Source organism: Psychroflexus torquis ATCC 700755 (assembly GCF_000153485.2).
GTDB classification, from domain to species: domain Bacteria; phylum Bacteroidota; class Bacteroidia; order Flavobacteriales; family Flavobacteriaceae; genus Psychroflexus; species Psychroflexus torquis.
Genome location: NC_018721.1, coordinates 4,209,449 through 4,267,119 on the forward strand (window position 1 = coordinate 4,209,449; position 57,671 = coordinate 4,267,119).

Here is a 57,671-nt window from a genome sequence, read left to right on the forward strand (position 1 = left end):
CTCCAATAGGTTCAATTAAACTATCCAATACTCTTGGCTTGTACCAGTTACCAACATAATAAAAATCATTACCCTCAGCCCAAGAACTTTTTTTCTGCTCATCAGCTTCATTCCCATAAGAAAGCCAAATCTCTGTAGTTTCTAAAAATCGAATATTTGTTAGTTTAGTTTTTAGTCTGTCATATTCAATTTCCCAATCTTTTTTACTTCTCGATTTTTCCACTGAAACAATAGCAATCAAAGGTAAAATATGATTGAGTTGATTTTTTAAATCCTGAATTTCAGTTTGACTATTTGAAATACGAGCCTTGACTGTATCAATAATTGAAACGCCAAATATTTTAAGTAATTCAACAATATTTTCATCCTTTTCATCACAAAACGCCAAGTTTGATGCTTTGAAACCTTCTGCTGTCACAACAGATAAATCATTAGGCGCAAAAAATGTTTTGCCATCTTTCGCTAACAATTTATTTGATATTGACCAATCTTCTAATTTATCTGCATAACCTAAAAAACTATTGGATATTATCTTATAAATATGTTCTATTCTTTTTTTGTTCTCCTTCTTTTGTTCTTCATCAGCGCTTGTATCTTTCCAAATAGCCGTCAGTATTAATAAGTAATCATCTAATTGAAAAGTAGATTTAAACTCTAAATAATCTAACCATTCTTCTGGTATCACTCCTTCAAAATCAAATACTGGTAAATATTTACCTGCAATCTTTTTTACCTCAGGAATCATACTGTTAAATACTTCTTTTGCTGGGAGACAATTTTTTTGTGAGGTTGGAAATATCGGAGAGTTTTTCATTATCCAATTATTTAAAGATTCAATACTTCTTTTGCTAAATCCGCTTCCAGTATCAATGGGACCTTTTTTAATTTCTAAATTTTGAGATAGGATTGCATCCCAAAATGTAACTGAGAAACTGAATTGATTTGCACATTCAATAAATGATATCATTTGATGGTCATATCGAGAAAAAGGATTAAGGTATCCCCAGGTTTGATTCGGAGCACCTGATGGGATTGTTCCAAAATATTCAGGGTAATTTGATTCTAAATCACTTCTGTTGATAGTTTTCTTACTCCAATTAATTGATTCTTTTATCGAAATTTTAATAAAAAAGGTTTTCCATTCACTTTTCAGTTCAGAACCTTTAAGATAATCTTCTGAGATATAAAAATCCTTCTCGTAAACAGATTCTAACTTTAACTCGGGCTGATAGTAATCTGGAAGAAATGCGCTTTGAGCCTCAATTAAATTACCTTCTTTCGTTAGAATTTTAATTGATTTTAGATCATCATATAGGTTATCCATAAATTCTCTATTTTTATGATTATTGAAAAGGTATCTCCCTACTTCGATTGCATTATCTTTTGTTATAAAATCCTCATTACCAATTATAGTCTTTTCAATAAAGGAATTATCAGAAGGCTCTTTAACTCCCAAATAAACTAACCACTGTTTAATACGATGATTAGATTCAATTTCTTCCATTGTTTTTGAATGAACAATACTTATTTCATCTGAAAATTCATCTGTAAACTCAACTGCTGGGAAATATATACGCTTAGGACTTTTTAGTTTCTTATTTTCATCAAAAATAAAAGAAGTGTTTTGCAATTTTTGATTCCAATGATTTTGCTCGTCTCCTTTTGAAAACCTTTCGGATTGATTATTCAAAAAAGTAATAAGACTATAATTTTCCTTTCGTTTATGATTAGCAATAAAAAACTTGGAAGCAAGAAGATTACTTAAACTATCAATATCAAATTTTTCAACACCTAAACGTTCTAAAGTACTTACTGGTTCCAATTTTGGAATAAAGGAATCAATAGTATAAACTGTATCACGTTTAGAATTAATAAAATCAATAATTATCTTAGGGTCAAGGAATTTTGAAATGTTTGTATCATCAAAAATAGAATTCGAAACTTTCAACAGTATATTATTCTCGTTTGGAAGAAATTCAAATCTACTAACTGCTTTATCAAAACCTTGATTAAATGATTGTTTTAATTCTGAACTACTTGTAAATTTTTTGGGTATCAGTTTTAAAATATCTTCTTTAAAAGAGGTCTGCGTCAATTCTGTTAACCACTCAAATAATTTAATAGGTATTTGTTTAAATAACCAAATATTCCATTGCAAATCTTCGTGAATGTGTTGTCTTCCAGCATCTGTAATAAAACTAGCATTTACAAGAAAAGGAAAGTCATAATTTACAGAAGTAGGCAAATAGGTAAAAATCAATCTATTATCTTTATTGATTGTTTTTATTTTTCCTTTATCAATTTGAACTGCTAATGAAATTTCTGTTTTTGTTGCTAATCTTAGTTTCTTAGGGATACGAGCATCATTTTTAATTAATTCAGTAGTAGATTTATCAACAATAAACGTAAATGATTTTAATAGCCATTCGGATAGAATTTTATTGTTTTGTTTAAGTTTAACTGTATTGTTTTCTTTAATTTTTTCGATTACAAATGGCTTATTTCCTTCTACAGTAATTTTGACATTTTGGCATCTTAAGAATAGTAAAATCTGGGTATTAGAGAAAAGTTCTAAAAGTTCTTTCTCTAACTTAGACGTGTCTTCAAATTTAATTATTGTTGAAACATTGTATGATTTAACAAAAGAGAAAAGTTGCTCTATTTCTGACCAAATAGGAATAATTTGCCAAGGCATTTTAATGGTAGTTTCTTTTTCTTTTTTTTCTCGGCCATCTCTCCACTCTTTTTGATTTTGCCATTCACTATTCCAATGACCTTGCCAATGTGATTTGTCAAATTTAAAGCAATAATTACCTGAATTTATTTTTACATAATCAGAATGAGAGAATACCGATTTAAATCCGATACCCTTGAACCCGGTTTTATTTGTATCTCCTTTTTTATTACCATCTCCAACGCTACATATGGATTCTATATCAATCTCAGAAAATTTTTCACCTTGATGAGATATAATAAGATAGTTATCTACAACTTTGAGTAAAATATCAAGTTCTCTTGAATTGCTACTTGCATCATCAGCATTTTGTATTAATTCATAAATAAATCGTTTGCTGTCAGTATATATATCTGAAGACAGAGATTCTAATGAATTTGCTTGGTCTTGTGCTGATTCAGGACTTGTATAATTAGATTTCTGTTTCTCTAATTCTTGAATTATCTTTTTTTCAATCATTGAACTTTTGCTTTATCATTAGTTGATAATTGGATGTTTCTTTTAGATGGCATAGAACATCCGTATAAACTGTATTCAAATCTTCCTTAAAGGGTATATATCTTTTAAGTAGGAAATTTCTAATTTTAATCTAAACTAACACTTTCATATATATTATCCAGCAGACTTTGTATTAATCTCAAAAACTAGAGTGTTTTAACCAACGGCTTTTTGTAAATGCATTATTGCAGTTGTAAATGGTGAATATAGCAGCGGTTTTTAAAATATTCAATAGCTACAGTTAATTCCCGTTGATGACCTGTTGAGCCTACGTTGGTTCCCCGTTGGTTTCACTGTTGGTTCCCCATTGATGACCCGTTGGTTTTTCGTTGGTTATGAAGTTGAAAGTTTCTGTTTTGCTCAGATAGTAGAATAAACAATAAAAAGACTCAAAGAATCACAAATGTGAATCTCTGAGTCTAGAATAATAGTGTCTCGAAATTAATGGAGAAAAGAGTTGTTTTTCACCTTAGTTCTTTGTTACAAGCTGGCTTTGTCCATCATTTTAATTTTTTGGTTAGTTCTTGAAAGAATATATGAGCCGTCATCTTCTTTTTTAATTTCCAATCTCTCTTTGGTACGAATTAAAAAATGTTTTTCATTTTCGTCAAGTTCATATTTTATTCCTGAATAATAGAGTTTGTCTTTTAAGTCAGTTGCGATGTAATCTAAGAGCCTGTTTTGAGGTTCGGACAGCCAATTGACCTTTTTTGGCTTTGCTTTGATTCTGAAACTTTTGTCGTCCAACCATTTTAATTCAAATTCTCTTCCGTTAAAAAAATTCACACCGAGACAAATTTCCTCAATCAAATTATTGTCATAGTAGATATATCGGTTTGCTTTATCTACAGACCAATCTTCTCGTGGGTCTAAACCTAATTTTGAATATGGAACTCCCATTTGTTGTTTTCCTACTAAGAACCTCCATTCATTCTCGTAATTCCATTGTTTAGATTTAATGTTAGTTGAATAGTATAATGGAATCAACATTGTTTGAAATTCACTTATGTCAATTGGCTCCAATTTGTCTGTATAGTTGATTGGGTACAAACCTAAATATTCTTCATCATCAGTTATTTTGCTCTCAATACTCTGCTCAATTTTCGCAGTATTGAATTTAATTTGAAATCCTTTCTCTTGAGTGTAGTGAGGCCACATTAAAGGATTGTTTTCTCTTTCTGTGGTTGATATTATTCCAAATAAATTTGTAGCTATGTAGTAAAGAGAAGAAATATAGCCTTAACATGGACTTTCTCTTTTACAATCGTCCTCGTAGAACTTTTTTAGTTCATCCATATTCTCTTTGTAAGCAAATCCGAGAAATTTTTCATGAAGTTCAAAATCCAATGGTTTTGACGTAAAGAAAAGAAACGGACTCGAGTCCAAGCAATCATTAAGTTCAATTGGATGAGAAGCATAAAAATATCCATTAATGAAAGCATCTACACTATATTCGCTCAAAGCATAGAATTTGAATAAATATTCTGGTTTATTTTTATTGTGTTCAATTATTCCTTTGTCATCTCCAGAATTGTAATACTTTACATATGTGAATTCATTAAACTTGTATTTTTCGATGTTCTTCATTTAGCTTGCTTATAACGTTTGGTATATGAGCTGTGGCGTGTTTTAGCACCAAACTTTCCAAATATAAACTAACTTTGGGAATTCCAAAGATTTTTCAAATGGGCACAGACCCAGCAATGGCTTATACACGGTGTTGTGTGTCCGTGCTTTTATTTCTTTAAATTATCTAAAATTTGAATCAATTTGTATAGAGTAGAGCTCGGATTTTCAAATTCGGTTAATGCTTTTGCTCTTTTGACAGCATCCTCTTTTTTTGAAACAAGTTTTAGCTTTAATTTTTGGTCAATTGCACCTTTTTTGTATGATTTATTTCTATTTTCCAATTCTCTATAGCAATGGGCATTATTGGTGTTTGCATTTTGATTTTTATAGTGTAGTAAAAACCAAAGCTCTATACATGGATTAGAAACAAGTAATTCACAGTTATCAATTTTAGAAAGTCTGTCTATCATAGTTGGTACGTCTAAATCATAGACTAGAAAGTTTAAATCTTTCTCGTGAGTTGGTTTATCTTTTTTATAGTTCTCTATGTATGCTTTTGTAATATTATTTCCTCTAATTTTTGGATGAATATGTATAGATGGAATTCTGTATAACGATTTTAATAAATTGATATAAGCCTCTTCTGTTTCTCCTTCGCAGAAAACAAACAATGTTGGGTTTATCTTTTTTCCTTTTGATTCTTTTCTCCTTCTTGCCATCTAGTCATTAATAAGAGAATGTAAATTCTTAATTGAATCATCTACAATTGGAATAGAATCGAACCTACCTTGTAAATATGCTTTTTCCAAGTCCATTGTGTCTCTAAAGTCACTATAATCATAAAGAGAGTATAAATCAGAGCCTCCATCTTCTTTTTTATTGACAAACCAAATTTGGTCTTTTCTGAATTTATTTAAATCCATTAGATTAGTGTTATGTGTGGAAAAAATTAATTGTGCTTTTGAACTTGCATTGAATATTTCAATAATGTAATCAACTATTTTAGGATGCAAACTATCCTCAATTTCGTCCACAATTAAGGTTTTATTATTTTTCACAATATCTATTATTGTAAGCATCATAAGGAAAAGTTTTTGAGTCCCTAATGATTCCTCGCTAAAGTCAAAAGACGTATTAGGCGAGAATTTATGATATGTTTTTAGTTCAATTTTTTCTAGTTCATCATCCACAAAAAACGCTTCTTCAGTATCGAGGTTTGCTTTCAAACTTCTTCCTTTCTCTTTTTTAAAGTTGACTTTAAAATCAACAATATCACTATCGGCAAATTGTAAAGCCGTTAATAATTGATTTTTGTATGAATTAATTAACGATTCAAGATTGCTTTTTCCATAATTTGAATGATGTAGAATGAAGTCTCTATGGAAAAAGTTGAATATATTTTTTGGTATCTCTCTATCCATTTGGCTAGCTCTAGAGATATATAGTGTTTTGTTTGATGTATTTTCAGCAACATCAAATGGTCTCCTTATTACGGATGTTCCGAATGAATATTTTTCTTTTTTAGTTTTTCCAGCACGTTCGTTTCTTTCAAAAACTTTAGTTTTTCTACCATTTGGATAATAGTATAAACTTTCTGTTAAGATTTGAGTACGATTAAATGAAAATGAATATTTATATTCAATGTCATTGATTACAAACCTTATGAAATAATATGATGGTTTATTGGAATACCCTTTAAACTTGAATGGTTGAAAATTAAATATAGTATTCTCATTATGCTTGTGAGATTCATATACCATAGCATTACAAAATCTAATCGTTTTTATAATATTAGATTTTCCAGAAGCATTAGCTCCATATAAAGCAAGTGTTTTTAAAACTTCAATATCACCATACTTAAATACATTGCCTGATAAAAATTTTGATTTTGCAGTATTAATATTTCCAGTTCTTATGTCTAAAATCACCTCTTCATTGATTGAAAAGAAATTTCTTAATCGGATTTCTAAAACCATTTTATATCTTCAATTTGTAAAATTTTTACAAATATAAACATTAAAATTGATTTTTATTTCTGTTTAGAAGATTTTATGAGTTATATTGGGCATGACACACAACATCCGTATAAACTCTATTCAAACCTTCAGTAGAGGGTATATTTTTTAAATAGGTCATTTTTAATTTTGATCTAAATTAATACTTCCACATATATTATCCAACAGACTTTGTATTAATCTCAAAAACTAGAGTGTTTTAACCAACGGCTTTTTGTAAACCCGTTGGTTGAATTATTGCAGCTGTCATTGGTGAATATAGCAGAGGTTTTTAAAATATTCAATAGCTACAGTTAGTTCCTGCTGGTCACCTCGCTGGTTATGAAGTTGAAAGTTTCTATTTTACCAAAATAATTAAAAAAACTCAAAGAATCAGTTTTATGAATCTTTGAGTCTAGACTACTAGTGCCTCAAAATTAATGGAGAAAAGAGTGGTTTTTCACCTCAGTTCTTTGTTGCCAACTGGCTTTTTTTAATTAATAATCTTGAATTAAAACTTCAGTTGGAATATGAAGAGTAGTATTTAGTTTTCTAATCATATCTAATGTCAGTTTTCGCTTTTTATTCAAAATCTCACTAACTCTGCTTTTAAATCCGACAACTTCTGCTAAATCCTTTTGTTTCATTCCCAATTGTTCCATTCGGAACTTAATTGCTTCAATAGGGTCAGGCATTCCAATTGGGAATTGCTCGTTTTCATATCGATCAATCAATATTGATAGGATTTCCAATTCGTCTCCTTCTTCCGTTCCTTTTTTTGCATCAAAAATATCCTCAAGTCTGTTGAGCGCTTTTTGATAATCGTTTTCGTTTCTAATTGGTAATATTTTCATAATCAGATGTTATTTGCGTCAATTTTGTCATATTCTGCATGAGTTCCAATAAACCTTATCCAGCATATTCCATATTCAAAGTTGAATTTTACAATCAAACGATAATTATTGCCTCTGATGTTGTAAACAATTCGATTGTCCTTTAAAATACTTGCACTCGGATACTCACTTTTTAATTCGTTAATATTCTTCCATTCGGATTTTTCTGTTTCTTTATACCACGATTTTAATTGTTCTTCACAATCAGCGTGTTTTTCACAAAAATCTCGTAAAGTTCGTTTTGCGATTACTCTCACATTATAATTGTTTAACCCAAATATAAGAAAAAAGTTACCAATTTGGTAATTAATTTATTTTTTTAGCTTGTTGGCAACAACAAGTATAAGCGTAGTGAGAGATTTCGAAGCACTTACTTTCAATTTACCGTAATGTTTGTTAATTACAAGGTATTTATATTTAGACGCTTAGCCCACATTACGCTTATACAATATTGTGAGCTTTTACTTTTTTTTATATAACGAATCCAACGACAAGGTATGTTATGACATTCGCTAATCCGTGAGCAATCCAACTTGGAATTATACTCCCGTTTCCTTTTTTTTCATTCAAATATCCAAATACATAAGCTGCAACTGTTGGGAAAATAAAAATCAAACTCAAATAAATGAAATTAGTAGTAATTACAGCAAATAGAATCATGTGTAATATTCCGAAAATTATTGCTTGCATAATATTGCCTTTTATAAATCCAAGAGAACTGATTAAACGTTTAGCAATAAATCCCCTAAATAATATCTCTTCTGCAAATGACGTTTTGAATATTGCAATTATTAATAGGATAATTATGGAATTAGTTCCAAAATCCATTGCCCTTAATTTTCCCGTTATACTATTCGGATCAAACATAATTTCTCTGAACGATTCGCTTGTAAATATTAAAAGTACCATTGGCGCCAATAAAATCAGAGATGCAAAAATCGCAAGAATATTTGCTTTTGAATTAGACTTCTTTAACCCTATATAATCTAAAAATCCTTTTAAAGTTTTTTTCTTAATTACATAAGCTAAAAATGGAATCAATGCGAATATTAGAATTTGTAATATCATTTCAATTATCTCGATTCCCATAGTTTTTGTTTTAATTGCTCACAACATGGGAATAATTCAACAAATTGTGTTATTCCAATTTTATTTGCAATATAAATTTAGTATTTTTAATCGTCTTAAAAATATTAACATTAAAAACATGCCATAAATAAACGGTGAAATCTCGGAGGCAATTAATCTACCTCTCAAATCAAAATATTAGAGTAAAACCTTTCATAAATGCTTAAAGAATAACCTAGTAACACTAATAGATATATTGAGTTATAGATGCTATTAGGCAAATCAATAGTTGATTAAAGGCCTACAATGCCCTTGGATTGGAAAACCAACGGGTTTGTAAAAACCCGCTGGTCTCCCCGTTGGTTATGAAGCTGAAAGTTTCTGTTTTGCCTAGATATAGGTAGAAGAATAAACAATAAAAAAACTCAAAGAATCACAAATGTGAATCTTTGAGCCTAGACTATTATCGTTTCAAAATTAATGGAGAAAAGAGTTGTTTTTTACTTCAATTCTTTGTTATGGGTAGTTCTTTATGATCCAATTTTGAATAAATATCCAAACTAATGAATTCACCATTTTTAATTTCGCAATCTTTCATAGTTCCTTCAAAACTGAATTTCAGTTTTGCAAGTGCCTTTTTACAATTCATATTTTCAGTTTCCACAAATCCCTCAATCCTATGCAGTCCAATTTTGTCAAATGCGTAAGTAAAGATAAGTGGCATGGTTTCAGTCATAAATCCTTTTCCCCAGTTCTCTGGTAATAACCAAAACCCAATTTCAGCTTTTTTATTTTCTTTATTTAAGTCGTTTAAACCTCCTGCGCCAAGAAATTTTCCATCAACTTTAGAGCATATCGCCCACCAAATCCCATTTTGGTTTTTTTCAAGATTAGAAAACCATTGCATTTGTTCTTTGGTTGCTTCTAAACTATCGAAACTAATACCGTAATACTTTATAATATCAGGATGAGAAAGCCCTTTAAAAACATCTTCTAAATCAGAATCAACAAATTGCCTGAGAATCGTTCTTTCTGATTCTAAAGTTGGGAAATTATCTTTCATTTAGAGTTTTTTTTTAATGACTTACAAGGTTGCCTGTATGGTTAGTGATGTATATAAATCAGTACATTTTTCTGAAAATGTTAAACTTAATTTAATGGTCTTAACTTTTGTGTTTTGCCATTAGAAAACCATTGACTATACAGATTGTTATAAGGCGTTTTATAGTATCGGTTTCCAAATTTCATTTACTGGTTTTTTACCTGTAATCATTTCTAATAATTGAATTAAATATTGATTTTCTTCTTCACCATTGTCTTCAATCATTTTTTTAAATGCCATTGCACCAACTGGGAATATGGAAGTTAAATCAATTTTCCAATTATTACTTTCCTTATAGAAATGAAAGTAAAAGGGAGCTTTTTGTCCATTCGAAATAAGCTGCCCTTTAGCAAAATTTTTATCGATTTCAACATCTCCAATTTCAGTATTCATTACGCTGTTTTTTCCAACCATTCCTTCTTTAATAGCGTAAATTAATAGTTCTTTCCCATTGAATGATAAAATATCTCTTTTTGATGTTCTATACCTGATTGATATAACCATTAACTTGTCAAGAATTCCTAATGAATTTAGAGTCAAAGAATCTGCCTTTTTAGTTGTTTCAAGAATTTCATTATAATAAGATATTGTTTTACTGTCAACAAAATCTACTGCTTTTTCTCCTTTGTCATTTAAAATTGAAGTTTTATAGCTGTTAAATGATTCTCTTACTAATTTCTCTTCTTTTTCTTGTCCAAGACAACATGTAATTATTGACAATGATAGGAATAGGCTACTTAATATTTTTTTCATGCTTTTTATTTAATGACTTATACAAAGTATATTTATAATGCCGTATGAATAAATTGAATTATACTACGACGTAGCTCAGCACAGGTTTTTTGATGGATTGAAATTAAAAATAATTAGCATAGCCTTAGCTACGGTAATTATTTTTCATAAAAAGCAGGTGAAAAAAGCCTGTGCCGAATTCGTTTCGGTAAAATGATTTATTGCGACATTATAGGTCTAATTTGGTATTATAGCGGTTTGCATATAAAACGTAGTTATAAAAATAATCTACTACTTTTTGGATTATAGATGAGCCGAATTTTAAATTTGGTGATCTTCACTAATGAGCAAAAAAAAGTCTGGTAAAGTAGGTAGTAGCTATGTTTTATAAACATTGTTCTTCACCTTTTTTTTGTACTCGAGTATGCCTTTTATCGGTTAAATATTATCCAAAACAAAAGTCAATTTCGCACGCCTCTTTCCTACTTCATTAAATTGTTTAATCAGATTTACTGTAAAAGTAGTACCTGTTTTTTCGTCACTCACAAGATTAATATCCCCACCGTGAGCCTCAGCAACAATTTGTGTTAATGTCAAGCCCATTCCCCAACTAGCTGAAACCGGTTTTTTATCCCTTTTTGCACTTCCCATAAACTTGAATATCTGCTCTTGTTTGGAGAGAGGAATAGGATTACCCCAATTATGGACTTTAATTGCGACCGCATCTTCTTCATCTTCTATTGAAATTGTAATTGGTTTATCGATAGAACCATACTTGATAGCATTACCGATTAGATTATCGACCAACCTTTTAACTGCAGTTTTGTCAAAAATACCTATGATTTTTTTTGCATTATATTCCAAATTTATTTCGCGAGTGTAAACCTCTTTACTCTCGGCGTGAACAAATTTCATTTCTTTTAAAAGGTCTGAACTTTCAAAGGTTAACAACATTCCTTCGCCAGATTTAACTGTAATTCCGTTCATAAGCCCTTCAATAAGGTTAATCGCTTTTTTCACGCTTCGCTGGGCTGCTATTCTCGTTTTATTAGTCCATTCACCTGTTTTGTCCTGCTTCATCATTTCTAACGACAACTGGGCGGCAGCAAGTGGGTTTCTTATATCGTGAGCGAGCGTACCAATTAATTTTTCCTGCATATCCTGTATGGAACGTGAAAATGAACCTACAGATTTTAGTATCGAGGTTTCGATAACATATTTGAGCAAATCCGAAACCTTTTCACTATAGCCATTGTGGGATATGAGGAATTCACTCAATGTGCGGTGAAAGATTATATATTCGTGTACAATCTGTTCAGCAGTATAATAGACTTTAGTTGATCGTTGCTTGCCGTGTTCTTCGCTGGTTTTAAGGATTTCTATGTATTTTTCATCCTTATTAAAACCCTCCATTTTATCGTATCGTATCATTAATCTGGCGATATCGTTTATAAGATCAGGTAACTGGTTGTATAAAGCAATGGAGTCAGATTCCTTGCTTGCAAGTACTTCTTGCACAACTTGGTTCTGCCAAATTTTCATAATTTCTGCATTATTATCTCGAAGAATTTTTGCTGTTTTTTCCATAATTTAGAAAAATATTTAGCAAATTTAACTTTTAAATCGATATAACAATCTGTAAGTCAGTTAGTATTTATTGAAAGAGTTAAATTATTAATTTTGTGACCGATTTTTTTCAAAGATGATGTGGAACCTATGCATAACACAACTTGTTGTGTTATGCATTTTTATCAAAAATCTAATATATTAACTTTTTATCGTCTTAAAAGTCTTAACACTAAGAACATGCTTTAATAAACTCTAAAATCCCGTAGGCAATTAACCTCTCAAATCACCCTATTTGATTATACCTTATTATAAAGGCTTCTTTAGCTACTAATCCTTAAATCAATAGCTAATTAATGGCCTCTAAAAACTCTACAATTACCTTAGATTAGAGAACCAATGGCCTTTTGTAAACCCGTTGTTCTCTCCGTTGGTTATAAAGTTAAAGGTTTCGGTTTTGCCTAGGTAAATAGAGAAAAAAAACTCAGAGAATCACAAAGGTGAATTTATAAACCTAGAATTAGGGTACCAAAATTAAAGTAGAAAAGAGTTGTTTTTTACCTCAGTTCTTTGCTGTAAAGTGTTATTTCCCAGAACTTGGTATTTTTCCACTTTTCCATTCCTTCATTTGAATTTCCGAACCTGGGAAATATCGTAAATCTTTTGTCTTTAGATCTAATATTCCAAACGCGAGAATTTGATATTTATCTTGATTAAATTTACTTTCGTAATCATCTTTTTTCAATGGAATAAAATAGCCTACAATTTTTATGGTGTTATCTACTTTTTCAAAACCGCTATCAATCATTGAAATTACCCAAATTTCTTTATTACCAATCTTTAGTTTAGAATAAGGTGTGTTTTTACTACTTCTTTCAACTTGGACAACTTGCCCCTCTAAAGCAATAATTTTATTTTTCCAGTTTCCTATTTCTTCAAAATCTTTCTCCTCAAAATTTATTGGATATGTTTTAGATTTATTTGAGTTGGCTGGTTCAATTGATTTTTTAAGTTCAGCATCTATTAACCTTCTTACCTTTTCGCAGTTTTTATTTAATGATGGAATTATTCTGTTTTTGATTTTGTCAATTACTCCTTCTCCAATTAAAATTTTCTGTTCATCCTTATCTACAATACTAAAAATCTGATTAAATTCTTTATCGTAACATTTATTAAATTCTGGTTTTATCTCTGAATATGATTGCATATCGTTATCCATACAATCACAAATTTTGGTTGAAACCTTGTTCGTTATAGATTGAATACTTTGGCTAAAACCTATAAGGTTAATTAAAAGCGCGGCTATAGTAAAAATTACTCTCATTTGTTTTTTTATATTTTGCAAAACAATTAGGCTAATGCTAGTAAGACAGTCGATAAGCCCTTAGCCAAAGCTTTTTCATTTTGCTTTTATCTTATTTTTTTAAAAGTCAAATTAAAAAGATTTTGTAGTCTTTGAAATTAAGAAAAAATCTTTGGCAAAGCCTATATTCACTATGTTTTATAGACTTTTGTTATGCCACATTGTTCTGCACATCAAAAGCCATATTTTACTTTTCTTATACTGTCTTTTTTCTCTTTTAGCACCAAAGGTGGCAAACCAATCGAAATTCGGTTGCTATCTACTTTTTTAAGGTCGTCTATCATATTCGCATATCCGCCACCTTGCGCATTGTAAGTTCCATAAATTTGAGGTTCATCATTGTATAAATAATATTGGTCAATCATAGTACCTAAAGCTCTTAGTGGTGCTGTCCCATTTCGAACAAACTCTTTGATTTTTGGAACGAAATAATTCATTCGGATGCTATCTTTTGTGTGTAACAAAAATAATCCGACATCTACTGGATAATCCATCATATGTGGGCCAAGAAGTTCATCAGTTGGATATCCAATACTTTCAAAAAGTTCAATCAATCTTTCTTCATGTAATTTGTCGATACTATCCTGTTTTGTAAAATCAGATTTGCCATTCCCACCACGATACATTTGGTCAGCACTTCGCATCCAAATCAATTCGTCACGCAGTTTTAAATTAGCTTTATTCTCAAAGTCTTTTCTTAACACGTCATATTCTAAAACGAATTTTTTACCATAATCTGATAATAGGAAATCATCAAAAATCTCATTGTTTTGAAATCTGCTTAATTTTACACCCTTTTTAATCTGCTTTTTTGCATAGTCATATGTAATATCATACTTTTTCAAAATAGCGGAACTTTGTGTGAATTTACCTATTTCGTTAAAGGTTGTTGTATTTTTTGCTTTACAGGAGTTAAAGATGTCTTGGTATAAATCAAATGCTTTTTCGTAATTTTCAATATCAAATTTGTAGTCAGCTCTATACATTATTTGGTAATAATCTGTAATGTAATTGCATTTATTTTTTGGCTCATTTGCGCAACCAAGAAAAATTAAAATCAATAGTATTGAAAGTATTTTCATAGTTTTTTTCAATGTGGCGTTACCTATGGAAAACACAAAAAGTTGTATTATCCAAATTATCAAGTAACTAATATAAGAACTTTCTATCGTCTTAAAAGTCTTAACACTAAGAACATGCTTTAATAAACACTGAAACCTCGGAACTAATTAATCTACCTCTCAAATCACAAATTTGAGTACACTCATCTATAAATTTTGTTTTCTAGCATCTAAAAGTCAGATCAAAGACTACGTTATGTATTAATTGTTTAAGGTTTTAATACCCATAAATTGAAGGAATCTGGATAATAAGATCAACATCTATTTGCATTCTACAGACGTTTTATGGCGACAGAATTTCTAATTTGAGTATTTATTGAAGACTAAAATATTTTATGCTTAGGGAATCTTACGCGAGGAGCAAGTAATACCAATTTTTGCATTTCAGCAAACACAGAAAAGGAAATCAATTCTTTTCTGTGTTCTGAAAAAATAGTTAACCTGCTTTTCGACTTCTAATTTTCGCGATTATTAGTTGAATTCAAAAATTACTATTTGACAAAACTATAGTCATCCGTTGATTTATAGCATTTTACTCGTTATACATTTTATCTATAATCACCTTGTATTTTTTCTGAATGACTTTTCGTTTTAGCTTTAAAGTTGCTGTGATCTCTCCCGCTTCGATACTAAATTCTCTTGGTAACAATTTAAATTTTTTAATTTTTTCAAATACCGAAAAATCTTTTTGCAAGGCTTCAATTCGCTTTTCAAACATCTCTTTAATCTGACTGTTATTAATCAATTCTTCAACGTCTTTGTAGGCAATTTTATGCTCAGTGGCATATTTTTTTAAATTCTCAAAACTCGGAACAGCCAATGCGGTTACATACTTCTGTTGGTCACCTACTACTGAAATTTGTTCAATAAAAGCATCGTTTATCAATGCCGTTTCTAATTTTTGAGGCGCAATATATTTTCCGCCAGACGTTTTCATTAAATCTTTTATTCTGTCTGTAATAATTAAATTCCCTTTTTCATCTATCAGTCCAGCATCACCAGTTTTAAACCAACCGTCTTCAAAAACATCGGCAGTTTCTTTTGGTTTTTTGTAATACCCTTTCATTACGCTAGGTCCTTTTACTAAAATTTCATCGTTTTCTCCTATTTTTATTTGAGTACCATGAATTGCTTTTCCTGCAGAATTAAATTCGAAATGCTTATATCCAAATAGCGAGACGGTTGCTGTAGTTTCAGTTAAGCCGTAACCACATTTAATATTTAAACCAAAAGAATGAAAAAAAGACACCATATCGGGAGCTAAAGGGGCTCCTCCGCAAGGCATGAATTTTATGCGTCCACCAAAAACTTCTCTTAATTTGCTCAACACCAATTTATCTGCAATTTTGTGTTTCAACTTTAAAGCTAATGGTACTTTTATATCGTTTCGTTTGTATTTGTTAAAATAGGCGTTTCCAATACCCAAAGCCCAGCTGGCTAATTTCATTTTTGTAGGCGAAGCTTCTTTCCTTTTATCTTGAATTGCAGCATAAATTTTCTCGAAAATACGAGGAACTGTGCACATCACTGTTGGTTTTACCTCTTTTAATACCTCGGCGATTAACTTCGGATTTTGGTTGAAATATACTTTTATGCCTCGATGCAAACAAAAGAAAACCCAGCTTCTCTCATAAATATGACTCAATGGTAAAAAGCTTAATGAAGAATCTTTTTCTGAAACAAACAATTCAAAATCATGCGCTACTAACGACTGCATAAAGCTTGTATGATCCAGCATGACTCCTTTGGGTTCTCCGGTAGTGCCTGAAGTATAGATAATACTTGCCAAATCGGTTGACTTGCATTCGTAATATCTTTTTTGAAGCTCTGTTTCAATGGTTTCATTCGCTTTTAAAACCAAAAAATCATTTAGATGAATTGAGTTTTCGTTGTCCTCGATGTTTATGTCTTCGCAAAGACTAACTATGTATTTTAAGTTGCTATTAGTTTTTGAAATTTGCAGTGTTTTGTCATATTCTTCCTGCCCCCCCACAAAAACCAAATTTATTTCAGCATCGTTTACAATGTATTCAACCTCCTTCTTTGAATTTGTTGCGTAAATAGGAACCGTCACTGCTCTTATGCTCATTATGGCAATATCTGCTGTGATCCATTCGGGCATGTTTTCAGCGAATATGGCAATATTTTGATGTTCTTTTATTCCGTAATTCAATAATGCTTTTGACAGGTTTTGAATTTTGTCGCCAAAATCCGTCCATGAAATTCCAACCCATGTATTCAATTTATCATCCTTGTAATAAATTGAATTTGCACCCTGATATTGCTGTACGTTGTTTCTTATTTCTGTGCCAATATGACTGTTTTCCATTTATAATTTAGCTTTTTATATTTTGAAATCTTAACTAATATAGTGGCATAAAGATACGAAGATTTACTGCGATTAGAGAAGGTAAGCGGAATATAAAAACCACTGCGCTACTTCAGTAGTGTTGTCTGTTCTCAGGGAAAACATATCCATTTTTTAAAAAAAATAGCCATGAATTTGATTCGCCTGTTGCTGCTGTTCGGGTCTAAAAAAACACGATAACAAAACTCAAAGAATCACGAATATAAATCTATAAGTCAAGAATAATAGTTTCTCAAGATTAATAAAGAAAAGTGTTGTTTTTTAGCTCAATCTTTTGCTGGTAAATCGTAGTCTGTTTTCTATAATTGATAGCTTTAAGGTTTTGTTAAATTCCCATTTTCGAAGTAGACTTTCCATTGTTCAATTAGTGCAGCTTCTATCTTAGTATTTTTCGTTCATCAATCAACTTGCAATTGTCTATTGGAATAGTTTTCCTTTTGCTGATTTTATTCAATTCACAAAATTCAATAGTATCAATTTTCCCTATCCACTCTATGATGTAGTCATATTCATAAAAAGTCCTTTCTTTACTTCCAGTCAATGTGAAATCGGATTTTCCATTTATTTTATATCTAATAGGTTTAGAGTGTTTTAGGTCACAGATTTTATGGTTCTCCCGTTTAGGAATTCCAATTCTCTTTGAATTTGATTCATAATCAAGAAAAACTTCATAGGTATCTTTGTTAGATTTTTTTAATTTGAAAAATTCAAAAGCTTTAGGGCTATCTAATTGTATTAAGGTATAGAAACTTTCGTGATTTGATAGTATAGATTTTGTCGGCACATTCTTAAAGGAATTTGATACATCAGTATTTTTGATATGTTTATTCTCTAAGAAAGATAACCATCCTTTAGTATCTTGAATAATAGTTACATCTGCTGTTTCAAAATCTGGAAATTTCTTGTAGTGAATGGGTAACATCAGTATGTCGTTTTCTAAATAGCCTTGCCTAGAATCAAACGACATATCGATATCCTGAAAATGCTTTCTATTTTCAGGATTGTAAGTAGATTTAGTAAAAACCCCCTTCGATTTATAAATTTGAATTACATCAATCATTCTAAAAGCTAATGAATTTGTTAAGATGGCTTTTTTGTAATATAGACTCTTTTCTATTCAATTTTTATTCCTGTCTATGTCATCAGTTTTTTGAATCTTAGAAACAGAAAGCATTTTTATTTTTTTCTTATCATTTTTACTGAAAACCATCCGAGCAATAAAATTATTATTGTCATGATTGTCCATAGCCAATTTTTGTTTTTGAAAAGGGGGTCCGTTACCGGAACTTCCTCCCTTTCAATTGTTTGTTCGTTACCTAATTCTATCGCTGTTATTGTCTCTGGAATCTTGTCTGTAAATCGGTTAATGTCATAATATGCTTTTACTGCTTTGCTTTTTCCGTAGGTTAGGTAATAGGTTGCTGGCTCAGTAAAGCGAGTTACTAATTCATGAACGTTCCCTTTTATCTGGATTTTATCAAGAGTCAAAGATTGATTATCTTGATTATGAATAACTATTTTTAGTTTTTGAATTATCAAACTGTTGGTTTTAAACTCATTTTTTTCAAATGAGTTTAGTGTTCCCATAGTTAAATTGCGGTAATTATATGTCCATCCTTGTTCCGTTTGTACACTATCTGAAAGGTATTTTATTGTCAATGGCCGATAATAGTCAAATGAGTTAATCGCATTAATTTTAATATAACTTACAGGAACAGGAGATTGCAATTCGATGTCTACTATTGTCTGCTTGGTTTCTTTATTCTCTTTTGTAAGCGTTTTCTTAATAGGATAATCTCTAAACACACCTTCTGTAATGTTTTGTCGTGTAATACTAATAGATTTTAAATCAGGCTTTTCTCTACTGTTCACTACAAGAAATCTAAAAAAACGGTACTTCGAATTTGGAAAGCTTAGTTTGCTAAATTGGAAGTCTGTTAATTCATTTTTGATTGCTAAAATTCGATAATCATCAATAATGGTAAACCATTCTTGTTGATTTTGACTCCCTTCTAGTTTAAGTTGCCAGTCAAAATTTTGCTGCTTAAATTTTAGTTTGATTTGATTAATTGTTTCTATTGAAGGAATTTCAAAAGTAAAAAAATAACCTTTGTCACTACGAGAGGTGTTCAGTATTTTAAAAACTGCTTCTTTGCTAGATAGCTCATCTGTTAGTGTACGAAGCAAGTAAGGTGATTCAATAGTATCATTACTTGCTGTTATACCAAAAACTCTAATATCAGATAAGTCTGGTGAAACCTTTTCGAAAATGTCATTTGGCAAAACTATTTTGTGCCATTGCTTATTAATTCCTTTTAATTCTCTTTTGTTGCTATACTGTTGCATTTGTCCATGTGAATATGAAAATGCTAGCAGAAATAAGGAAATAGTTATTTTAATTCTCAATCTCATCAGATATAATATGCTTGTTTTTGTTGTATAAAAATGAAATAATTAAAAGCAGAATTCCTAACGATACAAATACAATTGTTTTTGCAATGGTGTTAAGATGCGAAATATCATATAAAAAAAGCTTTATAAGTGTTATTCCAAACAGTATAATAGCTCCAACTCGTAAGTGTTTCTTGTTTTTCCAAATGCCCAAAACTATAAGTAATAATGAATAAACTCCCCAAAGAATACTCAGTCCAAGTTTGTAGGATTCTTTATATTCTGCAATATCCATCCAATTTATTAATTCGCTGCTGAAAATCCATATTGTAGAGATATGGAGGATAAAATCAAATATTTTTTTAAAATTTCGATGCATAAATTTTTGCCTTGTAGCCTTATAACACATAAAAAGTGTGATAGCTATGAATACAAATGAAACATATCTTATGCCAATATTAAAAACTCCAGATTTATAGTATTCTAATAAGGATTGATCTAAATAGGTTTCGCGTAATTCGCTAAAGGCATAAAGACCTTGAGTTAAAAAGACAAGCATGGTAAACGCAATTAAACTGAAAGTGATTAACCCCACCTTTTTATCTTGTAATTTCCTTGTATTCAAAAAAGATAAAACCGAAACAAAAAGTAAAGAATAATCAATAATCCATATTGTTTTAAAGTGGCTAATGTCGTAGTTTCTATAGAAGTTATAATATTGATCACTTTCTGAATTGATTGAAAGAGCAGAATCTATATACAGTTGATCCCAATAATTTGCTATCTCCATCCTAAAGGCATAATAAATAGTTATAAACAGCATTGCAGGAATGGAAAAGTATATGATTTTAGAAAATCTTTTTTTTAAGATGAAAGCGTGAGAATAGTTTTTATTTCTATTCAGAAAATTGATAAATCCAAAAGCTGCAATAAATAATAGAGATGTAAGAAAATTGATATTAAGCAGAGGAGTTATTCTTGTTTCTGGTTGCTCTACATAATAACCATCATAGACAGTTGTCCAGTCTTGGAAAATGCTGAAAAATGCTAAAAACATTAAAATATAAGATAGATCTTCATAAATGGCAATAGCTTTTGTCCTTCCTATCCAAAATAGTAAAGCTGCTTCTCCAATCCATAATAACGTAACCTAGTTACCATCTAATTGTACGGGAATTGTAATGGTAATAAATACCAATACCAAACCAGATACTAAATAAAATAGGTTTTTATCTGCTAATTTTTGTTTGTAAATTATTGCACTAACATCGAGTAGACAAGGGGAATTTCACCCCAAGCCTCTCACAGAACCGTGCTTGAAAGTCTCCCCTCACACGGCTCTTGTTGTACAAATCTAAGCGATAATGTTTATCTGAGAAAAGTTCCAATGGTAAAACAAAGTAGGAAATTGCTTTCTTACCGTTGCCAACCATTTGTACCCTTTCCTAATACTGGTTTTATAACGCTTATACCTTTTCCTTGCCCACCAAACTAATCGTTTACTTAGTAATCGAAAGACTTTTGTAAGTTCATACATCTTAAATTTACCATAGTAACGCACCCATCCCCTAATCATTGGATTAAGGTATTGTGCCACTCCTACAATGCTTTTAAACGTAAGTTTATTTACCTTGAGTTCTTCGAGCTTGTCTGCGATTCGTTTTCTTGAACTAATACTTATAGCACAATCATAACCTAAAAATAGCTTTCTCTTTTTCTTAGAATAAGCTGTTCTTGGTTGAAAAGAGTATCCCAAAAAATCAAATCTGACCATTGGGTGATTTTCTTTTCTTCTGTAATCTCGGCAATAGACAATTTTTGTCTTTTTAGGATGTAATTCTAATCCTACCGATTCCATTCTTTGATGTACTAATTGCAGTATTTGTTCCGCATGAGCTTTTGTATTACAGTGTAATATCACATCATCGGCATAACGAGTGAAAACTACATTTTTGTCTACCTTTTCCAACCATGTATCAAAAGCGTAATGCAGAAAAAGATTTGCCAGTAAGGGACTGATTACTCCGCCTTGTGGCGTTCCTTTTCCTTTCCTTTGGGTCAGTTTTCCAGACTTTGTAACAACGGGTGCTTCCAGCCATCGTGTGATGTAGAGTTTAACCCAATTTTCAGGTACATGTTTCTCTACTGCAAGCATCAGTTTGTTATGGTCTATATTGTCAAAGAAACCTTTGATGTCTAAGTCAATACCCAGTTTTTCTTCCAACAGTTCTCTCTTACCCTGATAATGCTTGATGAGCACTTCTCTTTGGTCGATAGCCGTAAGAATTTGGACTGAATACTAACTCTAATCTTGGTTCAAAAAACATTTTAACCACCATTTGCCTACTCTGTCACTAATAGTGGGTATACCCAATTTACGGATTGTACCGTCTTTCTTTGATATCTCTACTTCTTTGACAGGTGGGGGGAAATAACTCCCTGATGCCATCCGATTCCAAAGTTTGTAAAGGTGTTTACTGCGGTTGGCATCAAATTCTTGCATACCAATAGCATCTATTCCCGCACTTCCTTTGTTGGAACGCACTTTTTGATAAGCCTCCCAAACCATTAGGCGACTTATCGGTATTGATTTTGTTTCATTCCATAAATTCATCCTCACATTTTGTAAGTTGATTCGTAAAATGCAACTGTACAACTTAACCCCTTTGCTCCAGTTTCATTACAAAACCTTCTTCACTACTACGGATTAATCTGCCTCTGCTTATAACTTCGGTATTCTATCTCTCGATTGTTTCGATTGTATATTTCCCTTTGACTTGTAGCGAATCCTAATGCGGTAGCCTTACACAAGTCTATCATTCATAAGCAGTTTCCCAAGTTCCGTAAATAAGCCTGAATAAAGTTCTTGCCATCTGAATGACGCCAGTCTTACAGAAAATAAATAGGTTATCTCTGTAATTAATAGTATCAATACTATTACTTTTCACTCCGTATCATACTTCGTAGCTTTTGACTGGAGGTTCCTACTTCTCGACACCTCTTCAATGGTTCACTTTAGTTCAACTCCTTTATTCGTACCTGCTAATCTCCAGGACTAGATTCTCCTAAACGCTCAATACCAAGACTATTAATCAAAGCACCTTTAGGTGGTTTAAAGCCATCGCCTATACAACGACTCTGATGGACCTACCATCATCTTAATTACAGCATTCAACCATTTTATTTATTGCCATGGTTGATTCTTGGCACACTATGAAATGTAGGATTGCATTACAAAGAGTGAAAATCCCTAATAATTGTTTTCCTGTTTCATGGTCATCGAGAATAGCATAGCCAACTCCATAAAAAATAAAGGAATTTATTAGTAATAATGCAATGTTTTCAATTCCAAATTTCTCTTTCTTAATTAATTTGTAGGCCAGAAACACAAGGTAAAATATGACGAAAAATATGGATAGAAACGTGAGTGCTAAACCATAATAGGCCTCTGTTTGATAATTTGACACATACCATAAAAAGAATATGAGCCATGTGAGACCAAATGAAGAATAGTAAAGTGGTTTCCAATATTTTTTGAATGAGATAACAAGAATACCTACATTAATAATTGCCATATAACTAAAAAGAATTGCGACTTGTCCTGAATTTTCACTTAATAAGTAAGGCACTGCATACGCGCCAACGAGTCCAATATGAGCTATAACCTGTTTGTTATAGTTTATTGCAGCCACAACCGTAAAAACCGTAAAAACGACCATTAATAAAAAGGCCATTGTTTGTGGAATCAAGTCATAAAAACTATAAGCAGAATAGGTAATAAAATACATAATAGCAATAGCACCACTTACGAGTACAGCACTATAATTTTCGTAATTTTTCTTTAATTTAATACCAAATCCTAATAATCCGATTCCTGCTAAGTATCCTAATATTATTCTTGTAAGTGGACTAATTAAATCATTCTCAATAGAATATTTCGCACCTATGGCAACACCAATCACGGTGATAATAATTCCGATTTTATTAATTAGGTTTTCACCAATAAATTTTTCAAGATCTAATTTTATTTTTGGTGGTTTGTTAACTGGTGTGTCTGTTTCTCTAGGTAATTCCTTTTTTATTTGTTGCTCAGAAGAAGAAGAAGAATCGAGGGTTGTTTTCGCTTTTGCGATTTCAAAGTCACTATCTATTATAGGTTTATCTTCTTTTATGTCTACTTTTTCAATATTTCTTTCTGTCTCATAGCTTTGAAGGTTCGTTATTTCAATTCGTAAACTGTCGATATCTCTTGAAAAGTCATCTTGTCTTTTTAAAAGATTTTCTAGTTTACTGAGAAGCTGATTTATTTTATCTTGATTGTTAGTCATTTTTTTCAATGTGAAGCAACGTATGGATAACTCAACAAGTTGTGTTATCTCCATTTTATTATTCATATAAACTTAGTGATTTTTTTATTGTCTTAAAAATATTAACATTAAAAACATGCTTTGATAAACGGTGAAATCTCGAAGGCAATTAATCTACATATCAAATCACACTATTAGAGTACACTCTATAATAAATTCTTTTTTATTGCTACTCATAGGCAAATCAATAGCTGTTTAATGGTCTCCAATAGCCCTACAATTAACTTGGATTGGATAACCAACGGCTTTTTGTAAACCCGTGGGTTACACTGTTGGTTATGAAGTTGAAAGTTTCTATTTTGTCTATATAATTAAAAGTATAAACAAAAAAAACTCAAAGAATCACAAATGTGAATCTTTGAGTCTAGACTACTAGTGTCTCAAAATTAATGGAGAAAAGAATTGTTTTTTATCAAAGCTATTTTTTAGCCTTTGCTGTTTGTCTTTTCAATTATTCTTAATAAGAGAATTTAAATTGAGCAATTAAAATTCTACTTTTATAGTTGTTTTGTCAGTTGTTATTCTGGTTTTTTACATTTGGAATAGTCTACATCAAAATTGAAATTCTTTGTGCTTAATTTTTGAATTGCAGGGTTTCCTTTATGATCTGGTTTATATGCAGCTCCTGTTCCTAAGTCAACTCCTATTCCAATTATACCCCAAGATACCGCACTCAAAATAAAATTCCCTGTTCTGAAAGTATTATTATAAGTTAGAGTTTGTGGCTCGCATCCTTCTTCTTCTAGAGTGACAACTAAAGGCCTATCTCTCTTAAATAAATTAGTCGTCGTTCCTGTTCCTATTTTTTGTCCATCAACAGAAATATCTGCATTTGGATGGTCTTTTGCTGTAATTGTTCCTTGGTATTTGCTACCTCCAAACATTACTCCACAACTTGTTAAACTTGCGGAAAATAAAATTGCAGCAGCAATAAATAAAATGCTCTTTTTCATATTTTTTTTTATTTGTATTAATGTAATTGTTTAAAAATTAATAATTATTTATAATAAATATTATTAATTTTAATTGCTCAATTTTTTTGTTTTTATATGCATGGATACAATCTTTCTTGTGGTTTTAAAAGAAAATGTGGAAATAGTATTTAAAATTTTTTCATTGTTCTGTTTTATCAAATAAATAATCTTGAAATCCTCAATTAACTAATCTAATTTTTCGGCAATATTTTGTAAAGTTTACTGCATGATTAGTGGCGTATTAAAGTGCCGAAACTTTAAATTTATTACAGAATTTAATTGAATAAACAGAATCTTAAATCTAGCAAAAAATAGTCATTAATTATACAGATTGTTGGCAATAGTTTTTATTCATTAATTAGTTCCATTAACTTATATGCAACTGCCTCAACGGGAATATTTTCATTGATTGAAATAGTTATAATTGCTTTGGTCTGTATATCATAAGCAACAATGGCTTTGTAATTTTCTGTTCCTCCAGAATGTCCTATCCAACTATTATCTGTTTGATTAACGTCATTAAAATCATAAAGCATTATCCCTTTTCCATAGTATTGACCTTTATCAAACATTGGGTATAAGTCTTTCATCATATTATGAACATCTTTTATAGGAATTATTTTACCTGTGAGTAAAGCACTTAAGAAAATAGCCATATCTTTTGAGTTACTTATCATATTGCCTGCACCAAGAGGAACAGAATAATCTTTATGTTTAACAGAATCTTTATTATGGGCTAACGCTAGGTTGAGTGAATTTTCCGTGGCTGTTTTTAATGATTTTAGGTTTAGTGGTTCGGATATTCTATCTTTTATTATTTGGCTAAATGTTTTAGACTCTATTTTCTCTGTTATTAAAGCAAGTAATAAATAACCAGTATTTGTATATGACCAGTATTCGCTTGGTTTAAATAGATTTTTTTTAGACTTTGCTACATTTAACAATTCATCTGGGTTGAAATGCTTATTGCTGAAATGTATTGTAGAATCGGAATTGAAACTATAAATTCCATTGGTATGTGTAAGTAATTGCTCTATTGTTATTTTTTTAGAATATTGAATGTTAGGATACCATTTAGAAAGTTTGTCGTCAAAAGAAAGGCTTCCTTCTGAAACTAACTGATGAATTATAGTACTTGTTATTAATTTGGATACGCTTGCCCAATAAAATACAGAAGAACTATCAATAACTATATTTTCTGGTTTAGATATAAAACCTCTATTTGTTTCCCAAATTCCTTTTTTCGGAATTAAAATAGTTGCTGTAATACCTGCAATATCGTATTTGCCAAAAAGTTCATCAATTTTTTGATTTAATTTAATTTCTAAAGTATCGTTTAGTCTTTTATCAAAAATATATATCGTCTCATTTGGAAGAGATTCAATTTCAGGTTGCATATGCTTTGTTCCTCCTTTGTAATTCTTTTGGGCAATTACTTTATTCGTTATACTCGAAATAATTGAAAGTAGAATTAGTATTAAAATAAACTTATTTTTCATATTTTTTCAAATGTTATATCTCGCTTTTAATTAGAGCCAACATACGGATAACACAACTTGTTCTGTTATCTATACGTTACAAAATAACCAATATAAGAACTTTTTATCGTCTTAAAATTTTTAACATTAATAATATTCTTTAGTCTCTATTGGTTTAATTCCCAGAGGCTTGCCTCGAGTTTTGAGGAAAGTTTGAAAACGGATGATTTTCATCAATCAAAAAAAAGCCCTCTAAATGCCTCGTGGGCTGGCCCCGAGGATTCTATACTAAATGCTGAAATCTAGGGGACCACTAATCTAACTCTCAAGTTAAAATATTAAAGTACACTCCATTATAAATGTTTTAAAATATAACCAAGTAACACTTATAGATATGTTGAATTACAGCTACTCATAGACAAATCAATAGCTGTTTAATGGTCTCCAATGGTTTTACAATCACTGGTTTTACCAAAACCAAGTGGTCTCCCTGTTGGTTATAAAGTTGAAAGTTTTTGTTTTACCTGCATAAATGTAAAAAACACAAAAAATCAAGAATGTGAATCTCTAATACTGAACTACTTCAGTATCAACATTAATAGAGAAAAAAATGATTTTTACCTCAGTTCTTTCCTAGCCTTTGTTGTTTTGTGCAATTTATTCAGTTTCAAAATCATCAATAATCTTAATCATTTCTTTGGTTTTGCTCAATAGTTCATTTCGCATACGACTTACAAATGACATAGTTGTTATTTTAATAGTCAGCATACCGTTGAAATTGGCTTTTAATTTATTTTCATCAATATCTTCCCAAACCGAGTTCATAAGGTTTCCATTTATTCCGTTTAATGGGAAATTGATAGGGTAATTACTTATATACTGTACACCAGCATCTGCTCCAAGTTGTAAATTAACCCCTACAACTTTTAAAGTTTTTAATTGTTCCGCATTGTGATTTTGTATTTTACCATTCAATTCTTTACCCAATAAGTTGATATTTCCTGTTGAGATAAGTGCGTTATACGTATTTAAGTTCAATTCGTTATCTGGACTGTAAAATGGTAGAAACTCATATCTCGCTATTTTAATAATACTATCAACATTCGCATTTGGAGCAGAAAGCCTTTTAGAAAACCCAATGTTTTTCTTTAAGTCATTGTCAAAGTTTTCAATCTGACTTTCAAGTAAAGCTACATCAGCTACCAAATCATTCCGCAATGATTGTACATAGCTATTTCGAATAGTCAGTTTTTTATTCTGTTCAACTTTGCTATTAATTCCCAAAGCTATTAGTATGCCAATTACGACGAGCAAAATTTCGCCAATTGCATAAATTAAATACTTTGAGAATTTAGTATTTCTCAATGCTGACATTCTCATTTTCCGAAATATTTTCATTTAATCACGATTATTTTTTAAATAAAGGCCAACATACTGATAACAGAACAAATTATGTTATCCATTTTATGGATAGAATAAATTTAGTGTTTTTTTATCATCTTAAAATTTTTAACATTAAAAACATGCTTTAGTCAACCTTGAAATCTAGGAGCTAATAAGCCTACTTCTCAAACCACACTATTAAAGTACGTTCTATTACAAATGCTTTAAGAAAAATCTCGAAACACATATTAAAAATGCTGTTTTATAGCTGGTGATAGGAAAATCAATAGCTCTACAATTGCACTACAGTGGTTTGTATTGAAAACCCAGCTGTTTTTTTTTTGCAAATCCGTTGGTTATAAATTAAAGGAGTTCTGTTCTGCTTAGATAATGAAAAGTATAAACAAAAAAGCTCAAAGAATCGGTTTCACGAATCCTTGAGCCAAGACTACTAGTCTTTTCGATTAAAGTAAAAAAAAATTGTTTTACCTCAGTTCTTTTGAATGAAGTTACTTATACCAATTTAGCATTCAAATGTTATGTAAAATCAGTTTCTTTTTCACTTATTAATCGTTATAAAATAGAACCGTAACTATTGCTATGCTTATATTTTCTTCCTCAACTAAGTAAAAAACCTGTGCTGAGCTACGTCGTAGTATAATTCAAATTTTTAATGCATCATTTAAAAACTAAACTGATATTATAGAAGTATAGTCATACCAAATATAAAACTTGAAGACCCAAAATTAAATGAAAGGGAGTTTGTTTCGCTATTCTGGATCCCATCAGTTTCTCCTGAAGAATAATTGTAACCAAAGGTAGCGAAGTTAGCTTGAAGCAATATATTTTTGGTCAAACTAAGATTAATGCCTGGTCTAATTCCAACGAAAATTGATTCATTTCTAGATTCTCTTTCAGTATTATCGCTATTTTCAAAATTATTTTTACCGAAGGCGAATCTAGTTTCACCTTGTAAATGAAATGCTATTTTTTCACTAACTGGAAAAAATTTCTTTACAAATGGAGAAATTGCAAAAAAATTGGATGTTGAAGAAGTTGTTCTTAGAATTTGTTCATTTTCATTCTCATCTTCTGACTTAGAGTAACCATAACCTAATCCTAAACCAAGAATCAAGTTTTCACTGATGGCGTATCCAATTTTTGGTGAAACACTGAAGTTAAAATCCTTACTGTCTGAAGAAAAGGTTGGATTGAAAAAATCGTCATTTCTTGAATTTATTGAAAAATCCGCCTCTAAACTCCAAGTTCCCTTTTCAATTGAAAAATACTCTTTATCATCTTGATCATTTTGACCAAAACTAATACTCGTAAATAGAATTAGAAATAATGTAAGTGATGTTCTCATGGTGATTGGGTTTAAGGATTATTATTTCAAAGGTGAATTCAATAGTTATACCATAAAGGAGTTGAAGCTTAATTTTTGTTTTTTTTATTAAAAGTAACCTAGGGATAACACCACAAATTATGTTATCCCCATTTTATTGATAAAAATGGACTAGAGAAAGTTCCTTCAGAATTTTATAGATAAGCGCTTACCAAAGTAATCAATTGTATCCCGTGTTTTAAGGCCTTATTTATGATTCAATTTTGAATAAATATCCAAACTAATAAATTCACTATTTTTAATTTCGCAATCTTTCATTGTTCCTTCTAAATTGAATTTCAGTTTTGCAAGTGCCTTTTTACAATTCGTATTTTCAGTTTCCACAAATCCCTCAATCCTATGCAGCCCAATATGGTCAAATGCGTAATTAAAGATAAGTGGCATTGTTTCAGTCATAAATCCTTTCCCCCAATTTTCTGGAAATAACCAAAACCCAATTTCAGCTTTTTTATTTTCTTTATTTAAGTCGTTTAAACCTCCTGCACCAAGAAATTTTCCATCAACTTTAGAACATATAGCCCACCAAATCCCATTTTGGTTTTTTTCAAGATTAGAAAACCAGTGCATTTGTTCTTTGGTTGCTTCTAAACTATCGAAACTAATACCGTAATACTTTATAATATCAGGATGAGAAAGCCCTTTAAAAACATCTTTTAAATCAGAATCAACAAATTGCCTGAGAATCGTTCTTTCTGATTCTAAAGTTGGGAAAATATCTTCCATTTAGAGTTTATTTTTTAATGACTTTTAGGTTTGCCTGTATAGTTGGTGATATTTATAAATCACTATATTTTTCTGTAAATATTAGACTTAATTTAATGGGCTTAACTTTTGTGTTTTGCCATCAAAAAATCATTGAGTATTCAGACTGATGCAAGGCGCTTTATAGTATCGGTTTCCAAATTTCATTTACTGGTTTTTTACCAGTGATCATTTCTAATAATTGAATTAAATATTGGTTTTCTTCTTCACCATTGTCTTCAATCATTTTTTTAAATGCCATTGCACCTTCCGGGAATATAGAAGTTAAATCAATTTTCCAAATATTACTTTCCTTATAAAAATGAAAGTAAAAAGGAGTTTTTTGTCCTTTCGAAATAAGTTGCCCTTTAGCAAAATTTCCATCGATTTCAACATCTCCAATTTCAGTATTCATAACGCTGTTTTTCCCAACCATTCCCTCTTTAATAGCGTAAATTAATAGTTCTTTCCCATTGAATGATAAAATATCCCTTTTGGATGTTCTATACCTGATTGATATAACCATTAACTTGTCAAGAATTCCTAATGAATTTACAGTCAAAGAATCTGCCTTTTTAGTTGTTTCAAGAATTTCATTATAATAAGATATTGTTTTACTGTCTACAAAATCTACTGCTTTTTCTCCTTTGTCATTTAAAATTGAAGTTTTATAACTGTTAAATGATTCTCTTACTAATTTCTCTTCTTTTTCTTGTCCAAGACAACATGTAATTATTGAAAATGATAGGGATATGCAACTTAATATTTTTTTCATACTTTTTGTTTAATAATTTACAACGCTAAAGCAATGATTCGTGATGCCTAGAAATCTGACAGATTTCCAGTTACGTGCAAAGCAAAAACTTTTAGTTATGCTTTATTTTTTTTGTCTAAAGCAAAAATAAAAGTTTTTGTGACTTCATAAATGTACATAGATCTCGGCCTAAACATCGAAGTCAAGATTAATTATAGGTGTTATTACCGATCGTTTATTATTTTTAAGACTCTACTATCTCCGAGATTAATGTTTTATATTCTTCAACATCCTTTTTGAATTTATTCTGAACAGTAATCCATAATACAATTAATAATGCTAATAGTATTGCGCCAAATATGTACATAAAAATACTGCTACTCCCTTTTGAGATTATCGCAGCTAGAAACCCCAAACCCAAAAACATATGTGTAAATATTATCAGTTTCCATAAAAAGTATTGAGTAAAAGAAATTTCTATATCGGATTCACTTACAGTATCTGTTTTAATATCTTCCCGTCTACAATGATTTTATTTACAAACATGAAATAGAAGGCCTATAGCCCTCGATTATGTACTTTAAATGTTGCTGAATCATTTTCACCTTTATCCATATCAAAAACAAATCGGTCACCAGAGCCAAGTGAACTATCCAGTTTCTTAATGATGACTTGAACGCTATTTTTAACTTTAATATTCCATCTTTTCATAGTGTTGATTTTATGTTTTGCAACGTATTGATGTTGCAAAACAAGATGAGTAATCCATATTATACAGTAACTAATATAAGAACTTTTTACCGTCTTAAAAGTCTTAACATTAAAAACATACTTTAATAAACGCTGAAATCTCGGAGGTAATTAATCTACCCCGTAAACCACACTATAAGAGTACACCCTATTATAAATGCTTAAAGAATAAACAACAAAAAATTCAAAGAATTAATAATGTGAATCTCTAATACCAATTAAACCTACAACGTCGCAGTAAATCGTTTTTTTTTGCCTGCTTTTTATTATTCAACGTTTTATTTTAATTTCTTAAAACAACATTCAATTACTCTTTAATTATTTTCTTGACAATAGATGTATGATCTTTTAAATTGATCTTGACCAAATAAAACCCTTTATTTAGTTTTGAAAGATTTAATTTTTGATTGTCTCCTCTATAAACAAGGGTAGATTTGGCATCATAGATTTCTACTGAAGTAAATTCTAGTCCTTCAATGAATAATTCATCTTTGACAGGGTTTGGATATAAATTAACTACAGAAATATCCTGATCTATTATAGATAACAAAATGTCATTTGTTGTAAATGAAATCAATTTTCCAGGATTGGAAAACCCTTGTATGTTGAATGTTTCAGAGGTGATAAAATACCTATTCGCTCCGATATGTGTTATAGCCTCTGTTTGTTCAAACCCTAGACTTGTAAGTGATGTTTTAGTGTTAGTGCCTGAAAAGATATCATTATTTGTAAAGTTTTCACTAACCCAAACAAAAGGTTGTAGTATTCGGCTATAACCGACTAAATATACTTTTTCTGTTGATGGATTGTAGGTGGCTCCTGTTATTAACCCTGCCTCCGCTAAAGGTGTTGGTGACGAATCTACAGTATATGTTCCGCTATTTTTTGGGATTGAGTAGGCTTTTGAAATTTCATCGACCCAATTTTTAGTAAATAAAATCAAGTTGTTTGCATCAAAAGAAATCAGTGCTTCTGCATCCCATTCTGTATTATTAAGATTAGCGGTAAAATCTACTTGATCTGCATAGCTAAAGTTTATAATTTCTGATGTTATATTGGTGGAATTTAGATAATCATTTTTATTGATTTTATAAATTTTTAGATCAGTTCTATTTCCACTGTTGTTACCTATATCGCCAATATAAATTGAGGAGTCATCTTGTGCGATATCTTCCCAATCTATATTTGTGGCGTTGGTAACTGTAACTGTTCTCGTAACCAACCCAGAAATTGTATCCAATTCATAAAGTTTATTTTCATTACCCGAATCATTATGACTAATTAGTCTATCGTTAAAAAAGATTGCTCCTGATGATTCACTCAAAATTGTTGGTAAATCAAATTTCTTTTCAACATTCGTGATTTGAGCTATTGCATTCAATGCACTTAAAATAAAAGCTGATGCTACAATTATTTTTTTCATTTTTTTGGAGGATTTTTAAAAATAGTTCTATTTACAAACAAATATGGTTTAATAAATTGAATTAACTTGAGTTCATTTTCTATCTTTTGAACAATTGCTGTAAGTGCATTCTTTTCTCTTTCAGATATATACAAGGCTTTATGCTATCGTTATCAAAGAAATAATACTACCGAATGGAACTGGAAAGTGAAAAGCTCAAGTTAAATCGGAATGAAGAAAAATACTCCATCCGCCTAAAACTGATTTTGTATTAGCACAGTTTAGAGCGTTTTTTTAGGAGGCGTAAAAGACTAAACTTTCTTTTATAGAAATTTAAGTGGCAAAGCTTTATTTTCTCTTCACCATTCTATTCTATTGGCAAATATTTTGGACCTTGATCTTTATTTGGAAACTTAGAGGTGTGAAGTTTTTAGAAATAATTTGGACTCACTGTCAATTAATAGCGGAGCCATCCACTCGATCACAAACTGCTATTTCTCTATTACTTTTCTTTCTCTTAAATTATATTCATCTTCACTTCGAAGGTAATAGAACATTTCATTTTTATTGGGTAAGTGCTTCAATTCATAACCCTCACGAGACCAAAACGAGTTGTCATAAATAATAACATAGCTTTCTCCTATAACTTTAAAAACATCTCCTTTTACGACTATAGCTGTACTTTCATCAATTCCAATACCTAGAAGTTCTGGTTTGTCCTCGAGAATTGTAAACATATCGAATTGTCTATTTCTGGCCATAATATGTTGATCAATGGCAATATTTGAAATAAAACCCAGTCCAACCTCATGATCCCCCATCATAATTTGATTGTTTTTTGAATCTCCTCTAGCTAAATAAGAACCTTGAATTGTTGCGCCCGCAGAGGAACCGGCGATTACACCTCCTCTATCTAACAACTTATACCAAATTATATTTATAATGCCGTATAAATAAATTGAATTATTTTTTGATTGATTGAAATCAAAAATAACTAGCATAGCCTTAGCTACGGTAATTATTTTTGATGAAAAGCAGGCGAAAAAGAAACGATTTATTACGTCATTATAGGTCTAATTTGGTATTAAACATTTCATCATGTGCTTTAGTGTTTAAAAAACCATCAACAATTCGCCATTTTCTACCCCCCATAAAATAGATTCCTGTAGCTTCTCTTTTGATTTCTCCATGTTTAGAAGAAGGGTCTGCTCATTATGCGAAGAAATCAGTTCTCGAATAATCATCAGATTTTTTTTTATAAACCATTTGAACATAAGTTTATAAATCGAACCGTTATTGAGAGAGAAGCACGAACCTAGCAATCTCATGATGAGAACGAAATTAACTGGTAGCGTATGGCTTCTCTGGCTGTGTAATTAGAGTTTACAGTTAGCTACTTAGGTAGTAATAAAAATTATTTTAAGATTGGTAAGTACAAAATAGTAGGTGTATTTTGATTGATAATTAGTATGGCGTCTGTGCTGTTGTTTGGCATATATAAGAAGGGAAAGGACAATCAGTAATGCGATCTGAAATTTAGAAAAATGCTAAAGGGAAGCAAAAAAGCCGCCCTCTAATAAGGTGCGACTTTTTAATTTATCTTTCTGCTAAGTTATATTGATTTGAAAGCGTATACCACCAATTTTTGTGGACAATTAAAGCTAAACTCTCCGTTTTAACAACGTCTTAAAGTAAATTATTGTGCTTACTTAAAGCGCTGTTTTATTTTATTATAAACTAAACCATTTGTTAACAACATAAATGAGTCTAATACTTTGTGATATCTGAATGGCCGATGTGTAGTTTACTCCGGCTATTCTAATGGTTTTTCCATTTGGGTTAACGGATGTATCGTCCCCATCCGCATAAATCAAGATGTTTTGTCCATCAATAGGATTTACAGGTAATGTAATGGTGATTGTTCCAGAAGTTGCTACTACTTGGTTATCCGTATTTAAGGTTGAATTTGCAGACACTATGCTAGTAGCCAAATAGCTTGTAGGTACCTTGCTAGTGGCTAAATTGCTTGCACGTGTAGAATAAACTATTTCATTGGTAGCTCGATCGTAAAATAAGGGAACATCCCCAGAACCAAAATCGCCTTCCCTAATAGGCGCTACGTAAAAACCTGACGCCCGTGCACCAAAAGGCATTCCGCTTGCGTCTATCACAATAGAATTTGGGGATTGGAAGGTACCAGCTCCTGTTCCTATTGCAATTGCGTATTCTCCTTGATTTTTTTCACCAGCTCCTGTTCCTATTGCAATTGCGTATTCTCCTTGATTGTTTTCACCAGCAAATCGACCTAATGCGATCGCGTCTTCTCCTTGACTGGATGAACCAGCACCTTCACCTACCGCGATCGCTCCAAATCCTTGCTGGTCTCCACCAGCACTTACGCCTAACGCGATTGCGGAAGATCTTTGGGTGTTATTACCAGCTCCTGTTCCCTATTGCAATTGGCGTTTTCTCCTTGGGTGGTGCGAGCAAACAAAAAAGACCTAACGCGATTGCGGAAGATCCTTGACTGAATGAACCAGCATTTACGCCTAACGCGATCGCGTCTTCTCCTTGGGTGCTACTACCAGCAAATCGACCTAACGCGATTGCGGAAGATCCTTGACTGAATGAACCAGCATTTACGCCTAACGCGATCGCGTCTTCTCCTTGGGTGCTACTACCAGCAAATCGACCTAACGCGATTGCGGAAGATCCTTGATTGTCTCTACCAGCAGATTGACCTACCGCGATCGCGTCTTCTCCTTGATTGTCGCTACCAGCAGATTGACCTACCGCGATCGCGGCATCTCCTTGTGTTGTTTTACCAGCTGAAGTTCCTAATGCTATTGAGCTAATCCCTTGTGGTGTTTCACCAGCCTCAAAACCAATAGCAAAAGAATTATTTGTCTGAGATGCCGCATATATATCAGCAAATTTTAAACTTAATGTTTCATCATCCACGAATTTCTTTGTGACATATTCTTGATCATTTCCAAATGATGTCTGATCTGTTGTAAAAGGGCCTACAATACTTGTATTGTCAGCTGTAGCGGTTATATTTTGTGTTTTGCTAGCATTATCTGATATTCCGGTAACATTAGTTGCTATTGCGCTAGCATTATCTGATATTCCGCTAACATTAGTTGTTATATCGGTAACATTAGTTCCTATTCCGCTAGCATTATCTGATATTCCGGTAACATTAGTTGCTATTCCGCTAGCATTAGTTGCTATATCGGTAACATTATCTGATATTCCAGTAATATTAGTTGCTATGGCTGTAGTATTATCTGATATTCCAGTAACATTAGTTGCTATATCGGTAGCATTATCTGATATTCTGGTAACATTAGTTGCTATTCCGGTAAAATTAGTTGCTATATCGGTAACATTAGTTGCTATGGCTGTAGCATTATCTGATATTCCGGTAACATTAGTTCCTATGGATGTATTAGCAGTTGTTATATCGGCAGTATTATCTGATATATCAGTAACATTAGTTGCTATATTGGTATTAGCAGTTCCTATATCGGTAGCATTCGTTATAATGTCATTAGCATTTGTTGAAATTGCAGTAGCACTTGTTATAATAGCATCTCCATTTGTTCTTACTTGTCCATCTAAAGCTTGGGTTGCATCTACTAAAGAAGTAGCAGCATTGATGTAGTTTGTGTTTGCATTGGTCGTATAGGTTCCGTCTAAATTTAAACCAGCACCTGTTTGAGTGGCATCTAATTCGGATTGAATCGCGTCAGTGGTAGTTGTGTTAGCTGGTCCTGTTAAACCTATTTCTCCTTGAATACCTTGAGCACCTGTATCTCCTTGCGGTCCTATTGGCCCCGGAATAGAGCTTCCTGAGGTTTTAGCATACAAGGCATAAGGTACACTCATTAACTGTGTTGTTCCAGTAATGGTGTAACTTGTGCCTCCCATTGGATCTGTTTCTGTTTTTATAAAATAGGTGTCATCTGCCCAATCAATTGCAGAAAAATCGCCAGAAGTTGCTCCTGTTCCTATTTCTAAACTTACTAATCCGTTGGCATTGGTCGTTGGTGTTTGTGTTTCTACATAAACGGTTGTTCCTGTTGCAGCTCCTTGTAGTATGCTAATTTGCATTCCTACGGCTTGTGTTGCTACTAATGCATTATTTGCATCTCTTAAGACGGCTTGATAACTCATTTTTTCTGGACTTTGTGCCCATACCATTGCAGTCATTAGTAATACTGTTGCTATTGTAAATATTCTTTTCATTATTTTTAGTTTTTAATAATTTTAAATGTCTTAATTTTTTTGTTTTGTTGGTTTACGACATTTATGAAGTAAATAGCAGTTGGCAAGCTTGTCATTCCAATTTTCGTTTGTTGAGTTACTATTTGCCCTTTATTTAACAATTTACCCTGCATATCATAAAGCTTATATAACAACTTTTCGTTGTTGTAATTGCTTATTTGTAGAGTTAAATTATCCAATGTAGGGTTTGGAAATGCCTTAAGGGAAATATTCAGTTCGGTTTCTTTGACCCCTAGCGTAAATATTTCGTAAGGCTGTTGCACACCTTGGCTTACAGTACCAGAAGCATTCGTATTTGCAGTATAAACTACCTGTCCTACACTGAAAGCAACAGTTCCGCCTGATCCTGTTGCCACTCCACCTGTGGCAGTTGTGTTTTCTTGTGCATGTAATCCTATTAAACCTAGGATGAAAAACACGATACTTGTCAATGTTTTTTTGTGTTTCATATTTTTTTTTTAAAAATATGAAATTAACATAATTGTTGTATCATTTTTTATCGTTGTGTTGTCAATTAACGAAAATATAACTTAAATTTATATTGTTTTAAATTGCTATGATTTTGTGGGTCTAAATCTGTCTTAAGGCTTTTTCCTGTTCCATAGGTGTAAAGTGTCATGGATGCTTCAAGGCTCACCATTGTTGCTTTTAAAGCTTTGAGATAAGTTCTTTGTATACTACTACTGGAATACTGCCTGCCAGTTTGCCCCTCGAACAAACAGTAAGCTGGCTTATAAATCTTGTAACATTCTCGAAGTAATTCTAACAGATGCTTTTAAACTAGTGGATAAGCAGATTTTTCAATAGCTAATAATTAGTGCATTTCACTACTGCTTTTTAGGGGCAACATGTCTTTCATTAAAAAGCGTTCAGAATATGGTCGTAGTAAATTTGAGCTCTTTCTTTTGAAAAATAATCTATGATAATTAATGACATCCCAAAAACCGTCAAAGCTATTCCGATAGCGTGAAACGTGGAGTTTTTAGAATACGCAAAGGCAAGAACCGTAATCAGAAAACAAACGGCACTAATAGCCAATGATGTAGGATACATAAACTGAAAATCTTCGACTCGCTTCTTTTCATTCTGAATAAATGCTGCTGAATCTGTTTGATACGCGTTTTGAAATTCTGTAATGCGTTTGTTGTTCGAATACATCATAAAACTTCCCATTGTACTAAAAAGTATACCCAAAACAAGTGCTGGAATTAGCAAAGCTTTAGCATTAACGGTTGTACCAAATTTCCAAATTAATACCGAATAGATTAACGTAAGTATCCCAGCAATAGTGATACACATGCCTTCAAAACTTTCTCCTTTTGCCCATTGGACACTATATTCTACTAATTTCATTTTTATTGTTTTATACCCATTTAAACCTATAATGTAGTCATAAATACAATTAGATACAAGTTCTGCAGGCAACAGTTATTTAATAAGCCGTATTAGATGTGGATAAGAGGTAAACTTAGTTTTTTCTTTAATTCTCATTGCGATTATAAGTGCCATCCAAATATTAATACCGCTTAGAGCGATAAATAAACCCAAAAGCAAATAGGATATATATCCATTTTCTGGATTAAATAATTCTAGTGTGGCGGTTAATAAGGCTGAAGAAAATGTTATTGTTGTTAAAATTGTCCAGATTATTTAAAAATTCAATAAACGAGTTCCTTTATCATCTAGATCTACAATTTTTTCTTTTTTAGAAATCCAAAAAATTAACGGAATTAAAATATTTCCAATTGGAATAACCAAATAGGTAATGACTGATAAATGCATGAGTACGAGAAGCTTTGAATCCTCTTTTTTGCCGTAATTAATAATTTTTTCCGGTAAGGTTTCTAAGGCTTCACAAATACGTTTTATGGAATTTCCACTTGGCTTGTTTTCTCCATTCTCTATTCTTTGAATGGTCCTTAAGTTAACTTTTGCTTTCTCCGCTAATTCCTCTTAAGCATATCCTTTTGACTTTCTTAGCTCAACGATTTTTTGACCATTGGTTTCCACGTCTTATCATTTTAATTATTTGGTCAAAGTTATTTTGAAAATAGACAAATTGATAACGGTGTGTTTCTGACAATTTTACGACATTTTTGTCAATCTGTTCATTTCTAATGGTTACCAAGGTGATTTAATTGGTTATTCAACCAAGTTAATAAACAAATACGGACTAAAGCAGCCCGCCATACCGACCCCTGTCGGATAGGTTTATTGGAATCTCAATATCCATAAGAATAATGTCTCCACTGGCATAATTAGAATACTTTTCAGCTTTATTTTTTTTTCAAATTTACCCGAGCTTATGATCGATGTCTTGCACTGTACAAACCTGAAATCTTCTCTTAAGCTTGCCAAAACTTAAGTCACCAGAAATACCAAGTGGCAAACTGTGATCAAGAAGGATAAGTCTAGCGAAAAACTGCCGCTTAAGCAGTTGCCTATATTCGACCAACTATTTTGACGCGTTTAAATATTTACCTTATAGAAAAAACTGGGTGAAGATTAGTAATGGTCGAAATATTTACCAGACTAGTGATCTAGAGGTTTATTGGTTTTTATTCTGATATGTTGTAATAATTAGCTGAATGCAACTAAAAACAGCCTTCTCCTCTTGTAAGGTTCTTACCAACTCATCGAATTTCTCCTTATCCAAAAGTCCTGAACCAGTCAACAAATCATATAGCTTTGACCTAGCGGCAAGCCATATACTTAGTTATTGGGCACTGGCTTTTTATTTTCCACCTCTAAATTCATCAATCTTATATTCAGTATCTATTTTCCTTAAAGTTAAATATCCATTTGTTGCACCAACTATTTCATCTGATTTTCCAAGTGACATAATTATGATTGAGTCCAAATCATTAGTATGAAAAACTCCATCTCCACCATTTTTTAGATTGTCGGAAAGTTTGCGTAAAAATTGAGTATTACTCAAAGAATCAGACCAAGTCATTATAGAATTAAATCCTTTTTCGGTTGTAATCTTTTCTAACTCTTCTGAATCAATTTCAGCTATTACAACCGAAAAATCAGTCAAAGATTTGTCCAATTCGGGGTTTGAATTTGAACAACCGACATTTAGTACTAACGTTAAAAGGATTACAATTTTCATTTTTCTCATTGTTCTTTCTGCTTGTTTACAACATCCATATAAACTCTATTTAAATCTTCATTATAGGGCATATATCTTTTAAGTAGAATATTTAAATTTTGATCCAAACTAACACTTTCACATATATTATCCAACAGACTTTAGATTAATCTCAAAAACTAGAGTGTTTTTAACCAACGGCTTTTTGTAATCCCGTTGGTTCAATTATTGGAGCTGTCATTGGTGAATATAGCAGATGTTTAAAATATTTAATAGCTACCCTTAGTTCCCGCTGGTCACCTCGTTGTTTATGAAGTTGAAAGTTTCCGTTTTACCAGGATAATCAATACGCTCAAAACCGGTTCATAACCTAAATCAATTAAGTTCGGAAGAATTGGCTCGAAACAATTTTTGAAATCAATTTGGTCAGTTTTGCAGATTTGGTTCTCAAAAAACACCGCTATTTTTTGTAAATCCGCAATTTGGTCGGCTGAAAAATGAATTTTTAATTCAGGCGTTGAGTATTGACTTTTTATAAGACAAATTTAAAATTAGAATAAGTAAAATTAATTTTCTCAATGTCTTTTTAGTATTATACCAAATTATATTTATAATGCCGCACGAATAAATTGAATTATACGACGATGTAGCTCAGTACAGGTTTTTTGATTGATTGATTGAAATCAAAAATAACTAGCATAGCATTAGCTACGGTAATTATTTTTGATGAAAAGCAGGCGAAAAAAGCCAGTGCCGAATTCGTATCGGTAAAACGATTTATTGCGACATTATTGGTCTAATTTGGTATTATATGAGTCTATTGATAGCTACATGTATTGGTATAATACCAAAAGATTAAATTCTAGTTTAGGATATCTCTCACCTCTAGAAATGAAAATAAAATTGAGAGGATTTATTAAAAAAGTAGCTTAAAAATTAGTCACAAATTTACTAGCTATTCCATATTCATAAAGAATTTATTTTTCATTCAGATAGAGGTGCACAATATGCTCTGAGTAAAATGACTAACATTTGCAATTTTAACCTTAAAATAACCCAAAGTATGAGTAGAAAGGGTAATTGCTGGGACAATGCTGTAGCTGAAAGCTTTTTTAAAACAATCAAATACGAATGGCTATATCGATTTAAATTTACCTCATATAATCAATTATATGAGTCTATTAATAGGTACATGCATTGGTATAATACCGAAAGATTACATTCTAGTTAAGGATATCTCTCACCTCTAGAAATGGAAATAAAATTGAGAGGATCTAATAAAAAATTAGCTTAAAAAATTAGTCACAAATTTACTAGCTAATCCATTTTCATTGGAATGAAAATTAAGAAACTTCCTTGAAACAGAGATGTTATGTTTCAAGGAAGTTTTAGATTCTTATAAAATTATTCTGGCCATGAGTTGGTGACCTTACCTTGGTCATCAAACACTTCTAGTTTTACGTTATTGTCTTTATCAACATAAAACATAGCTTTTGGTTTTCCGTTATCTCCAAATAGAAATAACCCATTATTTTGACTTTTCGTTTTTCCAAGCAGTACCCTTGGTGTCCCGCCTATAAGTCCTTGATCTGAATATTCTCTGTATTTTTGTCTTCTTAATTTTTTATCTTTAATACTATCTATCTCTGCCATTATTTTATGTGTTTCCTCAATAGATACGTTTGCAGTACGATCGTTAAAAACTAAAGCACTCGATACTCTTCTTTCGTCTCCTCTTGCTTCATCAGTCGTTATGAGTTGCATTACCTGGTCACCGTCATATCGATCGTATGATAATGAAAGTCCAGAACTATGTCCTTTTTCATTTTTGGCACCGTCATATATAAGTCCGCCACATTCAAGGCCATCTTCATTAAAATATAACATTCCTGATCGTTTTTTTCTGTTTTTATTTATAGCTTTATTATTGATTATAGTTTCTCCATTTGGAAACTGTTCTACATTGGTAATGATTATTTTAACAGTACCGTCAGCTTCTACAATATTGATGCGTTCCACATCAATAGTTCCGAATTTTTGATTTTCATTCGTTTTAAAAGCAAACAATACTATTACTGCCATAATAGCTACTGTGCTGACTGCAAATGTTCTTAGTAATACTAGTTCTCGATTTAATTTTTTCATGATCTCTATTTTTAATTATTTAATTATTTGAGACAATGGTAGAACTATAATCACAACTCGACAAGAACTATATAGGGAGTACAGGAAAATATGAGTTGAAGTAAGGAATAAATAGGTTGAGTGGTTTTCTGAAAAATCTATTTAAATCATTAAGTGTAAAGTTTCACCATATGGTTAATGAAATTTCGAGGAACTGAATTTTAAATACGGGCATGAGAGTAATTGTTATGTGTTTGTTTAAATTTAGTCACCTGGTTAAGCAACTGAATGAGTAAACAAATACTTACCAAAGAAAATTCCTAGGGAATTTTCTTTGGTAGGCAATGTCCAGAGTAGTCAATTATACAGCGTGTTGCTAGTCGTTTTTATTTAGAATATTCTTCCACTTTTAAATGTATTCCAATTCCTACATTATATTTTGCTCTTCTTTCATTCCATTCAACATCAACATTATTTCTCCAGATAAAAGGGCCACTGAATAATTTGGAGGAAAATCTAATTCTCTTATTTTCTTCTTCAATATTTACATCATTTTCTAGATGAATACATTCTATAGATACTATAAAATCATTTTCAAAAGATAAATATTGATTTGAAACATCAATTTTAACCAGTCCCGTTTCACTGATTTCAACAATATTATCAACTTCATTTATTTTCACAAAATCTATTTGATCATCTTTAATAGTGTAAAAATTGACTCTAAAAGTTGCAGATTTATATCCTAGTTCAGCTATATTAAATTTAACATTTTTTATATCGTAGGTTTTATTTTTTTTCACCTCAATTTTTTTACCGATTTCTGTGCCTAAACTTTCGGAAAGAAAATTGACTAGAATCATTTTTGTTTCAGTTTTAGATCCAACAATTTTTTCTTTAAATCTCCTTTTTTCATTAGAAACCATAACTTCCTCTAAACTCTCAATTTTAGAGATGAGTTGAATAGGATTTAGTTCTAATTGATTTTTAATTATTTTTTTTTCAAAATTCAAATGTGAAAAAATTAAAGAATCATTCTCTTTTAGTAATGAGTTTTCAAAAGAAAATAGTCCTTTCATAGTACTCACTGTTCCAATAGAGGTTCCTTTTATTGAGATGTTTACGTATGGTATTCCATTTCCAAATTCATCTACACATTTTCCCTTTAGTTGAGAATAAGAATTTGAAACAAAAAATAAGCAAGCGAAAAGCAGTAATTTAGAATAGTATTTCATTTTTTTTCTATAATAATTTATAATAACTTATATTAAGACGAACGAACTTAAAGTTTGTTACAGTTCAGCAATCAGTTTTTAAATTACTAGCGACGGGTATTATAGGGCAAGTAGAGCGGTAAAAAGCGATACGTCTTTAATTTTACACTGAGCCAAAATGGTGTAACTTGATTTTAATTGATTCATTCTTAAAAGCCAAATCAAATAGATTTGGAGAACTTAGTTTAAGGCTCTAAACTTTGGGTTAATCACCAAAACCCGTATTAACTATAGCCATTGTTTCACTTTCGTGTTCTTTCATCTAGTTTGTATGTCAGATTGAGAAACTTGCATAATAACTTTCTTATCATATAACAAGCTTAATATGTAGCCAATTTGGTCTTTATCGCCCGCATTACAACCTATTTTTAAAATGTCTTTTGATGCAATTCCATCATGTCCAAAATTTGTGAACATTTTTAATGTGTTTGGTGTTTTATTTTCTATAAATATATTTGATTTTCCATTTTGGAAGTTACCATCTATATTTTTGTGAAAAGTACCGTTGGAAATACAAATTATTCGCCATTCTTTTTCTGAAGACCACTCTTTTCTTTTTATCATAGAAGATATTAATGAACAGAAAAATTTCAATTCATTTAACTCTGCATGACTAATTTCATTATCAATAAAGTAACTGTTGATGTCTGAAATAAAACCGCTTTTCATCTCATCAAAAATAGTTCCGTATGGATCTATATATTTAGAATTATTGCTATAGTATATTACTGGAATCAAAAACACAGTAATGTTATCAATTTCACACCAGAATTCAAGAAGGTTTTTAGGAGTAAAACCAACACGTATTCCTTTATGTTTATTTCCATATTTTTCCCATTGATTCATATCGTCGTTCAATTCTGATAGACTGAAAACGAACGCTGAAAAGTTGTTAATCGATTGTCCTTTATATGACTGCTTTAATTTATTAGATAGTGTTTGATCAAATTTATTGGAGATATATTCTTGACCATATATTAATTCATTAGGGTCATTCATTAAAAAAATACTAGAAGCTCTAATGGATTGAGATTTAATCATTGCCTCCATCGCTTCTAATGAAGTGTAGTGATATAATTGCGATTCTTGTTTGTATTCAGGATTATTTGAAATAATTTCATTCGCTTTCATTGAAAAATCTTCGAATCTTTTTATGAATGTATCCTTAATAGAAGTCATTGATTATAAGTTTTTTTTACATGAAGCACAAAATATGGACAATATAATAAGTTGTGTTATTCTCATTTCAGTAACAGTATAAATTTAGTGATTTTTTTATTGTCTTAAAAGTCTTAACATTAAAAACATGCTTTAATAAATGCTGAAATATTGGAAGTAATTAATCTATATCTCAAACCACAACATTAGATTACACTCTATTGTAAAAGAATCTTAAAATGCTTTTTACTAGCTACTAATAGACTAATCAATAGCTAATTAATGGCCTCCAATGGCTTCACAATTACCTTGAAATAGAAAACCAACGTTAAGACTAACGGCTTTTTATAAACTCGTTAATCTTAACCTTGGTTATGAAGTTTAAAATTACTTCAATTACAATAATTATTAGCGCATTTATTCCACCAATTGTATTGCTGATTTGCCCTGTCTGACTAAAATCAAAATCACTCTAATATACAGGTATAGTAAAAGCAAATAAACTTCCAATTAAAATAAGCACAACTCTTATATAGTTAAAAATGGATTTATTTAACCCCTACATTTATTTTTCTAATAAGGGCTAACCTTAGGACATAGTAGAAGTAGAGTTCTACCAACTTTACCATTTTTATTATGATGTTAGCAAACGTACTTTCTTAAAACCTACTTATTAAATTTTATAGCAATTGCCTTTTTTCCACGTTTATACATTATTGCGGACTTGAATTCAACTAATAAATGCAACTTTTAGATTTGATTATTATAGCTACTTTTTCAAAACAAGAAAGAGGAAAATATTCCTCTTTCTTGTTTTGATGGAAAGGTTATTTTTACAGCATCAAATCGCCAAAAAAGAAGTTGCAATGAGTCACCTTACCAAAGAACAAAGATATACAATATCTGTAATGCGCAAAGAAGGCTATAACCATAGAGCTATTGCAGAAAGTATAGACAAAGACAAGTCAGTAATTAGTCGAGAGCTAAAGCGTAATAAGGATCAAAGAAGCGGTGAATATCGCTATGAATTAGCTGTGAAAAAGTGTCGCGAGAGACATAAAACAAAACCTAAACAGATTTGTTTTACAAATGAAATAAAAACAGCTTCAGAAAGGCTTTTAAAGTTAGATTATAGTCCAGAACAGGTAGTAGGGATATTAAAGAAACACCAAGAACCTAGTGTAAGTGTTGAAACACTTTATCAACATATCTGGAATGATAAAAAACATAAAGGAACCCTACATAAGCATCTAAGACATCAAGGCAGGCGTTATCGTAAAAGAGGCGCAGCAAAGGATTCTAGGGGTATTATAAAAGACAGGGTAAGTATAGAAAAACGACCTAGTAAAGTGGAGCTCAGAGATCGCTTTGGAGATCTTGAAGTGGATTTGATAATAGGTAAAAATCACAATCAAGCTATTCTAACAATTAATGATAGAAGCTCTGGAATGCTTAAAATGAAAAAAGTTCCTTCTAAAGAATCCAAAGGGGTAGGCTTAGCAATCATAGATTTATTAGAGGATTGGAAACCTTATTTGAAAACTATTACAGCGGATAATGGAAAAGAGTTTGCAGACCACCTTGTGGTAGCGCAAGAGCTAAATATAGATTATTATTTTGCAAGACCTTATCACTCCTGGGAACGGGGTTCAAACGAAAACCTAAACGGACTGATAAGACAATATTTACCTAAAAAAACAGACTTTACAAAAATCACTGATTACCAAGTAAAACAGATACAAGAGAAATTAAATCTAAGACCTAGAAAAAGGTTCAATTATGAAAATCCTATATTTGTAATGGATCAATTATTATTTAACCCAGAAGTTGCATTTATGACTTGAATCCGGCGGATATTTGTTTTCTCCAAAATTTCTTTTCCATTTTTTTCGCAAACTTCAATAAATCTTGTTCAATACTATTATTTATTAAACCTCCCGTTAAAGCAGATTTCCACTTAATTCCTCCCCTAATTTTTTTTATGAAATCATAGTCTTTTATAGGTTCACTCATCACAAAGAAAGGAATTGCCTCAATTTTTTGAACTACGGCAATTCTGTCATTTTCAGGAGTTTTTTCGTCCGTAAACTTTATTGCAGTCATTTGTTTTCCGTTTGTATAAATTACTGCGTCAAATTTTATATTTTCATATTTGTATTGTTTAGCTAATTTATTAATATACTTACTCACCTTTGTAGCTATACTTTCATTTACCAATCCTCCAGTAATAACAGAACCCCATTGTATTCCTTTTCCACCTCCTTTTAAAGTTTCATATTCTCTTACAGGTTCTGCCAATAAATAAACTTCGATTCCATTTACTTTTTGAACTTTCGATTTAATTTGTGCAACACTATTCAGCGTAATAAATAATACTAAAATTGATAATACTTTTCTCATACTTTTAATTTTCCTTTTGTTTTGATTTGTGAATAATTACTTTTTTCAATTTATAATTTTGACTGGTTTTCAATCGCATATTTGCTAACGCGTTTGTATATTATTTGTTGCGTTGATCGGACAACCAATTTAATATTTGCAAACTGAATAGAAAATCCAAGAGTTCCTCCGCTTCGGGATTCCTAAGTGGAGAATAACTTACGATTAATTTTACACGCGTTGTACACCTTAATTTAGTGTCTAATTGAAGTGTAAATACTGTATTTTTCTATTATTGTTTTATTATCCCAATCAATTTCTAATGTTTGATATGATCTACTTACGCTATGTTTTTCTGCCGAAAATTGAAATACCTAAGCCAGTTTGTTATATTTTAACACTAGCATCCGAAAGTTTTTAGAAAGAAGTAAGAAACATGTTTCTACCCCAATGTTTACATTAAAAAGCTCACTTTACCCAGAAAATAAGTCCCTCTCTAACACTAATACTTTTTGTGGTGAAATTGTCACTTTACGAACACCTTCTCTGACTTCATTGCACACATAGTCTAGTGATAAGTAGTGATATAAGCAAAATCTCACTTTTTCTGACAAATTAGAAAAAGCAACTGCTTTTTTGGAAATAGTTCGCTTTATAAGCTCTAAAAGTAGATAATTTATCAGCGCTACATATATTTGCGATTTTACTGCATTCTCACTGGTTCCCCAGAAGGTTTTTACTTGTAGGTTTTGTTTTAAAGCTTTAAAAAACAATTCAATATCCCAACGTTTCTTATATAATGCTGCAATGGTATTGTATTCCCAATCAAGTTGGTTGGTAATAATGGCAATTACTTTGTTTTCATCTTCTTTATAAACATGTACCAATCTTAGTTTATGCTTTGAAATACCCGTTTCTATCGCCCTACCTGATGTAAGTTGTATTATTTCATCTTTAAGAATATGTTGGTCAACATCATCAGCAAGCTCCAGCTCCTCTATCGTTTCATACAAAGTGTTGGACTTAATTCTAGTAACAAATACATTTTCTGCTTTTATTCTATTGAGCATTAATTCAAAATCGAAATAAGCTCTGTCTTCAACTATAATAGTGTCTTTAGGGAAAATCAGTTGCTTTAATCCATATCTGTCATGAACCTTTGCTTCTGTTATATTTACTACATCAGGTATCATTAAATTATAATCCCAGCTAGTGTGCAATTTAATACCTCCTTTAGCTGTCCGAAACTCTGCCCAATCAAACATAGCCAGACACAAGGAAATCGTTGAGCTATCTATTAGTTTAACTACCTTGCCCTTAATCTCTTCTATAATATGGGTGTTATGATGCTGTTTTAGCACCGATTTATAGTGACTTAATAAACGATAATACAAGCTCTCAAACACCTGCCAGTCACGCTTTTTATTGCCATCGCTCATTGTAGAACGAGCAGGGCTTTGGGTTAAACCTAAGTCGCTTATAAAAATCTCGCTAACTCCAATTCCTGCTGATATATCATTGAGGCTCTGGCACTTATTAAGCTGTCCGAAAGTTAAAGCAACAAACTGGTCGTAAGTTCTATACTTATGAACACCTTTATCTGTTTTGTAGGTATTGGTGCAACTTCTAAATAACCAATGGGGTACTAAATCTAAAATTTGTCGAATGACTGGTTTATTGTTATTTTTGTTTCGCCTGAAGAGTCCCATATTTGAAAAGTTTTTGGTAGAACTCAAAAATACGTGATTCTGAGGGCTTTTTAAAATCCCGACTTTCGGATGCTAGTGATATTTTAAGTCTACATCAAAATCTTTAGAATCCAATGCATTTCTTTTCGGTCTTTGACACTATTTTTGGTTCCTTATAATGGATTACTCCCCTTAGTCATAAAAATGCTTCCCACTCCCCCACTGTTTTACTCTTATCTTTAGAAATGACTCTAAATAATTTTAGTTATTTATCCTTCTTATTATAAATTACCTTGTATATTTATCTTGTAAATTTTGGGAGTAGCTATTGAGTTAGTTTGAGAAAAATCCTTAGAACCTGATTTGGTTAATACCAACGTAGGAAAAAAATTACTTAGATTTAGTTGTACAGACACTACTTCCCAAAGGTTTACAGTACTATTTTATAAATATAATCACTATAAAAGTAAACCAAGAAATCCATCAATTTTCAGAAATATTAAAGGCAATTGCCCACGTTCGTTTTATAACTATAAATACGAATAAGACAGTCATAACGCTAAGTAGCCCTGTTTTTAAGAAAATGTATTGGTCTTTTTTGGAGCATTTTAAAATAGTGATAAAATGCTAATTGGTATATCCACAACAGGAGGTTAACTAATTAGTTATTAAACCTTGTAAACTATTTAATTGATCTAAGATAAAATGAAAAAGAAAGACACTGCACCAAGTAAAAATGGGATTACAAGACAAGCATTTCCAAATTCAAGAAAAGTATATGTATCAGGAAAAATTCATCCACAAATCAGTGTGGCCATGCGTGAAATCTTATTAAGTGACACCAAAGACTCAAGGACAAAAAAGAAAACACCAAATCAGCCAATAACTGTTTATGATACTTCAGGACCGTATACAGATCCTGATAAAAAAATAGATGTACATATTGGTATTGACAGAATTCGTGAACAATGGATTTTAGATAGAAATAATGTAGAGCAATTAGAAGGGTTTACTTCCAAATATTGCAACCAGCGGTTGAATGATAAAAGTTTGAACCACATGCGTTTCTCGTTATTAAAAAAACCCTTGCGTGCAAAAAAAGGAGAAAATGTAACGCAGTTACACTACGCTAAAAAAGGAATAATCACACCTGAAATGGAATACATTGCTATTCGCGAAAATCAACGAATAGATGAAATGACTGAGATCCGAAAGCAACACAAAGGAGAACATTTTGGCGCTTCCATTCCAGATCGAATTACACCGGAATTTGTGCGGTCAGAAGTCGCCAGAGGACGTGCTGTAATTCCATCGAACATCAACCATCCAGAAGCAGAACCTATGATCTTAGGTAGAAATTTCTTGGTAAAAATAAACGCTAATATCGGAAACTCTGCAGTGACCTCCTCTATTGAAGAAGAAGTAGAAAAAGCAGTTTGGGCCTGTCGTTGGGGAGCAGATAATATAATGGATTTATCCACAGGAGAAAACATTCATGAAACTAGAGAGTGGATTGTACGTAACTCTCCTGTACCCGTTGGCACCGTGCCAATTTATCAAGCTTTAGAAAAAGTAAATGGAGTTGCAGAAGATTTAACCTGGGAAGTTTTTAGAGATACGCTGATAGAACAAGCTGAACAAGGCGTTGATTATTTTACAATTCATGCAGGCGTTTTACTACGGTATGTACCAATGACAGCCAAGCGTGTTACCGGTATTGTTTCTCGTGGAGGCTCTATCATGGCAAAATGGTGTTTGGCACATCACAAAGAGAGTTTTTTATATACTCATTTTGAAGATATTTGTGAAATTCTAAAAACCTATGATGTTTCCCTTTCTTTGGGAGACGGTTTACGACCAGGATCTATTGCAGACGCCAATGATGAAGCTCAATTTGCAGAGTTGGAAACTTTAGGAGAACTGACAAAAATATCCAGAAAACACGAAGTTCAGTGTTTTATTGAAGGTCCAGGTCACGTGCCAATGCACATGATTAAAGAGAATATGGAAAAGCAAATAGAGCTTTGCGATGAGGCTCCTTTTTATACATTAGGCCCTTTAACGACAGACATTGCTCCCGGGTATGACCATATTACTTCGGGCATTGGAGCTGCGATGATTGGTTGGTTTGGTTGCGCAATGTTGTGTTATGTAACACCAAAAGAGCATTTAGGCTTGCCGAATAAAGAAGATGTTCGAGTCGGAGTCATCACTTACAAAATAGCGGCACATGCTGCTGATTTGGCAAAAGGACATCCTGGAGCGCAACATAGAGACAACGCCTTAAGTATGGCGCGTTTTGAGTTCCGTTGGGAAGATCAGTTTAATTTAGGATTAGACCCAGAGCGCGCCTTAGAATACCACGATGAAACTTTACCCGCAGATGGCGCAAAAGTGGCGCATTTCTGCTCTATGTGTGGTCCTAAGTTCTGTTCTATGAAAATCTCTCAGGAAGTACGCGACTTTGCCGCAGAAAACGACATTGTAAACAATGAAGTCATCGTCAAAGGCATGGAAGCCAAATCGAAAGAGTTTAAAGAAAAAGGATCTGAAGTGTATTTGTAAGATTTTTAGGAAGTTCCCACGCTTTAAAAAAAAAGCGTGGTCGGGCTTTCCTTTTTATCTTTTGCCGAAAGAGCAAAAGGATGCCAATACAATCCCTAACTCATGCCTAGTTAAATTTATAATGTCCTATAAATAAATTTAATTATACAACAACGCAGTTCAGATTTTATGCTGGATTAAAGTTGAAATAATTAGCATAGCCTTTATCAGGGAATTGTTTTTGATAAAAACCAACTTAAAAAGCCTGTACCGAATTTAGTTCAGTACAGGCTTTTTAGTGCGACAGTTTAGGTTTAGATTGGTATTACCACTAAAATCATGATCTCCTGATAAAATTATGTGTCACTAGTCAAGTGATCTTTCAATATAGTGTAGTATATTTAATAATCATACATGTTTTAAGGCAGCTATAAGCTAGCCAGCAAGGGTACTTCCACATTCGTGTGGTGTACCCTTCTTTTATGATAATTATTTTCATAAGAATTTCGGTTTCTATCTTTCATAAAAATAAGATCAAGCATTTTTCTCTATACAGTTATCAGAGCTTTCATTTTGATTCTACTTTTTAAGAGGAGTTTGACCTGTAAGTCTTTATGAGATTGATTATATTTTATAGAGAACAGAAATGGAATATTTATTTCTGTTCTTAAAGGCTTATTTCTTCTTTTTGATATTCTAAATTTATCTTTTAGTGATGTTCCAGACTGTTTTTCTATTTAACTTTCTCATCCAATTCCCTATTATAAATCCTCCAATTATACCCGGTATAAACCAACCATAAAAGCTATGGAAATATTCATTCACAACAACAAATACCGTTGTGGTACAAATGTATCCTCCAATCATTTTGCTTAAATGTAATTTTAACCATCCATTTATTAATCGTTAAGGTGTTTTGAACAACATTAAATCTGTAATAGAAAATTATATTTATAATGCCGTATGAATAAATTGAATTATTTTTTGATTGATTGATTGATTGATTGATTGATTGATTGAAATCAAAAATAACTAGGATAGCCTTAACTACGGTAATTATTTTTGATGAAAAGCAGGCGAAAAAAGCCAGTGCTGAATTCGTATCGGTAAAACAATTTATTGCGTTATTATAGGTCTAATTTGGTGTTATACCAAATTATATTTATAATGCCGTATGAATAAATTGAATTATACTACAACGTAGCTCAGCACAGGTTTTTTGATTGATTGATTGATTGGTTGATTAAAATCAAAAATAACTAGCATAGCCTTAGCTACGGTAATTATTTTTGATGAAAAGCAGGCGAAAAAAGCCAGTGCCGAATTCGTATCGGTAAAACGATTTATTGCGTCATTATAGGTCTAATTTGGTATTAGTAGTGTATATAAGTCTGGACTTCGCAGTGCGCAAGCGATTGGTATTTTAATGGAAAACAACTTTCCAGCTGCAGTATTAAACTTAAAAGGAGGTTGTTTTCAATAGATCTCTTACAAGGATTTAAAAAGAGTAATTGTATTAAAGGGTATTAAATTTTAAAATTAATACAACAAAGTACTGTAATAATAGCAATTAAACTAGAAATAATAAGATGTCAAGCTACATTAATAAAAAATAAACACTTAGAATTTGTAAAATTGCTTAGAAAAAAGTATTTTTGCACCAAATTTAAGAAATTCGCATGCATCAAATTAGAAATATCGCTATCATAGCCCATGTCGATCATGGAAAAACAACCTTAGTAGACAAAATTATAGATCAAGCAAAAATATTAGACGATCGTAAAGAGCGTAAAGATTTATTGCTAGATAATAATGACTTAGAACGTGAAAGAGGAATAACCATTCTTTCTAAGAACGTTTCTGTAATGTATAAAGGAACAAAAATCAATGTCATTGATACACCTGGTCACGCCGATTTCGGTGGAGAAGTAGAGCGTGTATTAAAAATGGCTGATGGTGTTTTATTATTAGTAGATGCATTTGAAGGACCAATGCCACAAACTCGTTTTGTATTAGGTAAAGCTTTAGACTTAGGTTTAACTCCCATTGTTGTTGTCAATAAAGTAGACAAAGACAACTGTACTCCTGACATCGTTCACGAAAAAGTTTTTGATTTAATGTTTGCATTAGATGCAACGGAAGAACAATTAGATTATGCAACCATTTACGGTTCTGCAAAAAATAATTGGATGAGTACAGATTGGAGAAATGAAACGGATAACATTATTCCTTTGTTAGATGCCGTTTTAGAATCTATTCCAGCAACTAAATACAACGAAGGAACACCACAAATGCAAATTACTTCTTTAGATTTTTCTTCTTTTACAGGTAGAATTGCTATTGGACGTGTATTCCGTGGAGATTTAGAAGCGGGTAAAGATTACACGTTATGTAAAGCTGATGGTGTTACTAAAAAAGTAAGAATTAAAGAATTGCACGTATTTGAAGGTTTGGGGAAAATGCAAGTAGAAAAAGTACCCTGTGGAGATATTTGTGCAATTACGGGTCTTGATGGATTTGAAATTGGTGATACCATTGCAGATCTAGAAAACCCAGAAGCATTGCCAAGAACAGAGATAGACCAACCAACAATGAGTATGTTGTTTACAATTAACAATTCTCCTTTCTTCGGTAAAGAAGGAAAATTTGTTACTTCGCGTCACATTCGTGATCGTCTGTTCAAAGAATTAGAAAAAAACTTAGCATTAAAAGTTGAAACCACTGATAGTGAAGATAAATTTAACGTTTATGGACGTGGAGTTTTACACTTATCTGTTTTAATTGAAACAATGCGTAGAGAAGGGTACGAATTACAAGTGGGAAGACCACAAGTAATTATTAAAATGATTGACGGTAAGAAACATGAGCCAATGGAAACATTGTCTATTGATGTTCCTGAAGAAATGGCTTCTAGAGCTATTAATTTAGTATCCCTTAGAAAAGGAGACATGTTAATCATGGAACCTAAAGGAGATTTACAACACTTAGAATTTTCAATTCCTTCAAGAGGTTTGATCGGTCTAAGAAATAGAATTTTAACAGCAACAGCTGGTTCAGCAATTATTAACCACAGATTTAGTGAATATGCTCTTTATAAAGGAGATTTTACTGAGGAAGTAAAAGGAGCTATCATCTCTTCTGCAGCTGGTAAAGCAACAGGATATGCATTAAACCGTTTGCAAGATAGAGGTCGTTTCTTTATTGATGTAAATCAAGAGATTTATATTGGTCAAGTCATTGGCGAAAACAGTAAATCTGATGAGATGGCTGTAAACCTAATTAAAGGAAAGCAATTGACAAACATGCGTAAATCTGGTACAGATGAAGCTATGAAAATTGCACCGAAAGTAGATTTCTCTTTGGAGGAAAATATGGAATATATTAAGACTGATGAGTACTTAGAAGTCACTCCAAAAAGTTTAAGAATGCGTAAAATTGTCTTTAAAGGATAATTTTCAAACATATAAATAGTATAAAAGCTCAAGATTTGTTTCTTGAGCTTTTTTTGTTTCATAAAATTTAAAGTATTCAGTCTGACAATAAGTTTTAAACCTAAGGGTACTGGAAGTATATAATTACTCCATCATTTTACGTCTGCAATTTTCTGTTATATCGTCTCTACCAAAAATATGGTTTTCTAATTTTGGGTACTGTTTATGTATAAAAATGCTTTTAATTCCAGTTTAAAAATAAAAAAAGCAAAAACTTTGTAGTTCTTACTTGTCTACTCTATTTTATATATGCTGAATTCAAGTTATAAATGCAACTTCTGAGTTAAATAGCCATTGATCCATCACAGATATAGGATTTTCATAATTGAACCTTTTTCTAGATCTTAGATTTAATTTCTCTTGTATCTGTTTTACTTGGTAATCAGTGATTTTTGTAAAGTCTGTTTTTTTAGGTAAATATTGTCTTATCAGTCCGTTTAGGTTTTCGTTTGAACCCTGTTTCCAAGAGTGATAAGGTCTTGCAAAATAATAATCTATATTAAGCTGCTGCACTACCACAAGGTGGTCTGCAAACTCTTTTCCATTATCCACTGTAATAGTTTTCAAATAAGGTTTCCAATCCTCTAGTAAATCTATGATTGCTGCCCCTACCCCTTTGGATTCTTTAGAAGAAACTTTTTTCATTTTAAGCATTCCACAGCTTCTCTCATTAATTGTTAGAATAGCTTGATTGTGATTTTTACTTATTATCAAATCTACCTCAAGATCTCTAAAGCGATCTCTGAGCTCCACTCTACTGGGTCGGTTTTCTATACGTACCCTGTTTTTTATAATACCCCTAGAATTCTTTGCTACGCCTCTTTTAAGATAAAGCCTGCCTTGATGTTTTAAATGTTTATGTCGGGTTTCTTTATGTTTTTTCTCATTCCAGATATAGTGATAATGTTTTCAACACTTAGACTAGGTTCTTGGTGTTTCTTTAATATCCCTACTACTTGTTGGGGACTATAATCTAACTTTAAAAGTCTTTGTGAAGCTGTTTTTATTTCATCTGTAAAACAAATCTGTTTAAGTTTTTGTATTATGTCTCTCACGACACTTCTTCACAGCTAATTCGTAGCGATATTCACCGCTTCTTTGATCCTTATGACGCTTTAGCTCTTGACTAATTACTGGCTTTTCTTTGTCTACTGCAATAGCTCTCTGATTATAACCTTCTTTGCGCCTTGTATATCTTTATTCTTTGGTAAGGTGATTCATTGCAACTTCTTTTTTGGCGATTTGAAGCTGTAAAATAACCTTTCTATCAAAACAAGAAAGAGGAACATATTCCTCTTTCTGTTTTAAAAGCATCTATACTAATCAAATCTAAAAGTTACGCTTATAACTTGAATTCAAGTTTTTATTTCCCTAGTGTCATCAGTAAAGAGATGAAGTATATATGCTTTCTGAACATATTGTTCAACTTTATCGAAATTCTATTTATTCCAAATTTCGTCTTCAAACTCACAAAGGAAAACTCTCTGTTCATTGTCTTTATTTACTTGCTGTTAAGGTATCTAAGCAAAAAAATATAAAGAGCAAAAGAAGTATTGCTCTTTATATAATTGGGTTTAACCGAAGAGGCCCCTTATTGCAATTATAATAACTTAGCTATGCTACCTTAATTAATCTTGATAATTTTTTTCGTTGACATTCTCCCATCTTGCATATATACATTTACAAAGTAAATTCCCTGTGCAATGCGAGAAACATCTAAATTATACTCTCTTTCAACTGATAGTGTCTCTTCCTTGATAAGCCTTCCCTGTAAGTTCATCAATTTAATTTTTGAAATGGTACCAGAGTTGGTTGCTATGGTAATATGATCTTTAGCAGGAACAGGATATACCGTAAAAATAACTTCTAAAGAATTATCTGTGGAACCTCCTAGCATTTCTGAATCTTCGAAAATGTAGGCAGAACCAGCTCGATCTATTCCATTTTCTCCATTGGCATCGTGGTCTTCCCAAGGTGCACTCGCAATTAATTGTTTTTCATGCATAGCAATACTCCAACCATAAAAATCTTCTCCTATGGTGTCTTCACCTAGTATAATTTGATCTTCTACCCAGAGACCATTGCTCTCTCTTTTATAGAAATAAGCTTCTCCAACTTCTAATCCGAAGATATGTGGAGCGGATACAGAAATATAATTTGGTTGGATATCTGTACTCCAACCAAATTGTGCATTTTCTATTGAAGAGTTCCCATTCAATTTTTGAACTTCTAACCAAACTCCTTCATTATCCTTTTCATACACATAGGCTGCCCCTTGTTCAGAATTTGTACCATAAGCTCCCACAACTAATTGATCACCAGAAATGTTCACTGAATTTCCAAAGAAAGAACCATTGCTTGCATCTGAAGCCATTAAAGTTTGGTTGTATTCCCATATACCAGAACTGTTTTTCATATATATATAAGTAGCACCTTTACGTCTATCTACATCGCTAGCACCAATCACTAAATAATCTCCAGAAATAGATACTCCTACTCCAAAAGTGTCATTAGTTGGTGCTTCAGGGCTTAGTATTTTTTGAGTTTCTGTCCAAGTCCCTCCTTCTTTAGTAAATACATACACAGATCCTATCCATCCGTTTTCAGCAGGAGCACCTGCAACAATTGTATTGCCGTCTACATCCATAGAGGTAGGGTTCATCCCTAATTTTGCATCTCCACTATAATCTGAGGCTACTAATTTTGTGCTATACTCCCAATTGTCATTTTGATAGTCATAGACATACAAGGCTCCCGCTCTTTCTATATTTTCTACATTTGCTCTTCCTGCTGCAACTACTAAATAATCATCCGAAAATTTTACGCCACCTCCAAATTCAGCACCTTGGTTGGGGTCAAAAGCAGCTAATCTTTGTGAATAACTCCAAACCCCTCGGTCATCTTTGCTATAAACATAGGCAGCTCCTGAAGCAATAGTCTCTCGTGAAGCACCAACAATTGCAAAATCTTTAGCAA

General features: G+C 31.7%; 47 protein-coding genes, 3 pseudogenes and 1 riboswitch (2 of these 51 running past the window's edge). Of the genes and pseudogenes, 5 read left to right on the top strand and 45 right to left on the bottom strand.

Going from position 1 to position 57,671, the window contains the following annotated elements:
* From P700755_RS18090 to P700755_RS18260, 37 genes and pseudogenes are all read right to left on the bottom strand, one after another.
* A protein-coding gene (locus P700755_RS18090; protein WP_015026060.1) for a sacsin N-terminal ATP-binding-like domain-containing protein crosses the window boundary here: on the bottom strand, window positions 1-3,193 show its 5' portion. 572 nt of this gene lie to the left of the window's left edge; 3,193 of the gene's 3,765 nt are visible here — the first part of the coding sequence; its start codon is at window positions 3,191-3,193; its stop codon lies off the left edge, out of view.
* Window positions 3,194-3,712: 519 nt separating this feature from the next.
* Window positions 3,713-4,390, bottom strand: a complete 678-nt coding sequence (locus P700755_RS18095; protein ID WP_041758518.1) for a DUF2971 domain-containing protein — start codon at window positions 4,388-4,390, stop codon at window positions 3,713-3,715.
* A gap of 81 nt (window positions 4,391-4,471) precedes the next feature.
* Window positions 4,472-4,819, bottom strand: a complete 348-nt coding sequence (locus P700755_RS18100) for a hypothetical protein (RefSeq protein ID WP_041758520.1) — start codon at window positions 4,817-4,819, stop codon at window positions 4,472-4,474.
* Between the two features lie 149 nt (window positions 4,820-4,968).
* Window positions 4,969-5,520: an RloB family protein gene (locus tag P700755_RS18105; protein ID WP_015026061.1), complete on the bottom strand. Its 552-nt coding sequence runs from the start codon at window positions 5,518-5,520 to the stop codon at window positions 4,969-4,971.
* Window positions 5,521-6,777, bottom strand: coding sequence for an AAA family ATPase (locus tag P700755_RS18110; RefSeq protein WP_015026062.1), 1,257 nt, complete (start codon window positions 6,775-6,777; stop codon window positions 5,521-5,523).
* A 515-nt stretch (window positions 6,778-7,292) separates the two neighbouring features.
* Window positions 7,293-7,649 carry a helix-turn-helix domain-containing protein gene (locus tag P700755_RS18115; protein WP_015026063.1) on the bottom strand — a complete coding sequence of 119 codons (357 nt, stop codon included), beginning with the start codon at window positions 7,647-7,649 and terminating at the stop codon, window positions 7,293-7,295.
* 2 nt (window positions 7,650-7,651) lie between these two features.
* Window positions 7,652-7,945, bottom strand: coding sequence for a type II toxin-antitoxin system HigB family toxin (locus tag P700755_RS18120; RefSeq protein WP_015026064.1), 294 nt, complete (start codon window positions 7,943-7,945; stop codon window positions 7,652-7,654).
* A gap of 214 nt (window positions 7,946-8,159) precedes the next feature.
* Window positions 8,160-8,777 carry a CPBP family intramembrane glutamic endopeptidase gene (locus P700755_RS18125; protein ID WP_015026065.1) on the bottom strand — a complete coding sequence of 206 codons (618 nt, stop codon included), beginning with the start codon at window positions 8,775-8,777 and terminating at the stop codon, window positions 8,160-8,162.
* Window positions 8,778-9,261: 484 nt separating this feature from the next.
* Complete coding sequence (locus tag P700755_RS18130) at window positions 9,262-9,819, bottom strand: GNAT family N-acetyltransferase (RefSeq protein WP_015026066.1); 558 nt, start codon at window positions 9,817-9,819, stop codon at window positions 9,262-9,264.
* Between the two features lie 159 nt (window positions 9,820-9,978).
* Window positions 9,979-10,611 (bottom strand): hypothetical protein, encoded by a 633-nt coding sequence (locus P700755_RS18135; RefSeq protein ID WP_015026067.1) that lies wholly within the window; start codon window positions 10,609-10,611, stop codon window positions 9,979-9,981.
* Window positions 10,612-11,028: 417 nt separating this feature from the next.
* A complete protein-coding gene (locus P700755_RS18140; RefSeq protein WP_015026068.1) occupies window positions 11,029-12,177 on the bottom strand; it encodes a sensor histidine kinase in 1,149 nt (382 codons plus the stop codon).
* A gap of 562 nt (window positions 12,178-12,739) precedes the next feature.
* Window positions 12,740-13,375, bottom strand: a complete 636-nt coding sequence (locus tag P700755_RS18145; RefSeq protein ID WP_157609340.1) for a hypothetical protein — start codon at window positions 13,373-13,375, stop codon at window positions 12,740-12,742.
* A gap of 317 nt (window positions 13,376-13,692) precedes the next feature.
* On the bottom strand, window positions 13,693-14,601 hold the full coding sequence (locus P700755_RS18150; RefSeq protein ID WP_051007990.1) for a hypothetical protein: 909 nt from the start codon (window positions 14,599-14,601) through the stop codon (window positions 13,693-13,695).
* A gap of 571 nt (window positions 14,602-15,172) precedes the next feature.
* Entirely contained in the window at window positions 15,173-16,969 is a 1,797-nt protein-coding gene (locus tag P700755_RS18155; protein WP_015026071.1) for an AMP-dependent synthetase/ligase, read from the bottom strand.
* A gap of 415 nt (window positions 16,970-17,384) precedes the next feature.
* On the bottom strand, window positions 17,385-18,068 hold the full coding sequence (locus tag P700755_RS20460; protein WP_015026072.1) for a hypothetical protein: 684 nt from the start codon (window positions 18,066-18,068) through the stop codon (window positions 17,385-17,387).
* Between the two features lie 116 nt (window positions 18,069-18,184).
* Window positions 18,185-19,420 carry a DUF3999 family protein gene (locus tag P700755_RS18165; protein WP_015026073.1) on the bottom strand — a complete coding sequence of 412 codons (1,236 nt, stop codon included), beginning with the start codon at window positions 19,418-19,420 and terminating at the stop codon, window positions 18,185-18,187.
* Entirely contained in the window at window positions 19,404-20,534 is a 1,131-nt protein-coding gene (locus P700755_RS18170; protein ID WP_211206115.1) for a DUF2339 domain-containing protein, read from the bottom strand. Before P700755_RS18170 ends, P700755_RS18165 begins: the two co-directional genes overlap by 17 nt.
* Before the next feature lie 219 nt (window positions 20,535-20,753).
* Window positions 20,754-21,623, bottom strand: coding sequence for a reverse transcriptase domain-containing protein (locus P700755_RS18175; protein ID WP_245535971.1), 870 nt, complete (start codon window positions 21,621-21,623; stop codon window positions 20,754-20,756).
* An 81-nt stretch (window positions 21,624-21,704) separates the two neighbouring features.
* On the bottom strand, window positions 21,705-22,013 hold the full coding sequence (locus P700755_RS20930; protein ID WP_245535972.1) for an RNA-dependent RNA polymerase family protein: 309 nt from the start codon (window positions 22,011-22,013) through the stop codon (window positions 21,705-21,707).
* A gap of 544 nt (window positions 22,014-22,557) precedes the next feature.
* Window positions 22,558-23,727, bottom strand: a complete 1,170-nt coding sequence (locus P700755_RS18180; RefSeq protein WP_083858554.1) for a DUF2339 domain-containing protein — start codon at window positions 23,725-23,727, stop codon at window positions 22,558-22,560.
* A 557-nt stretch (window positions 23,728-24,284) separates the two neighbouring features.
* Complete coding sequence (locus P700755_RS18185) at window positions 24,285-24,719, bottom strand: hypothetical protein (protein WP_015026074.1); 435 nt, start codon at window positions 24,717-24,719, stop codon at window positions 24,285-24,287.
* A gap of 368 nt (window positions 24,720-25,087) precedes the next feature.
* Entirely contained in the window at window positions 25,088-26,239 is a 1,152-nt protein-coding gene (locus P700755_RS18190; protein ID WP_015026075.1) for a serine hydrolase domain-containing protein, read from the bottom strand.
* Between the two features lie 636 nt (window positions 26,240-26,875).
* Complete coding sequence (locus P700755_RS18900; RefSeq protein ID WP_015026076.1) at window positions 26,876-27,598, bottom strand: hypothetical protein; 723 nt, start codon at window positions 27,596-27,598, stop codon at window positions 26,876-26,878.
* Between the two features lie 703 nt (window positions 27,599-28,301).
* Window positions 28,302-28,967 carry an outer membrane beta-barrel protein gene (locus P700755_RS18200; protein WP_015026077.1) on the bottom strand — a complete coding sequence of 222 codons (666 nt, stop codon included), beginning with the start codon at window positions 28,965-28,967 and terminating at the stop codon, window positions 28,302-28,304.
* 225 nt (window positions 28,968-29,192) lie between these two features.
* On the bottom strand, window positions 29,193-29,729 hold the full coding sequence (locus tag P700755_RS18205; RefSeq protein WP_015026078.1) for a GNAT family N-acetyltransferase: 537 nt from the start codon (window positions 29,727-29,729) through the stop codon (window positions 29,193-29,195).
* Window positions 29,730-29,889: 160 nt separating this feature from the next.
* Complete coding sequence (locus P700755_RS18210; protein WP_015026079.1) at window positions 29,890-30,522, bottom strand: hypothetical protein; 633 nt, start codon at window positions 30,520-30,522, stop codon at window positions 29,890-29,892.
* A gap of 537 nt (window positions 30,523-31,059) precedes the next feature.
* Entirely contained in the window at window positions 31,060-31,212 is a 153-nt protein-coding gene (locus P700755_RS20935; protein WP_245535973.1) for a hypothetical protein, read from the bottom strand.
* Window positions 31,213-31,558: 346 nt separating this feature from the next.
* On the bottom strand, window positions 31,559-32,674 hold the full coding sequence (locus P700755_RS18220) for a T9SS type A sorting domain-containing protein (protein WP_015026080.1): 1,116 nt from the start codon (window positions 32,672-32,674) through the stop codon (window positions 31,559-31,561).
* A gap of 470 nt (window positions 32,675-33,144) precedes the next feature.
* Window positions 33,145-33,654, bottom strand: a complete 510-nt coding sequence (locus P700755_RS18225) for a cyanophycinase (protein WP_015026082.1) — start codon at window positions 33,652-33,654, stop codon at window positions 33,145-33,147.
* 111 nt (window positions 33,655-33,765) lie between these two features.
* On the bottom strand, window positions 33,766-33,897 hold the full coding sequence (locus P700755_RS21055; protein WP_281014251.1) for a hypothetical protein: 132 nt from the start codon (window positions 33,895-33,897) through the stop codon (window positions 33,766-33,768).
* 486 nt (window positions 33,898-34,383) lie between these two features.
* Window positions 34,384-34,824: a hypothetical protein gene (locus P700755_RS18230; protein ID WP_157609341.1), complete on the bottom strand. Its 441-nt coding sequence runs from the start codon at window positions 34,822-34,824 to the stop codon at window positions 34,384-34,386.
* A gap of 262 nt (window positions 34,825-35,086) precedes the next feature.
* On the bottom strand, window positions 35,087-36,904 hold the full coding sequence (locus P700755_RS20465) for a beta strand repeat-containing protein (protein ID WP_015026085.1): 1,818 nt from the start codon (window positions 36,902-36,904) through the stop codon (window positions 35,087-35,089).
* Between the two features lie 5 nt (window positions 36,905-36,909).
* The gene (locus P700755_RS18240) at window positions 36,910-37,392 is read right to left on the bottom strand and encodes a T9SS type A sorting domain-containing protein (RefSeq protein ID WP_015026086.1); all 483 of its coding nucleotides are present in this window, start codon (window positions 37,390-37,392) and stop codon (window positions 36,910-36,912) included.
* Between the two features lie 409 nt (window positions 37,393-37,801).
* Window positions 37,802-38,296 carry a hypothetical protein gene (locus P700755_RS18250; RefSeq protein WP_015026087.1) on the bottom strand — a complete coding sequence of 165 codons (495 nt, stop codon included), beginning with the start codon at window positions 38,294-38,296 and terminating at the stop codon, window positions 37,802-37,804.
* A 297-nt stretch (window positions 38,297-38,593) separates the two neighbouring features.
* On the bottom strand, window positions 38,594-38,770 hold the full coding sequence (locus tag P700755_RS21420) for a magnetosome magnetite crystal formation protein family (protein ID WP_425357624.1): 177 nt from the start codon (window positions 38,768-38,770) through the stop codon (window positions 38,594-38,596).
* A pseudogene (locus P700755_RS21425) lies at window positions 38,771-38,884 on the bottom strand (helix-turn-helix domain-containing protein); the annotation flags it as partial.
* A gap of 793 nt (window positions 38,885-39,677) precedes the next feature.
* Entirely contained in the window at window positions 39,678-40,058 is a 381-nt protein-coding gene (locus tag P700755_RS18260; protein WP_157609342.1) for a hypothetical protein, read from the bottom strand.
* Between the two features lie 786 nt (window positions 40,059-40,844).
* On the opposite strand from P700755_RS18260, the pseudogene P700755_RS19635 reads away from it, so the two are divergent.
* Window positions 40,845-40,970: pseudogene (locus P700755_RS19635) on the top strand (IS3 family transposase); the annotation flags it as partial.
* 31 nt (window positions 40,971-41,001) lie between these two features.
* Window positions 41,002-41,331, top strand: a pseudogene (locus tag P700755_RS20200) (transposase); the annotation flags it as partial.
* 110 nt (window positions 41,332-41,441) lie between these two features.
* Here P700755_RS20200 and P700755_RS18265 read toward each other — a convergent pair.
* The 3 genes from P700755_RS18265 to P700755_RS18280 all read right to left on the bottom strand — a co-directional run bounded on the left by P700755_RS18265 (window position 41,442) and on the right by P700755_RS18280 (window position 44,566).
* Window positions 41,442-42,182: a hypothetical protein gene (locus tag P700755_RS18265; RefSeq protein WP_015026090.1), complete on the bottom strand. Its 741-nt coding sequence runs from the start codon at window positions 42,180-42,182 to the stop codon at window positions 41,442-41,444.
* Between the two features lie 365 nt (window positions 42,183-42,547).
* Window positions 42,548-43,396 carry a carboxypeptidase-like regulatory domain-containing protein gene (locus P700755_RS20940; protein WP_015026091.1) on the bottom strand — a complete coding sequence of 283 codons (849 nt, stop codon included), beginning with the start codon at window positions 43,394-43,396 and terminating at the stop codon, window positions 42,548-42,550.
* A 297-nt stretch (window positions 43,397-43,693) separates the two neighbouring features.
* On the bottom strand, window positions 43,694-44,566 hold the full coding sequence (locus tag P700755_RS18280; RefSeq protein ID WP_157609343.1) for a DUF2971 domain-containing protein: 873 nt from the start codon (window positions 44,564-44,566) through the stop codon (window positions 43,694-43,696).
* Between the two features lie 893 nt (window positions 44,567-45,459).
* On the opposite strand from P700755_RS18280, the gene P700755_RS18285 reads away from it, so the two are divergent.
* Entirely contained in the window at window positions 45,460-46,437 is a 978-nt protein-coding gene (locus tag P700755_RS18285) for an IS30 family transposase (protein ID WP_041758579.1), read from the top strand.
* Here the strand turns inward: P700755_RS18285 and P700755_RS18290 are convergent.
* Both P700755_RS18290 and P700755_RS18295 read right to left on the bottom strand, forming a co-directional pair.
* Window positions 46,427-46,993, bottom strand: coding sequence for a hypothetical protein (locus tag P700755_RS18290; RefSeq protein WP_015026093.1), 567 nt, complete (start codon window positions 46,991-46,993; stop codon window positions 46,427-46,429). The two genes, P700755_RS18285 and P700755_RS18290, sit on opposite strands and share 11 nt — an antisense overlap.
* A 452-nt stretch (window positions 46,994-47,445) precedes the next feature.
* Window positions 47,446-48,681: an IS4-like element ISPto2 family transposase gene (locus tag P700755_RS18295; protein WP_015022770.1), complete on the bottom strand. Its 1,236-nt coding sequence runs from the start codon at window positions 48,679-48,681 to the stop codon at window positions 47,446-47,448.
* A 286-nt stretch (window positions 48,682-48,967) separates the two neighbouring features.
* Window positions 48,968-49,062: riboswitch (TPP riboswitch) on the top strand.
* Between the two features lie 303 nt (window positions 49,063-49,365).
* Here P700755_RS18295 and thiC point away from each other — a divergent pair.
* Window positions 49,366-51,225 (top strand): phosphomethylpyrimidine synthase ThiC, encoded by a 1,860-nt coding sequence (thiC, locus tag P700755_RS18300; RefSeq protein WP_015026094.1) that lies wholly within the window; start codon window positions 49,366-49,368, stop codon window positions 51,223-51,225.
* 1,658 nt (window positions 51,226-52,883) lie between these two features.
* A complete protein-coding gene (typA, locus tag P700755_RS18305) occupies window positions 52,884-54,656 on the top strand; it encodes a translational GTPase TypA (protein WP_015026095.1) in 1,773 nt (590 codons plus the stop codon).
* A gap of 297 nt (window positions 54,657-54,953) precedes the next feature.
* Here the strand turns inward: typA and P700755_RS18910 are convergent, their stop codons facing one another.
* The 3 genes from P700755_RS18910 to P700755_RS18320 all read right to left on the bottom strand — a co-directional run.
* A complete protein-coding gene (locus P700755_RS18910; RefSeq protein ID WP_157609441.1) occupies window positions 54,954-55,589 on the bottom strand; it encodes an IS30 family transposase in 636 nt (211 codons plus the stop codon).
* Complete coding sequence (locus tag P700755_RS20350; protein ID WP_169314471.1) at window positions 55,544-55,750, bottom strand: hypothetical protein; 207 nt, start codon at window positions 55,748-55,750, stop codon at window positions 55,544-55,546. The genes P700755_RS18910 and P700755_RS20350 overlap by 46 nt, the downstream gene beginning before the upstream one ends.
* A 569-nt stretch (window positions 55,751-56,319) precedes the next feature.
* Window positions 56,320-57,671 carry the 3' portion of a T9SS type A sorting domain-containing protein gene (locus tag P700755_RS18320; RefSeq protein ID WP_015026097.1) on the bottom strand. Its footprint extends 145 nt past the window's final position, so the window shows 1,352 of its 1,497 coding nt (coding positions 146-1,497); its start codon lies beyond the right edge, outside the window; the stop codon is at window positions 56,320-56,322.

Bases quoted from the DNA above. Each gene is read 5' to 3' on its own strand.
- P700755_RS20940 (WP_015026091.1), bottom strand. From the start codon at position 43,396: ATGAAATACTATTCTAAATTACTGCTTTTCGCTTGCTTATTTTTTGTT.
- P700755_RS18095 (WP_041758518.1), bottom strand. From the start codon at position 4,390: ATGTGGCCTCACTACACTCAAGAGAAAGGATTTCAAATTAAATTCAAT.
- P700755_RS18140 (WP_015026068.1), bottom strand. From the start codon at position 12,177: ATGGAAAAAACAGCAAAAATTCTTCGAGATAATAATGCAGAAATTATG.
- P700755_RS18185 (WP_015026074.1), bottom strand. From the start codon at position 24,719: ATGAAAAAGAGCATTTTATTTATTGCTGCTGCAATTTTATTTTCCGCA.
- P700755_RS18290 (WP_015026093.1), bottom strand. From the start codon at position 46,993: ATGAGAAAAGTATTATCAATTTTAGTATTATTTATTACGCTGAATAGT.
- P700755_RS18135 (WP_015026067.1), bottom strand. From the start codon at position 10,611: ATGAAAAAAATATTAAGTAGCCTATTCCTATCATTGTCAATAATTACA.
- P700755_RS18285 (WP_041758579.1), top strand. From the start codon at position 45,460: ATGAGTCACCTTACCAAAGAACAAAGATATACAATATCTGTAATGCGC.
- P700755_RS18130 (WP_015026066.1), bottom strand. From the start codon at position 9,819: ATGAAAGATAATTTCCCAACTTTAGAATCAGAAAGAACGATTCTCAGG.
- typA (WP_015026095.1), top strand. From the start codon at position 52,884: ATGCATCAAATTAGAAATATCGCTATCATAGCCCATGTCGATCATGGA.
- P700755_RS18220 (WP_015026080.1), bottom strand. From the start codon at position 32,674: ATGAAAAAAATAATTGTAGCATCAGCTTTTATTTTAAGTGCATTGAAT.
- P700755_RS18125 (WP_015026065.1), bottom strand. From the start codon at position 8,777: ATGGGAATCGAGATAATTGAAATGATATTACAAATTCTAATATTCGCA.
- P700755_RS20930 (WP_245535972.1), bottom strand. From the start codon at position 22,013: ATGAATTTATGGAATGAAACAAAATCAATACCGATAAGTCGCCTAATG.
- P700755_RS18240 (WP_015026086.1), bottom strand. From the start codon at position 37,392: ATGAAACACAAAAAAACATTGACAAGTATCGTGTTTTTCATCCTAGGT.
- P700755_RS20460 (WP_015026072.1), bottom strand. From the start codon at position 18,068: ATGATTGATGTAATTCAAATTTATAAATCGAAGGGGGTTTTTACTAAA.
- P700755_RS20465 (WP_015026085.1), bottom strand. From the start codon at position 36,904: ATGAAAAGAATATTTACAATAGCAACAGTATTACTAATGACTGCAATG.
- P700755_RS18260 (WP_157609342.1), bottom strand. From the start codon at position 40,058: ATGAAAATTGTAATCCTTTTAACGTTAGTACTAAATGTCGGTTGTTCA.
- P700755_RS20935 (WP_245535973.1), bottom strand. From the start codon at position 31,212: ATGAAAAGATGGAATATTAAAGTTAAAAATAGCGTTCAAGTCATCATT.
- P700755_RS18115 (WP_015026063.1), bottom strand. From the start codon at position 7,649: ATGAAAATATTACCAATTAGAAACGAAAACGATTATCAAAAAGCGCTC.
- P700755_RS18165 (WP_015026073.1), bottom strand. From the start codon at position 19,420: ATGAGATTGAGAATTAAAATAACTATTTCCTTATTTCTGCTAGCATTT.
- P700755_RS18900 (WP_015026076.1), bottom strand. From the start codon at position 27,598: ATGAGAATGTCAGCATTGAGAAATACTAAATTCTCAAAGTATTTAATT.
- P700755_RS18295 (WP_015022770.1), bottom strand. From the start codon at position 48,681: ATGGGACTCTTCAGGCGAAACAAAAATAACAATAAACCAGTCATTCGA.
- P700755_RS18190 (WP_015026075.1), bottom strand. From the start codon at position 26,239: ATGAAAAATAAGTTTATTTTAATACTAATTCTACTTTCAATTATTTCG.
- P700755_RS18105 (WP_015026061.1), bottom strand. From the start codon at position 5,520: ATGGCAAGAAGGAGAAAAGAATCAAAAGGAAAAAAGATAAACCCAACA.
- thiC (WP_015026094.1), top strand. From the start codon at position 49,366: ATGAAAAAGAAAGACACTGCACCAAGTAAAAATGGGATTACAAGACAA.
- P700755_RS18210 (WP_015026079.1), bottom strand. From the start codon at position 30,522: ATGAAAAAAATATTAAGTTGCATATCCCTATCATTTTCAATAATTACA.
- P700755_RS21055 (WP_281014251.1), bottom strand. From the start codon at position 33,897: ATGATTATTCGAGAACTGATTTCTTCGCATAATGAGCAGACCCTTCTT.
- P700755_RS18100 (WP_041758520.1), bottom strand. From the start codon at position 4,819: ATGAAGAACATCGAAAAATACAAGTTTAATGAATTCACATATGTAAAG.
- P700755_RS18250 (WP_015026087.1), bottom strand. From the start codon at position 38,296: ATGAAATTAGTAGAATATAGTGTCCAATGGGCAAAAGGAGAAAGTTTT.
- P700755_RS18155 (WP_015026071.1), bottom strand. From the start codon at position 16,969: ATGGAAAACAGTCATATTGGCACAGAAATAAGAAACAACGTACAGCAA.
- P700755_RS18205 (WP_015026078.1), bottom strand. From the start codon at position 29,729: ATGGAAGATATTTTCCCAACTTTAGAATCAGAAAGAACGATTCTCAGG.
- P700755_RS18200 (WP_015026077.1), bottom strand. From the start codon at position 28,967: ATGAGAACATCACTTACATTATTTCTAATTCTATTTACGAGTATTAGT.
- P700755_RS18150 (WP_051007990.1), bottom strand. From the start codon at position 14,601: ATGAAAATACTTTCAATACTATTGATTTTAATTTTTCTTGGTTGCGCA.
- P700755_RS18280 (WP_157609343.1), bottom strand. From the start codon at position 44,566: ATGAAAGCGAATGAAATTATTTCAAATAATCCTGAATACAAACAAGAA.
- P700755_RS18110 (WP_015026062.1), bottom strand. From the start codon at position 6,777: ATGGTTTTAGAAATCCGATTAAGAAATTTCTTTTCAATCAATGAAGAG.
- P700755_RS18180 (WP_083858554.1), bottom strand. From the start codon at position 23,727: ATGACTAACAATCAAGATAAAATAAATCAGCTTCTCAGTAAACTAGAA.
- P700755_RS18145 (WP_157609340.1), bottom strand. From the start codon at position 13,375: ATGGATAACGATATGCAATCATATTCAGAGATAAAACCAGAATTTAAT.
- P700755_RS18265 (WP_015026090.1), bottom strand. From the start codon at position 42,182: ATGAAAAAATTAAATCGAGAACTAGTATTACTAAGAACATTTGCAGTC.
- P700755_RS18225 (WP_015026082.1), bottom strand. From the start codon at position 33,654: ATGCTAGTTATTTTTGATTTCAATCAATCAAAAAATAATTCAATTTAT.